Below are 56,740 nucleotides of genomic sequence, written 5' to 3'. Positions count from 1 at the left end.
CAGCCTCCCCTGAGCCACGTCTTCGGCCACCATCAGCAGGTCGCCCATGGACACGCCGTACCCCCGCGCCGCCGCGATCATGCCTAGTTCCAGGGTATCGAAGACTTGCCCCCCCTTGAGCGACACTTGGGACGACAGCCCCATGCGCTCCAGCCAGTAGCGCCAATCGCGCCGATCCGGCGTCGGGTGCAGCAACTCAGCCGTGGCCAGTCGCGCCGCGTCCCAGGGGCCGTCGTCGAGCAGGTTGGGGGCGCCGACGGGAATCAGCATCTCGGGAAACAGGCGACACGCCTCCCAATCCGTGGGGAAATGGCCATTGCTGAGTAGGACGGCACAGTCGAACGGCTCGTGGTTGAAGTCCACTTCGTCAACGCTCATCCACGCGCTGGTCAGTTGCACCTCATTGCCCGGCTGCAAATGCCGAAAACGACTGAGCCGCGCCAGCAGCCAACGCATGGTCAGGGTGGAGGGGGCCTTCATGCGCAGGATGTCGTCCTCGCTATTGAGGGTGTGGCAGGCCCGCTCCAACGCGGCGAACCCCTCGCGCACGCCGGGCAACAGCAGCCGTGCGGCCTCGGTAAGTTGCAGGTGGCGACCGCTACGCTGGAACAGGCGACAGGCGAAATGCTCTTCGAGGGTGCGGATATGCCGGCTCACCGCACTTTGGGTGATGGACAGTTCTTCGGCGGCGCGAGTGAAAGAGTTGTGCCGGGAAGCGGCCTCAAAGGCACGCAGGGCATAAAGCGGTGGAAGACGACGAGACATTGGGAAAGCTCCGACAACTCAATACGAGAACCCTACCAGACTCGATAGGAGCATGAGTTTTAATCATGCGAACGATCGCATTTATCCCTTTGTGCAATGGGCTGAGAGCGCCGAGAATCAACCCTCCCCCAATTCTATGACTTTCAGAGCGTGATGATTATGCAGCATCCGGCACGTACCGAACTCTGGGCCATTCTGCGGCTTTCCGGGCCGCTGATCGCCTCGCAGTTGGCCCACATGCTCATGGTGCTGACCGACACTTTGATGATGGCGCGCCTGAGTCCCGAAGCCTTGGCCGGCGGTGGCCTGGGCGCGGCGAGCTATTCGTTCGTGTCGATCTTCTGCATCGGCGTGATCGCCGCCGTGGGTACGCTGGTGGCCATCCGTCATGGCGCGGGCGACATCGAAGGCGCCACGCGTCTGACCCAGGCAGGGCTTTGGCTCGCTTGGTTGATGGCCCTGGCGGCCGGCCTGCTGCTATGGAACCTCAAACCGGTGTTACTGCTGTTCGGCCAGACCGAAACCAACGTGCAGTCGGCGGGGCAATTTCTGACGATCCTGCCGTTCGCCCTGCCTGGCTACCTGAGCTTCATGGCCCTGCGTGGCTTCACCAGCGCCATAGGTAAAGCCACGCCGGTGATGGTGATCAGCCTCGGCGGCACGGTGCTCAACTACCTGCTCAACCACGCACTGATCGAAGGTATGTTCGGCCTGCCGAAACTCGGCCTGATGGGCATTGGCCTGGTCACGGCGATCGTCGCCAATGGCATGGCGCTGACGTTGATGTGGTACATCCGCAGCAATCGTGCGTATGCCGCCTACCCGCTGAGCAGCGGCCTGCTGCGCCTCAATACCCACTATCTGCGCGAACTGTGGCGGCTGGGGCTGCCGATTGGCGGCACCTATTCGGTGGAAGTCGGGCTGTTTGCCTTCGCGGCGCTGTGCATGGGCACCATGGGCAGCACGCAACTGGCTGCGCATCAGATCGCTCTGCAGATCGTCTCGGTGGCGTTCATGGTGCCGGCGGGGATGTCCTACGCAGTGACCATGCGCATCGGCCAGCACTACGGCGCCGGGCAGTTGCTGCGGGCCCGTCTGGCAGGACGCGTCGGAATCGGTTTCGGCGCCTTGGTGATGTTGGGGTTTGCCGCCGTGCTGTGGCTGTATTCCGACCCGCTGATCGGACTGTTCCTCGACCATAACGACCCGGCGTTCCATGACGTCATCGTCCTGGCCGTCAGCCTGTTGGCCGTGGCGGCCTGGTTCGAACTGTTCGATGGCGTGCAAACCATCGCCATGGGCTGCATTCGTGGGCTCAAGGACGCCAAAACCACCTTCCTGGTCGGTTTGGGTTGCTACTGGCTGATCGGTGCGCCGTCGGCCTGGCTGATGGCGTTCACCCTGGGCTGGGGCCCCACCGGTGTATGGTGGGGATTGGCACTGGGGCTGGCCTGCGCGGCAGTGAGCCTGACCTGGGCGTTTGAAGCGAAGATCAAACGCATGATTCACCAGGAACCTGCGGACCAAGTAGCGTTTCAGACTGCGCAAACGGACTAGAAGCCTATTGCGTTGCTTCGCCGCGCTAGTTGGCCGCGCCCGGCATGGCTTGCCGGCCATTGCCGATAGTCAGGTAATCCACCAGCTCAGGCAATGGCAACGGCTTGCTGATCAGGTAACCCTGGGCCTGGTCGCAACCGAACAAACGCAACAGCGCCAATTGCTCTGGGGTTTCGACGCCTTCGGCCACCACTTCCAGGTTGAGGTTGTGAGCCAGATTGATCATGGCGTGCACCAACTTGCGGTTCTCTTCGCGCTCCTCCATGCCGCCCACGAAGCTCTTATCGATTTTCAGCAGGGCAATCGGCAGGCTGTTGAGGTGCACGAACGATGAGAAACCGGTACCAAAGTCATCCAGGGAAAACCGCACGCCCAGGCGACCAAGGGCATCCATGGTTTGTTTGACCAAGTCACTGCGGCGCATCACGGCGGTTTCGGTCAGTTCGAACTCCAACCATTGCGCCTCCACCCCACGCTCAGCAATCAGGCGGCTGAGGGTAGAGAGCAATTGGCTGTCCTGAAACTGACGGAACGACAGGTTGACCGCCATGTGCAGCGGCGGCAGGCCGCGTTCGCGCAAATCCTGCATGTCACGCAGGGCACGGGAGATCACCCAATAGCCCAGCGGCACGATCAAGCCGCTTTGCTCGGCCAGGGGCACGAACTCGCTGGGCGGGAGCAGGCCGCGCTCGCCGTGGCGCCAGCGCACCAGGGCTTCGAGACCGACGATATGGCCGTCATCCAGGTCCAGGCGCGGCTGGTAATGCAGCTCCAGCTCATCGCGCCGCAGGGCACGACGCAGTTCGCTCTCCAGATCGGCCAGACTGCGGGCGTTGCGGTTGATGCGTTCGTTGAAGATATGAAAGGTGCAACCCTGGGTGCTTTTAGCTTGCTGCATAGCGATATGGGCGTGCCACATCAGCGGGTCGGCGCCGGCGCGAGCGCGGGCATGGGCCACGCCCAGGCTGCAGCCGATCAGCAGGCTTTCGCCATCCACCCAGTAGGGTTCGGCCATGGCTTCGATGATGCGTTCGGCCATCCATTCAGCACGCTGCGGCGCACGGCGTGTGTCGATCAGCAAGGCGAATTCGTCGCTGCCCAGGCGGGCGAGCTGGTCGCCGATTTCGAGCTGGCTCTTGAGCCGCGACACGACCTGCAGAATCAGGCGATCGCCGGCCTGGTGGCCGAGGGCATCGTTGGCATGGCGGAAATTGTCCAGGTCCAGATGGCCGAGGGCCAGGCCGCGACCATCATTCTCGGCCAGCCTCGCAGCCAGCAAGGTCTGGAAGCCCTGGCGGTTGGCGATACCGGTGAGCGGATCCTGCTCGGCCAGGCGTTGCAGGGTCGTCTCCAGTACACCGCGCTCGCGCACATGACGCAGGCAGCGGCGTAGCGTGTCGACAGCTATTGCATCACGCACCAGCCAATCGCTGACGCCAAGGGGCGCAACCAGCGGCTCCTGCTCAAGCAGCAGCACGCAGGGCAAGCTGCAACGGCCGGGGGCAGGTTGCAGGGCCGGTGTGGTCAACAGCACCGCGCTCTGGTCGTCATCGAACAGACGACTCACGGAATCCCAACTTGGCGCGCTGATCAGCACAGCCCCATCGCCCATCGGCGCCAGGCACTCGCGCAACAACGCTGCCCACTCAGGCGTATCGGCCAGAAGCAGCAAACGCAAGGGTTCGACAGGCGTAGACAAGCTAGCTCCCTAGACTCTGCAAGATTTCATTGGCGGCGGGCATTATGACGCGCGGCCTGATAATCACCAATGATAAGAGTTATCAAACACGCCGGTTGTAATCATTTGTCAGTGCTTCAACCACAAGAAGCCCCGACATCCTGCGGCAAAGTAGCAAAACCGGCAAATTTAGATCGAGTGGTACGTCACACCGTCGATCCAGGGCAGCAGAATCTTGCCAGCCTGTTAAAATGCCCGCCCTTTTGACCAACGACCCCAAAAAATCCGTATGTCCCGACTCAACCCCCGGCAGCAAGAAGCCGTGAACTACGTCGGCGGCCCTCTATTGGTGCTCGCCGGCGCAGGCTCCGGCAAGACCAGCGTGATCACCCGCAAGATCGCGCACCTGATCCAGAACTGTGGCATCCGCGCTCAGTACATTGTCGCCATGACCTTTACCAACAAGGCCGCGCGCGAAATGAAAGAGCGCGTCGGCACCCTGCTCAAGGGGGGCGAGGGCCGTGGCCTCACCGTGTGTACCTTCCACAACCTGGGACTGAACATCATCCGCAAGGAGCATGTGCGGCTGGGCTACAAACCGGGCTTTTCGATCTTTGACGAGACCGACGTCAAAGCCCTGATGACCGACATCATGCAAAAGGAATACGCGGGCGACGACGGCGTCGATGAGATCAAGAACATGATCGGCGCCTGGAAAAACGACCTGATCCTGCCCGCCGAAGCCCTGGAAAACGCGCGCAACCCTAAGGAGCAGACCGCCGCCATCGTCTACACCCACTACCAGCGCACGCTCAAGGCGTTCAACGCGGTGGACTTCGACGACCTTATCCTGCTGCCGGTCAAGCTGTTCCAGGAACACAAAGACATCCTGGAGAAATGGCAGAACAAGGTGCGCTACCTGCTGGTGGATGAATACCAGGACACCAACGCCAGCCAATACCTGCTGGTAAAGCTGCTGATCGGAACGCGCAACCAGTTCACCGTGGTGGGCGACGATGACCAGTCGATCTACGCCTGGCGCGGTGCCCGCCCGGAAAACCTGATGCTGCTCAAGGAGGACTACCCGTCCTTGAAGGTGGTGATGCTGGAGCAGAACTACCGCTCCACCAGCCGTATCCTGCGTTGCGCCAACGTGCTGATCTCCAACAACCCTCACGAGTTCGAAAAGCAACTGTGGAGCGAGATGGGCCATGGCGATGAGATCCGCGTGATCCGCTGCCGCAACGAAGACGCCGAAGCCGAGCGCGTGGCCGTCGAGATCCTCAGCTTGCACCTGCGCACTGACCGGCCTTACAGCGATTTCGCGATCCTGTACCGGGGCAACTACCAGGCCAAGCTGATCGAGCTGAAATTGCAGCACCACCAGGTGCCGTATCGTCTGTCAGGCGGTAACAGCTTTTTCGGACGTCAGGAAGTCAAAGACCTGATGGCTTATTTCCGTCTGATCGTGAATCCAGACGACGACAACGCCTTCCTGCGCGTAATCAACGTACCGCGTCGGGAAATCGGCTCCACCACCCTGGAAAAACTCGGCAACTACGCCACCGAGCGCAAGATCTCGATGTACGCCGCTACCGACGAAATCGGCCTGGGCGAACATTTGGACACGCGCTTCACCGATCGGCTGTCGCGCTTCAAGCGTTTCATGGACAAAGTGCGCGAGCAATGTGCCGGCGAAGACCCGATCAGCGCCCTGCGCAGCATGGTCATGGATATCGACTATGAAAACTGGCTGCGCACCAACAGCTCCAGCGACAAGGCCGCGGATTACCGCATGGGCAACGTCTGGTTCCTGATCGAAGCACTGAAGAACACCCTGGAAAAAGACGAAGACGGCGAGATGACCGTCGAAGACGCCATCGGCAAGCTGGTACTGCGCGATATGCTCGAACGCCAGCAGGAAGAAGAAGATGGCGCCGAAGGTGTACAGATGATGACCTTGCATGCCTCCAAGGGCCTGGAATTCCCCTACGTGTTCATCATGGGCATGGAAGAGGAAATCCTCCCGCACCGCTCCAGCATCGAAGCCGACACTATCGAGGAAGAACGGCGCCTGGCCTACGTGGGCATTACCCGCGCGCGTCAGACCCTGGCCTTCACCTTCGCTGCCAAGCGTAAGCAATACGGCGAAATCATCGATTGTGCCCCCAGCCGGTTTCTCGACGAGTTACCGCCGGACGACCTGGCCTGGGAAGGCAATGACGACACCCCGACCGAGGTGAAGGCCGTGCGCGGCAACACCGCCTTGGCGGATATACGCGCGATGTTAAAGCGCTAGAATCGACTACTTTTTAATCTACTTTCGGCGCACAACGCGCCATTAGAGGAAGCTTTCCGTGGAAGCACTGCACAAGAAAATTCGCGAAGAAGGCATCGTGCTTTCCGATCAGGTACTCAAGGTCGACGCGTTTCTGAACCACCAGATCGACCCGGCGCTGATGAAACTGATCGGCGACGAATTCGCTGCGCTGTTCAAGGATTCGGGCATCACCAAGATCGTCACCATTGAGGCTTCAGGCATCGCCCCGGCGATCATGACCGGCCTGAACCTGGGCGTACCGGTGATCTTCGCGCGCAAGCAGCAATCCCTGACCCTGACCGAAAACCTGCTGTCGGCGACGGTGTATTCCTTCACCAAGAAAACCGAAAGCACCGTGGCCATCTCGCCGCGCCACCTGACCAGCAGCGACCGCGTGCTGGTGATCGATGACTTCCTGGCCAACGGCAAGGCGTCCCAGGCACTGATTTCGATCATCAAGCAGGCCGGCGCCACCGTGGCCGGTTTGGGGATCGTCATCGAGAAGTCGTTCCAGGGTGGCCGTGCGGAGCTGGATGCCCAGGGCTATCGGGTTGAATCGCTGGCGCGGGTGAAGTCGCTGGCCGGTGGCGTCGTCACCTTCATCGAGTAATTTGCTACGAGGTGAACACGGATCAAAATGTGGGAGGGGGCAAGCCCCCTTCCACATTGGCTTTGCGTTGGTTTTTAGTGAGCGGTTGCTTGTAAGCCAGCGAGCAATAGGCGCTGGTAGAGGTCCTCCTTCAAACCCTCCGGCGCATCCAACCGCATCCGCCTCAGATGCGCTGGAAACGCCTGCGGCTCCGGTGCATCCAGCGCCGCCTTGCCCAACTCCAGAATCTCCGTCAGCTTGAATTTGCTCTTGAGCCAGTTCAAGGCGCGCAACAAATCCCGCTCTTCGTCCGTGAAATCGCTGCCCAGCGGATACTCCGGGAACAAACGCCGATGCCGCGCCTGGATACCCTGGAGCCGCTCCGGCGTGTTGTCGCTGAAGCGCGGATCGAGCTGGAAATCCTTGGGCAACTTGCCGGCCTTTTGCGCCTGCTCGATCAAGTCGGCCTGGAAGCGCGAGTCGGTGATGTTGAGCAACGCCTCGATCACCTTCGCGTCCGTCTGACCGCGTAAATCCGCGATGCCGTATTCGGTGATGACGATGTCCCGCAGATGCCGTGGAATGGTGCAGTGGCCGTAATCCCAAACGATATTGGAACTGACCTCCCCGGCCGATTCGCGCCAGCTGCGCAGAATCAGGATCGACCGCGCCCCCTCTAACGCGTGGCCCTGGGCGACAAAGTTGTATTGCCCGCCCACGCCGCTAAGCACGCGGCCGTCTTCCAATTGATCAGCCACACCCGCGCCCAGCAACGTCACCACGATCGCGCTGTTGATAAACCGCGCATACTGACGCTGCAGGCGCTTGAGCGCCTCCTGACCGTATAACTCGTTGATGTAGCTGATACGGGTCATGTTGAATTCAAGGCGCTTGGAATGGGTCATTTCCTGCAAGCGCTGGTAAAAACTGCGCGGGCCAAGAAAGAAGCCGCCGTGGATCGATACACCATCGGGCTGCGCCGCATCGTCGAGCAAGCCGGCGTTGGCCTGCTCCTGAGTGGCCCCATCTGGGTACACCTTGCGCCGCATAATGCCGGCGTCGGCCAGCACTAGCAGGCCATTGACGAACATTTCGCTGCAGCCATACAGGCCACGAGCGAAGGGCGCGACGCCGCCTTCACGGCTGATCAACGGCGCCCAGCGGTACACATCCAGGTCCGTCATCAGCAAGCGATAGGCTTCGTTGTCCGCCTGGCGCGCCAGTAATGCGGCGGTCAGCGCGTCGCCCATGGAACCGATGCCGATCTGCAAGGTACCGCCATCGCGCACCAAGGTACTGGCATGCAGGCCGATAAAGTGATCCTGGAAACCCACCGGCATATTGGGCGTGGAAAACAGCGTGGTGCTGTCCTTCTCATCGAGCAGGTAATCGAATACGTCCATGCCCAGCTCAGAATCACCGGGCATGTAGGGCAAATCGGTGTGGACCTGGCCGACGATCAGGATGGTCTCACCCGCCTCCCGGCGCTTGGCGATCATCGGCAGTAGGTCGAGGGTAATGTCGGGGTTGCAGCTCAGGCTCAGGCGGTCGGGGTGTTCGGCACTGCTGGCGACCAGTTGCGCCACCAGGTTCAGGCCGGCGGCGTTGATGTCGCGGGCTGCATGGCTGTAGTTGCTGCTGACGTAGTCCTGCTGGGCTGAAACGCTGTGCAGCAGGCTGCCGGGCTGCATGAAGAATTGCTGCACGTGGATATTGGGCGGCAGGCTGTCTTTATGCAGGTCGGCGAGAAAGTCCAATTCGGGGTAATCACCGAACACGCGCTCGATAAAGGGTTCGAGGAAACGCTTCTGCAAACCGTCGCCCAATGTCGGGCGGCCCAGGCTTAGAGCGGTATAAATGGTCAGCGCTCGCTCCGGTAGCTTGGCAATACGCCGATACAACGCGTTGACGAACAGATTGGGTTTACCCAAACCCAGGGGCAGGCCCATATGGATATGCGCCGGCAACCGCGCCAGTACGTCGTCAACTGCTTGCTCGATTGAACACAACTGCACCATCCGACCCTCCTGACATTCCATGATTTGGGTTGGACCGAGCTTGCAGGCTCTTTGCTGCAATAACTAGCCTTCAAGATGAATCCCAGGCACAAAAAAGCCGCTCGTAAGCGGCATTTTTGACGAAGATCGGCTGATTAAAGACCGGACATCTTCTTGATCGCGCCCTTGAGGTCATCATCGGAGCAATCGGCGCAAGTACCTTTAGGCGGCATGGCGTTGATGCCAGTGATAGCCTTGGCCAGGATGCCATCGAGGCCGCCCTGGTGGTCAGCGCGCTCTTTCCAGGCCGCGGTGTCGCCAATTTTCGGCGCGCCAAGCAAACCCGAGCCGTGACATGCGTTGCAGTGCTTGGCGATGATCTGATCTGCCGTTTTCGCTCCACCACCGCCGGCAGCCACGGCCACTTCCATGCCTTTGCATTCCTGACCTTGAACACACACCTGGCCCACAGGCTCCAGGCGCTTGGCGATCTCATCATTGGTGGCAGCTTGAGCGCTGACAGCCCATAGAGCCAGTACGGTTGCTGGTGCAGCCAGCATTTTCATAATTAGGTTCACGCGTTCACCCTCAATGGTGGCTATTCACGCCTGCGGCCACGGTTTCGCAGGCGGCGAAAGTATAACGGTTAGCCCGCCTGGCTGAAACAACCCTATTAACCAAAGGGAGATTCAGTCTGGCGGAATGCAGCTACGGGCGGCTCTGCAATGCTGGCAGGACGCCTCTTCTGTTAAAAGTTCGCGGGTGTGGCTGCGCTGATTAGTCGCGCCGGCACGTCGAACGGATTGCGAAAACGGTGGGGCTTGGTGCTTTCAAAGTAGTAGCTATCGCCCGCTTCGAGCACAAAAGTTTCAAGACCGACCACCAACTCCAACCGGCCTTCCAGCAGAATCCCGGTTTCCTCGCCCTCGTGGGTGAGCATTTCTTCACCTGTGTCGGCGCCCGGCGGGTAGATCTCGTTGAGAAACGCGATGGCCCGGCTTGGATGCGCGCGGCCCACCAGTTTCATCGTGACGGCGCCGTCGGAGATGTCGATCAGCTCATTGGCTTTATAGACGATCTGCGTCGGTATTTCCTGAAGGATCTCTTCAGAGAAGAACTCGACCATGGACATGGGAATGCCACCCAGCACCTTGCGCAAGGAGCTGATCGAAGGGCTAACACTGTTTTTTTCGATCATCGAAATGGTGCTGTTGGTGACACCCGCGCGCTTGGCGAGCTCACGCTGGGAAAGACCTTTGAGTTTACGGATGGATTGCAGTCGTTCGCCGACGTCCAATGCAGGTGCCTCCTAGGATTCAGGCTTTGTTGTAATTGAGCGTTATCATGGCGACAGCGTTCAGTATTTACAACACTTTGGCCTAAATCCCGACCAGCTCCATTCGTGACGACCTGTCAGGCCTCGGAGTAGAGCCTTGGCACCCGCCGCAGGTTGCAGAAGATCTGGTAGGGGATGGTCTCGGCGGCGACGGCCACGTCACTGGCCAGAATGTTCTTGCCCCACAGCTCCACCGTAGAGCCCAGACCGGCCTGAGGCACGTCCGTCAGGTCGACGCACAGCATGTCCATGGACACACGCCCCAGCAACTGACTGCGCTGCCCGGCCACCAGCACCGGCGTACCCGTGGGAGCATGGCGCGGGTAACCGTCGGCGTAACCCATGGCCACTACCCCGATTCGCATCGGCTTGGGCGTGATGAACCTGGCACCGTAGCCTACGGGCTCACCCGCCGGCAGTTCACGCACGCAGATCACTTTCGATTCCAGAGTCATCACCGGCTGCAAACGTGCGGCCACAGACTGCGCTTCGCCGAAAGGCGTAGCACCGTAAAGCATGATGCCGGGCCGGACCCAGTCGCTGGACACATTCGGCCAGCCCATTACCGATGGCGAATTGCGCAAGCTGACCTCTGCGCTCAGGCCCTGGCGCGCCGCATCAAACACCGCCACCTGCTCATCACTGCTCACGCAATCGAGCTCATCGGCGCGGGCGAAGTGGCTCATCAGCACAATCTTGGCAACGCTGCCGGTGGCCAGTAGGCGCTGGTAAGCCTCGTGATAATCCTTAGGGTGCAAGCCCACGCGGTGCATACCCGAATCCAGCTTGAGCCAGACGGTCAGCGGCTTGCTCAAGCGCGCCTGTTCGATCGCCTCCAGTTGCCACAGCGAGTGCACCACGCACCAGAAATCATGCTCGATGATCAGTGGCAGCTCGTCGGCTTCAAAAAAGCCTTCCAGCAACAGCACCGGCGCACGAATGCCAGCGGCGCGCAGCTCCAGTGCTTCTTCGATACAGGCCACGGCAAAGCCGTCGGCCTCGGCTTCCAGCGCCTGGGCCACACGTACGGCACCGTGGCCATAGGCATCGGCCTTGATCACGGCAAGTGCCTTGGCTCCCGTGACTTCACGGGCCAATTGGTAGTTGTGGCGCAGGGCTTGGAGGTCGATCAGGGCACGGGCTGGACGCATGACGGCAGGCTTCTAGGCGGCAGAGTGAAGAAAAACCGGCGCTGATCAACAAACCTCAGCGCCGGGAGAGGATCTGTATTACGGCAGAGCAGCCACGACGGACAGTTCTACCAGGATTTGCGGCTCGCACAGCTTGGCCTCAACCGTGGCGCGGGCCGGGGCAACCCCTTTGGGCAACCAGGCGTCCCACACCGCGTTCATACCGGCGAAATCGGCGTCGATGTCTTTCAAATAAATCGTCACCGACAGCAATCGGGTCTTGTCGGTACCGGCCAGGTCCAGCAAACGCTCGATATTGGCCAAGGTTTCACGGGTCTGCTGTTCAATCCCGGCGCCCATGTCGTCGCCGACTTGCCCAGCCAGGTACACGGTACCGCTGTGGACAACGATCTGGCTCATGCGCTCATTGGTGAGCTGGCGCTGGATTGACATGTTTTGCGGACTCCTGGTGGTTGCCATAACGGGAAATATCGAGGCCTGCGGCGCTGATTTGCGGGGTTTTCTTGGCCATCAGGTCGGCCAGCAAACGGCCCGATCCGCAGGCCATGGTCCAACCGAGAGTGCCGTGGCCGGTATTCAGGAACAGGTTCTTGAACGGTGTGGCACCGACAATCGGCGTGCCGTCAGGTGTGGTCGGACGCAGGCCGGTCCAGAACGAAGCCTGGGCCAAATCGCCGCCTTGAGGATAAAGGTCGTTGACGATCATCTCCAGGGTTTCACGTCGACGCGGGTTCAGCGACAGGTCAAAACCGGCTATTTCAGCCATGCCACCGACGCGAATGCGGTTGTCGAAACGGGTGATCGCGACCTTGTAGGTCTCGTCGAGAATGGTCGACGTGGGCGCCATCGCCGGGTTGGTGATCGGCACAGTCAGCGAGTACCCCTTGAGCGGGTACACCGGGGCCTTGATACCCAGCGGCTTGAGCAACTTCGGCGAATAACTGCCCAAGGCGAGCACGTAGCGATCGGCCGTTTCCAGCTTGCCATCGATCCATACGCCGTTGATGCGGTCGCCCGCGTGATCGAGGCGCTGGATGTCTTGTTCGAAGCGGAACTCAACGCCCAATTGCGTGCACATCTCGGCCAGGCGCGTGGTGAACATCTGGCAGTCGCCGGTCTGATCGTTGGGCAAGCGCAGGGCACCGGCCAGAATATCGGTGACGCTGGCCAGGGCAGGCTCGACGCGAGCAATGCCGGCACGGTCAAGCAGTTCGAAAGGCACGCCGGACTCTTTGAGCACCGCGATGTCCTTGGCCGCGCCATCCAACTGCGCCTGGGTACGGAACAGTTGGGTAGTACCGAGGCTGCGGCCTTCGTAGGCAATACCGGTCTCGGCGCGCAGCTCATCAAGGCAGTCGCGGCTGTATTCGGACAAACGCACCATGCGCTCTTTGTTAACTGCATACCGGCTGGCGGTGCAGTTGCGCAGCATCTGCGCCATCCACAGGTATTGATCGATATCGGCGGTGGCCTTGATGGCCAGCGGCGCGTGGCGTTGCAGCAGCCATTTCATGGCCTTGAGCGGCACACCCGGTGCGGCCCAGGGCGAGGCGTAACCGGGGGACACCTGACCGGCGTTGGCGAAACTGGTTTCCATGGCTGCGGCGGGTTGACGGTCGACGACCACCACTTCGAAACCGGCACGCGCCAAATAGTACGCACTGGTGACACCAATGACGCCGCTACCCAAGACCAGAACGCGCATTTTTATATCCTCATCGCGGCGTGGCCGCCGACGTGTGTTATTCGAGCAATGATGGGCGCAGTATAAAAAGCAATCACCAGTGCATTTCACTATATAAATGCCTATATTTGGCGACAATTCTCGGCAAAAACCGTTTTTACAGAGGCGTATCCCCTATGCGTACCAATACCCAGACCAAACGGGAGCTGGACAAGATCGATCGCAATATCCTGCGCATCCTACAAACCGACGGGCGCATATCGTTCACTGAGCTGGGGGAAAAGGTCGGCCTCTCGACCACGCCCTGCACCGAGCGCGTGCGGCGCCTGGAGCGCGAGGGGATCATCATGGGCTACAACGCACGGCTGAACCCGCAGCATTTGAAGGGGAGTTTGCTGGTATTTGTCGAGATCAGCCTGGATTACAAGTCGGGAGACACCTTCGAAGAGTTCCGCCGCGCCGTGCTGAAACTGCCCCATGTGCTGGAGTGCCACTTGGTGTCCGGTGACTTCGACTACCTGGTGAAAGCGCGGATTTCCGAGATGGCCTCGTACCGCAAACTGCTGGGCGACATCCTGCTCAAGCTGCCCCACGTGCGTGAGTCCAAGAGCTATATCGTGATGGAAGAGGTAAAGGAGAGCCTGAACCTGCCGATCCCGGACTAAACCAATACCTGCCGGGTGCTGGCCATATATGCGTGGATCTGTTTTTCCACCCGTGGATGAATCAGCTCCACCGGCCGGCGCCCGTTGGGGCATGGCAAGGTTTGGGTGGTGCCGAACAACCGACAGATCAGCGGTCGCTCGTCATACACCGTGCAGCCAGTGGGGCCCAGGTGGACGCAGTTCAGCTCGTCCATGGCGGTTTCCTGCTCGGCAGCGGTCTTGCGCGGCAGGCGCGACATTTCCTCGGGGGATGTGGTCACCGGCCCACAGCAGTCGTGGCAGCCCGGAACACACTCGAACGAAGGAATCTGACGGCGCAATGCGCTGATCTTCTGACGGTTGCAACTCATCGAACAGGTACTCAACGGCGAACAGGGGTGGATTCTGCCGCAAATTCCCCTGCGCAGACAGCATCGTCCGACCGCTGTATCCTGCGTCAAATTTTCCAAACAGGGATGCGCCCATGATCGCCAGCGCCCGGCACGCCGATTCCTACTACGCCGCCAGCAGCCTGCCTCTGCCTGATTACCCAGCGTTGACAGGGGAAGTCACGGCCGACGTGTGCGTGGTCGGCGGCGGTTTTTCCGGGCTCAACACCGCACTGGAACTGGCCGACCGGGGTTTCAGCGTAGTGCTGCTGGAGGCGCGCAAAGTCGCCTGGGGCGCCAGCGGACGTAATGGCGGCCAGCTGATTCGCGGCGTCGGCCATGGCCTCGACCAGTTCGCCAACGTCATCGGCACCGACGGCGTGCGCCAGATGAAGCAGATGGGTCTGGAAGCTGTGGAGATCGTGCGCGAGCGCGTCGAGCGCTTCCAGATCCCTTGCGACCTGACCTGGGGCTATTGCGACCTCGCCAACAAACCTCGCGATCTGCAGGGCCTGGCCGAAGATGCCGAAGAACTGCGCAGCCTTGGTTATCGTCATGAAGTGCGCTTGCTGCAAGCCAACGAAATGAGCAGCGTGATCGGCTCCGAGCGCTACGTCGGAGGCATGATCGACATGGGTTCCGGCCACCTGCACCCGCTGAACCTGGCCCTTGGCGAAGCTGCCGCCGCCGAGCGGCTGGGCGTGAGGCTGTTCGAACAGTCAGAAGTGACCCGCATCGACTACGGCTCCGAGGTCCGAGTCCACAGCGCCCAGGGTATGGTGCGCGCAAAGACGCTGGTGCTGGCCTGCAACGCTTATCTCAACGGTCTCAACCCTCACCTGAGCGGCAAGGTATTACCCGCCGGCAGCTATATCATCGCCACCGAACCCTTGAGTGAAGCCCTGGCCACGCAACTACTACCGCAGAACATGGCGGTGTGTGATCAGCGAGTCACCGTGGATTACTTCCGGCTGTCCGCCGATCGTCGCCTGCTGTTCGGTGGTGCTTGTCATTATTCCGGACGCGATCCCAAGGACATCGGCGCTTATATGCGTCCGAAAATGCTGCAAGTGTTCCCGCAGTTGGCCGACGTGAAGATCGATTACCAATGGGGCGGCATGATCGGCATCGGCGCCAATCGCCTGCCGCAGATCGGTCGCCTGGCCGATCAGCCCAATGTGTATTACGCCCAGGCTTACGCCGGCCATGGCCTCAACGCCACGCATCTGGCGGGCCGGCTGCTGGCCGAAGCGATCAGCGGCCAACAGCAGGGGCGTTTCGATCTGTTCGCCCAAGTGCCGCATATGACCTTCCCCGGTGGCAAGCATTTGCGCTCGCCGCTGCTGGCGCTAGGCATGCTTTGGCACCGTCTCAAAGAGCTGCTCTGATCAATCGCGCCAGAACGGTTTCAGACCTTCCTCCCGCGCCTGTTGGGCACTCAAGCCGATGTCGCGCAGTTGCTCGCCGGTCATGCTCAGCAAAGCCTTGCGCGTGTGGCGACGGCGCCAGAACAGCCCCCAACGACTGATATCGCCCGGCGTTGCGGCCCGTGCGTGGTCAGCCTCCAGTTCCTGACTGTGTAACCTCAGGCGCACATCGCTTATGCCGTTCATTTTGTTGCCCCTCATTTGCCGGTTGCCATGAGCGACTAGAATGAGCGAGCGAGCAAAACCATTACAGATTCAACTTTTATCTATTAAATCCATACAGATACTGCCACTGGGTGGCTGAATCCTGTATTTTCCCAAGATCTGTACTGGTCCCGGGAGCGACCGCCATGACCCTCTACGTCAACCTCGCCGAACTGCTGGGCACTCGCATCGAACAAGGCTTCTATCGCCCCGGCGACCGGTTGCCCTCCGTCCGTGCGTTGAGTGTGGAGCACGGGGTCAGCCTGAGCACCGTGCAACAGGCCTATCGCTTGCTGGAAGACAACGGCCTGGCAACCCCCAAACCCAAGTCCGGGTACTTCGTACCCGTGGGCCGTGAGCTGCCCGCCCTGCCGGAAATAGGCCGTCCGGCCCAGCGCCCAGTGGAGATTTCCCAATGGGATCAGGTGCTGGAACTTATTCGCGCCGTACCGCGTAAAGACGTCATACAGATGGGCCGCGGCATGCCCGATGTGTTGTCACCCACCCTCAAACCCCTGCTGCGCAGCCTGGCCCGCGTCAGTCGACGCCAGGATCTTCCCGGCCTGTATTACGACAACATTCTCGGCTGTATGGAGTTGCGCGAGCAGATTGCTCGACTGTCATTGGATTCCGGCTGCCAACTGGGCGCCGAAGACATCGTGATCACCACCGGCTGCCACGAGGCACTCTCCGCCAGCATCCACGCCATCTGTGAGCCCGGCGATATCGTCGCGGTAGACTCGCCGAGCTTCCATGGCGCCATGCAGACCCTCAAAGGCCTGGGCATGAAGGCCCTGGAAATCCCTACCGACCCGCTCACCGGCATCAGCCTCGAAGCGCTGGAGCTGGCCTTAGAGCAGTGGCCGATCAAGGTCATCCAGTTGACCCCCAACTGTAACAACCCGCTGGGCTATATCATGCCCGAGGCACGCAAGCGTGCGCTGCTGAACCTGGCCCAGCGCTTCGATGTGGCAATTATCGAAGACGATGTATACGGCGAATTGGCCTACAGCTACCCACGCCCGCGCACGATCAAATCCTTCGATGAAGACGGCCGCGTACTGTTGTGCAGTTCATTCTCCAAAACCCTCGCCCCAGGCCTGCGTATTGGCTGGGTTGCACCGGGGCGCTATTTGGAGCGAGTGCTGCACATGAAATACATCAGCACCGGTTCTACGGCCACACAGCCGCAGATCGCGATCGCCGAATTCCTCAAGGGCGGGCATTTCGAACCACATTTGCGACGGATGCGTACCCAATACCAGCGCAATCGTGACCTGATGCTCGATTGGGTCAGCCGGTATTTTCCCGCTGGCACCCGCGCCAGCCGGCCTCAGGGCAGCTTCATGCTGTGGGTAGAACTACCGGAGGGCTTCGACACCCTCAAACTCAACCGTGTGCTGGTAGAACAAGGCGTACAGGTGGCTGTAGGAAGCATCTTTTCTGCATCCGGCAAGTACCGCAATTGCCTGCGCATGAACTACGCTGCCAAGCCAACCCCGCAGATCGAAGAGGCAGTGCGCAAGGTCGGCATCGCCGCGAGCAAAATGCTGGCCGAATCAGCGGACTGACCTTTCACGGCAAATAGCCGTCATATGCCGACTACTGCCCTGATCCGGAAGCGACTCCCTTGATGATCCAACGGCTTTTACCGTTCCTACTGTTGGGAGCCCTCACCCTGGGCGGCTGCGCCACGGTGACTGCGCCTCGGGTGCCCAGCGACGCACTGCCGGCCGGGCAATCCTCGTTCGGCCGCTCTATCCAGGCCCAGGCGGCGCCCTATCAAGGGCGCTCGGGCTTTCGCCTGCTGCCCAACAGCAGCGAAGCCTTTATGGCCCGCGCCGAACTGATCCGCAACGCCCAGACCAGCCTCGACCTGCAGTACTACATCGTGCATGACGGCATCAGCACGCGCATGCTGGTGGACGAACTGCTCAAAGCCGCCGACCGTGGCGTGCGTGTACGCATCCTGCTGGACGACACCACCAGCGACGGCCTCGACCAGGTGATCGCCACCCTCGCCGCCCACCCCAACATCCAAATCCGCCTGTTCAACCCGCTGCATCTGGGGCGCAGCACGGGCGCCACTCGGGCCATGGGCCGCCTGTTCAACCTGTCGCTGCAACACCGGCGCATGCACAACAAGCTGTGGTTGGCGGACAACAGTGCAGCCATCGTCGGCGGCCGCAACCTTGGGGATGAGTATTTCGACGCCGAGCCCAATCTGAATTTCACCGATATCGACATGCTCAGCGTCGGGCCGGTGGCCGAGCAATTGGGTCACAGTTTCGATCAATACTGGAACAGCGCCCTGAGCAAACCGATCGACAACTTCGTCTCTACCCTGCCCTCCAAAGACGATCTGGCCGCCGCCCGCGCGGGCCTGGCGGCGTCATTGGCGGAGTCGCGCCAACAACACCATGCCCTGTACAACCGCTTGCGCGCCTACCAGACCCAACCACGCATGGACATCTGGCGCCGCGAACTGATCTGGGCCTGGAACCAGGCGCTGTGGGATGCACCGAGCAAGGTGCTAGCCAAGGCCGACCCGGACCCGCAGCTACTGCTGACCACTCAACTGGCACCTGAGCTGGAAAGGGTCAACCGTGAACTGATGATGATTTCGGCGTACTTCGTGCCAGGCCAACCTGGGCTGGTGTACCTCACCGGGCTCGCCGATGCCGGCGTATCAGTCAGCCTGCTGACCAACTCCCTGGAAGCCACGGACGTACCGGCTGTGCACGGCGGTTACGCGCCGTACCGCAAAGCGTTGCTGGAGCACGGCGTGAAGCTGTACGAACTGCGCCGCCAACCCGGCGACCCGAGCGCCGGCAGTGGGCCGCATCTGTTCCGGCGCGGCTCGTTCCGCGGTTCGGACTCCAGCCTGCACAGCAAGGCAATGATCTTTGATGGCGAGAAATCATTTATCGGCTCGTTCAACTTCGATCCCCGCTCGGTGCTGTGGAACACCGAGGTCGGGGTGCTGGTGGACAGCCCCGAACTGGCCGAGCACGTACGCAACCTGGCGCTGCAAGGCATGGCGCCCGCCCTCAGCTATGAGGCGAAACTACAAGACGGCCAAGTGGTGTGGGTAACCGAAGATGACGGCCAACTGCACACCCTGACGCGCGAGCCAGGCAGTTGGTGGCGGCGGTTCAATGCGTGGTTCGCTACCTCGGTCGGCCTGGAGCGCATGCTTTAAGAACAAGGCTGTGTAGCGCCGAAAGCACCTTTGCGCATTAACAACAGCACCAGCCCCAATGCCCCGGCAGCCATCAGCAACGGCAGTGCGTGCCCGCTGACCCATTGGCTGCCGGCGCCAGCGATCAATGGCCCCAACAGACACCCGATGCCCCATAGCTGCGCGATATGGGCGTTGGCCCGCACCAGCGCGTCGTCGCGGTAGCGCTCGCCGATCAGAATCAACGACAGCGTGAACAACCCGCCCGCACTGGCGCCGAACAGCACCCACACCGGCCAGATCAGCAGCGTGTGCAGCAGCGCAGGAATTGCCAGGCTCGATGCCAGCAACAGCAGCGCACAGCCGAGAAACAGGGTGCGACGTGGCAAATAATCGGCCAGCGCGCCGATGGGCAATTGCAGCAACGCATCGCCGACGACCACCGTGCTGACCATCGCCAGGGCAATCTCGGCGCTGAATCCCTGTTGCAGGCAGTACACCGGCAGCAGTGTCAGGATCATCGCTTCGAACGCGGCGAACAGCGCCACCGCCCAGGCAATGGCCGGAAGGCTCCGGCAAAAACGCCAAAGCTCGGCGAAAGTGACGCTAAACGAATCGGCCGTCGGCGCGCCGGAACGCCCCAGCAACAGCAACGGCGCAACCATCAGCAGCCCTACGCCGACCCAGAAACCGTAGTCATGCCCGGTGCCGATCACACCCAACAACAACGGGCCCGACAGTTGGCTCAGCGCATAGCTGCAGCCATACAGCGCCACCAGCCGGCCACGCCATTGCTCCACCACTAATTGATTGATCCAGCTCTCGCCAAGGATAAAAACAATGGTCAGGATCACCCCAATCATCAAACGCAGCACCAGCCACACGGGATAACTGGGCAGGATCGCCAGTAAACCGATGGACACCGCACCCGCCCACAGACACAAACGCATCAGGTTTGCCGTACCGAGCCAAGCGGCCAAGCGGCTGGAAAGCTTAGCGCCGAGCAGCACGCCGAAGGCCGGCATCGCGGCCATTACGCCAATGGCGAAACTGCCGTAGCCCCAGCTCTCCAGGCGCAGGGAGACCAGCGGCATACTGACGCCCAGGGCCAAGCCCACGCTGAGTACCGAAGCCAGGACGGCAAAGTAAGTCGCCCAACGCATTGCCACGCTCCTGTGGATAATTATTTTCTAGGTTCAAAACGAACTGTAGGAGCGAGCTTGCTCGGGAGCCGGGCTTGCCCGCGATGCAAACGCCTCGGTGTGTCAACCACACTTCGGTGATGCTATCGCAGGCAAGCCGGCTCCCGCACAAGCTCGCTCCTACACGGGCCCGGCAGTGTTGCTTACAGCTTGATCCAGGTGGCCTTCAGCTCGGTGTATTTGTCGAACGCGTGCAGCGACTTGTCACGACCGTTGCCCGACTGCTTGAAGCCACCGAACGGCGCGGTCATGTCGCCGCCATCGTACTGGTTGACCCACACACTACCCGCGCGCAGCGCCTTGGCGGTCAGGTGCGCCTTGGAGATATCCGCAGTCCACACCGCCGCGGCCAGGCCGTATTGGGTGTCGTTGGCAATCTTGATCGCTTCTTCGGCGCTGTCGAAGGTGATCACCGACAGCACCGGGCCGAAGATTTCTTCCTGGGCGATTCTCATGGCATTGGTCACACCATCGAAAATCGTCGGTTCGACGTAGGTGCCGCCGGTCTCTTCCAGCGTGCGCTTGCCGCCCGCCACCAGCTTGGCGCCGTCGGCGTGACCGGCTTCGATGTAGGACAGCACGGTGTTCATCTGCTGGGTGTCCACCAGGGCGCCGACATTGGTCGCCGGGTCCAGCGGGTTGCCAGGTTTCCAGCCTTTGAGGGCCTCGATCACCAGGGGCAGGAATGTGTCCTTGATCGAGCGCTCCACCAGCAGGCGCGAACCGGCGGTGCACACTTCACCCTGGTTGAAGGCAATGGCACTGGCGGCCGACTCGGCAGCGGCCTGCAGATCGGGGGCGTCGGCGAACACGATGTTGGGGCTCTTGCCGCCTGCTTCCAACCAAACACGCTTCATGTTCGACTCACCAGAACGAATCAACAGCTGCTTGGCGATCTTGGTCGAGCCAGTGAACACCAGCGTGTCGACGTCCATGTGCAGCGCCAAGGCGTTACCCACGGTGTGGCCGTAGCCTGGTAGAACGTTGAATACGCCTTTCGGAATCCCGGCTTCAACGGCCAGGGCCGCGATACGGATGGCGGTCAGCGGAGATTTTTCGGACGGCTTGAGGATCACCGAGTTACCGGTGGATAGTGCCGGGCCGAGTTTCCAGCAGGCCATCATCAACGGGAAGTTCCACGGCACGATGGCGCCAACCACGCCGACCGGCTCACGGGTCACCAGGCCCAGTTGATCATGGGGGGTGGCCGCGACTTCATCGTAGATCTTATCGATGGCTTCACCGCTCCAGCTCAAGGCATTGGCGGCACCGGGCACGTCGATATACAGGGAGTCGCTGATAGGCTTGCCCATGTCCAGGGTTTCGAGCAGCGCCAGCTCTTCGGCGTTGGCTTTGAGCAGCGCGGCGAAACGGATCATGGTGGCTTTGCGTTTGGCCGGCGCCAGGCGTGACCACACGCCGGAATTGAAGGTGGCACGGGCGTTTTCCACGGCGCGCTGGGCATCGTCGGCGTCACAGCTGGCAACGGTGGCCAGCAGGCGGCCATCGACCGGGCTGATGCACTCGAAGGTGTCGCCGGAAACGGCGGCGGTGTATTCGCCATTGATGTAGGCGCGGCCTTCGATCTTCAGATCCTTGGCGCGTTGTTCCCAGTCGGCACGGGTCAGGGTGGTCATGCGAGTGTCCTCCTCTTATTGAATACGAGGGCCAGGCGATGTCGCCCGGCAGCCTCAAAGAATTCTTGCCCGCCAGCCAGCTGTTCGGCCCAAGGCAGCTGCCACCCTAAACCAGCGGCCAGGGATGTTTCAATATATTTGACATAACGGCGGCAAACGCCCTTGCGATGTTCATTTTAATAAACATAGACTTTGGCCTCACCAACCGCAGGCCAGACGGGACATGCACATGAGCATCCAGGACATCGTCGACTTTAGCCAAGCCAACACCGCCCCCGAACGCTACCGCCCTGGCGCGGAAAAAATCCTCAAGGGCGACCCCGAGCAAACCCTCTACAACCACTACAACAGCCCCTGTGGTCAGATGAATGCGGGGGTCTGGGAGGGCGAAGTGGGGCAATGGAAAGTTAACTACACCGAACATGAATACTGCGAGATCGTGCAAGGCGTGTCCGTGCTGCGCGATGATCAGGGCAACGCCAAGACCCTGCGCGCTGGCGACCGCTTCGTGATCCCCGCCGGTTTCACCGGGACCTGGGAAGTGCTCGAACCTTGTCGCAAAATCTACGTGGTGTTCGAACAGAAAGCCTGATCAGCAAATCGCACGCAAAAAAAAGCCCGCATCGTGAGATACGGGCTTTTTTTCACAAGGAAGGAAATCAATTACTTGATTTTGCCTTCTTTGTAGATCACGTGCTTGCGAACGCGCGGGTCGAACATTTTCTTTTCGAGCTTGTCCGGGGTAGTACGCTTGTTCTTGTCGGTAGTGTAGAAGTGACCAGTACCGGCGCTAGAGATCATTCGAATCAATTCACGCATGATATAGCTCCTTAAACCTTGGCAGCGCGGCGGATGTCGGCCAGCACGGCAGTGATGCCACGCTTGTCGATGATACGCATGCCTTTGGCGGATACGCGCAGACGCACGAAACGTTTCTCTTCTTCAACCCAGAAGCGGTGATGCTGCAGGTTCGGCAGGAAACGACGACGGGTTTTGTTATTTGCGTGGGAAATGTTATTCCCAGTCACCGGACCCTTACCGGTAACTTGACAGACTCTCGACATGCCTCAGCCCTCTAAAACCACATGCCCAACCCGGCATGGGTTGGCCGCTTAATCTCTCAGTCATTTGGCGCCAGGCGCCGCGTTTCTTTAGGGTCTTACCGGCTACACCTACAAGCGAAGGAACCGGGCCCCTAGAAAAGAGCGCTGCTTTATACCAGAAAGACCCAGGTGCAACAACAGCCCGTGTGTTTTTACCGACTTAATTCCAAGCCGCTAACGCCCGAACCGCTGCCAGGAGGGGCCGCCCTTACAGCTGACCGCTCGTCGCACAGAATCAGTTCGAGCCCCCACCCACGCGATCAGGCGCACGCAGAAACTCACCGAGGCGCCATCAAAACAGTATTTTCGGCAAAAGCACAGGCAAAAATGGGCTAGTCATTTATCGATCAGACCTCTACGGTAGGACTTTTCCAGACTGCACTCGCAGATGGGCCTACGATCTGCAAAGGAAACCTAATATGCGCCTCGCAGCCCTGCCGCTCTTGCTTGCCCCTCTCTTTATTACGCCGCTGGCCTCTGCCGCCAGCAATTTGAGCGTCTGCACCGAGGCCAGCCCCGAGGGGTTCGATGTGGTGCAGTACAACTCGCTGAGCACCACCAACGCCTCGGCCGATGTGCTGATGAACCGTCTGGTGGACTACGACGCCACCAGCGGCAAGCTCGTGCCCAGCCTGGCCGACAGTTGGGAAGTCTCGCCCGATGGCCTGACCTACACCTTCAAACTGCACCCCAACGTAAAATTCCACCGCACCGAGTATTTCACCCCAAGCCGAACGCTGACGGCCGAAGACGTGCGCTTCAGCTTCGAACGCATGCTCGACCCGGCCAACCCTTGGCATAAGATCGCTCAAAGTGGCTTCCCCCATGCCCAATCCCTGCAATTGCCCACGCTGATCAAGAAGATCGACGCCCTCGACCCACTGACGGTGCGCTTCACCCTGGACCACGCCGACTCCACATTTCTCTCGGCCCTGAGCATGGGCTTCGCGTCTATCTACCCAGCGGAGTACGCCGACAAACTGCTCAAGGCCGGCACGCCGGAGAAACTCAACAGCCACCCTATCGGCACCGGCCCCTTCGTTTTTGTGCGCTTTCAAAAAGATGCCGTGGTTCGCTACAAGGCCAACCCAGATTACTTCGCTGGCAAACCGGCTGTGGATAACTTGATCTTCGCAATCACCCCCGATGCCAATGTGCGCCTACAGAAGCTGCATCGCGACGAATGCCAGATCGCCCTGTCGCCCAAGCCTCTGGATGTGGGCGAGGCCCAAAAGGATGCCGCTCTCAAAGTGGAGAAAACCGCTGCGTTCATGACCGCTTTCGTGGCCATCAACAGCCAGCACCCACCCCTGGACAAGCCCGAAGTGCGCCAGGCTATCAACTTGGCATTCGACAAGGCCAGCTACCTCAAGGCCGTATTCGAAAGCACCGCCGAAGCCGCCAGCGGGCCTTACCCGCCGAACACCTGGAGCTTTGCCAAGGAGTTGCCGGGTTATCCACAGGACCTCGCCAAAGCCAAAGCGCTGCTGGACCGCGCGGGGCTCAAGGACGGCTTCAAGACCACGATTTGGACGCGCCCCACCGGCAGCCTGCTGAATCCCAACCCTAACCTCGGCGCACAATTGCTTCAGGCGGACCTGGCCAAGGTCGGCATCCAGGCCGAGATCCGTGTGATCGAGTGGGGCGAGCTGATCCGCCGCGCCAAGGCCGGCGAGCACGACCTGCTGTTTATGGGCTGGGCCGGCGACAACGGCGACCCGGACAACTTCCTGACGCCGCAGTTTTCCTGCGCGGCGGTGAAGTCCGGCACCAACTTTGCGCGCTACTGCGACCCGACGCTCGACAAGCTGATCAGCGCCGGCAAGACCACCAGTGAACAAGGCGTGCGCAGCAAGCTGTATCAACAGGCCCAGGCGCAGATCCAGCAACAGGCGCTGTGGCTACCGCTGGCACACCCGACCGCCTTCGCCCTGACGCGCAAGGGTGTCGAGGGGTATCAGGTCAGTCCATTCGGACGCCAGGATTTCTCCAAGGTCAGCGTCAAGCCCTGAGCCCCGGTCCCCACCGGGCGGGGTCACATCCAGCCATGCTCGGCCATCGACAGCGGGTCGCCGTCGCCGACGATGATGTGGTCCAGCACCCGCACATCCACGACCTCCAACGCCTTTTGCAGCAGCTTGGTCAATTTTCGATCAGCTGCACTGGGCTCAAGGCTGCCGGAAGGGTGGTTATGACATAGGATCAACGCCGCCGCGTTGTAGGCCAGGGCGCGCTTGACCACTTGTCGCGGATAAACTATCGCGGCATCGATCGTCCCTTGGGACAACGCCTCGAAACCCAACACCCGGTGCCGCGAGTCGAGAAACAAGCAGCCGAATATTTCGTGAGGCTCATGCCGCAACATCGCTTTGAGGTAGTCGCGCACCACCACCGGGCTATCCAGTACGGAGTCTTTGCGCAAGCGTTCGGCCATATGCCGCCGGGACATTTCCAGTACGGCCTGCAATTGCGCAAATTTCGCCGGCCCCAGTCCCAACTGTTGGTTGAATAACGTCTGGCTGGCCTCGAGCAAAGGTCGTAAGCCGCCGAACTGTGTCAGCAGATGGCGCGCCAGGTCCACCGCGCTGCGGCCTGCCACTCCTGTACGCAGGAAGATCGCCAGCAGCTCGGCGTCGGACAGACTTGCCGCACCCCACTCCAAAAGTTTCTCCCGTGGCCGCTCTGCCGCCGGCCAATCGCGAATACTCATCCCACCTCCCTGTGCATGTGCGCCGCTGTTGCGTGGCGGTCGCTGTGTTATCGTAGGCCCTCTTTTTTGCCTGCGATTTCACCTGGGGAGGGGCATCGCAGGCGTCACTGAAACTGGCTTCACTGAACTGGAAAGGCAAACCAATGCAGCGTCTGTATCGGAAACGCATCGTTCTCGGCGTCGGCGGCGGCATTGCCGCTTACAAGAGCGCCGAGTTGGTTCGCAGGCTCCTCGACCAGGGCGCCGAGGTGCGCGTGGTCATGACCCGCGGCGGCAGTGAGTTCATTACCCCTCTGACCATGCAGGCCCTGTCCGGCCACCCGGTTCACCTGGATCTGCTCGACCCTGCCGCCGAAGCCGCCATGGGCCATATCGAGCTGGCCAAATGGGCCGACCTGGTGCTGATCGCTCCGGCCACCGCCGACCTGATCGCCCGCTTGGCCCAAGGCATCGCCGACGATCTGCTGACCACTTTGGTACTGGCCACCGACGCTACCGTTGCCATCGCCCCGGCCATGAACCAGGCGATGTGGCGCGACCCGGCGACCCAGGCCAACACCCGACTCCTGCAAGACCGTGGCCTCAAAGTGTTCGGCCCCGCGTCCGGCAGCCAAGCCTGTGGCGACGTGGGCCTGGGCCGCATGCTCGAAGCCACTGACCTGGCGCAATGCGCCGCCGAGTGTTTCCAGCACCTGGCCCTGACGGGCAAGCACGTACTGATCACCGCCGGACCGACCCAGGAAAACATCGACCCGGTCCGCTACATCACCAACCATAGCTCAGGGAAAATGGGCTTCGCCCTGGCCGAAGCTGCGGTTGAGGCAGGCGCACGCGTCACGCTCATCACCGGCCCGGTGCATTTGCCGACCCCGGACCGCGTCACGCGAATCGACGTAGTCAGCGCTCGCGACATGCTTGCAGCTTGTGAAGCAGCCATTCCGTGCGACCTGTTTATCGCTTCGGCAGCGGTGGCGGATTACCGGCCGGAAGTCGTCGCCCCGCAAAAGCTCAAGAAAGACCCTACAAGCGGCGACGGCCTGCTCCTGCAAATGGTGCGCAACCCGGACATCCTGGCAACCATCGCCACGCGTCCCGACCGCCCGTTCAGCGTCGGCTTTGCTGCCGAAACCGAGCACCTGCTGGACTACGCCGCACGCAAATTGAAAGACAAAAACCTCGACTTGATCGTTGCCAATGATGTCGCCAACCCGAGCATCGGCTTCAACAGCGAGGAAAACGCTTGCAGCGTGATCGACCGCCAGCTGCACGCCACCCTTTTCGCCCAGACCAGCAAGGGCAAGATTGCCCGCCAACTGATCTCTTTTATCGCCCAACGGCTGAACCAGGTTTAATTTACATGCACGCTTTGCAAGCCAAGATTCTCGACCCCCGCCTCGGCACCGATTTCCCACTGCCGGCCTACGCCACACCGGGTTCCGCCGGCCTGGACCTGCGCGCCATGCTCAAGCAAGACACCGTGCTCGAGCCAGGCCAGACCCTGCTGATCCCCACGGGCCTGTCCATCTACGTAGGCGACCCGGGCCTGGCCGCGCTGATCCTGCCGCGCTCCGGCCTGGGCCATAAGCACGGCATCGTGCTGGGCAATCTGGTGGGTCTGATCGACTCGGACTATCAAGGCGAGCTGATGGTGTCGTGCTGGAACCGTGGGCAAACCGCCTTCAACATCGCCGTTGGCGAGCGCATCGCCCAACTGGTGCTGGTGCCCGTGGTGCAGGCGCACTTCGAACTGGTACAGGAATTCGACGAAACCCAACGCGGCGCGGGCGGTTTTGGGCATTCCGGCAGCCACTGACTAAGCTGAATCGGGCCGGACACTGACGTCCGGCTCAATGCTTCTAGCGAGGCTCTTCAGGATGAAGAATGCGTGAATTTAATCGGAAATATTTATCCATTAAAATCAATGGCTTACGCAAATAAAATGACCGAACGCGAGCCGCGATGGCATTTGTGCACCACGAACTCTCTGCCGAAAACGCCGTCATACCCTTCAGCTTGAGCCTGCCGGCCACCCCCATTTAGGCCAGCCTTGCCCCCTTCAGATGGAGTTTCCCCCCGCGATGAGTACCGCAGCCCGAGTAGCCCCGACGTTCCCCGACAGCATTTTCCGCGCCTATGACATTCGTGGTGTGGTCCCCAAGACCCTTACCGCCGAAACCGCCTACTGGATCGGCCGCGCCATCGGCGCGCAGAGCCTGGCGCAGGGCGAACCGAATGTATGCGTCGGCCGCGATGGCCGCTTGTCCGGCCCGGAACTGGTGGAGCAACTGATCCAGGGCCTGGCCGACAGCGGCTGCCATGTCAGCGATGTGGGCCTGGTGCCAACGCCGGCGTTGTACTACGCCGCCAACGTACTGGCCGGCAAATCCGGCGTGATGCTAACCGGCAGCCACAACCCGTCGGACTACAACGGCTTCAAGATCGTCATTGCCGGCGACACCCTGGCCAATGAACAGATCCAGGCCCTGCACACCCGCCTCAAAACCAACGACTTGACCAGCGGCCAGGGCAGCATCACCCAGGTCGACATCCTGCAGCGCTACTCCGATGAAATCACCCGCGACGTCAAACTCGCCCGCCGCCTCAAAGTGGTGGTGGACTGCGGCAATGGCGCCGCCGGTGTAATCGCTCCACAGCTGCTCGAAGCCCTGAATTGCGAAGTCGTCCCGCTGTTCTGCGACGTGGACGGCAACTTCCCCAACCATCACCCGGACCCGGGCAAGCCTGAAAACCTGGTGGACCTGATCGCCAAGGTCAAGGAAACCGGAGCTGACGTCGGCCTGGCCTTCGACGGCGACGGCGACCGTGTAGGGGTGGTCACCAACACTGGCGTGAACGTGTTCGCCGACCGCCTGTTGATGCTCTTCGCTCGCGATGTGGTCAAGCGCAACCCCAACGCCGAGATCATCTTTGATGTGAAGTGCACCCGTCGCCTCACGCCGCTGATCAAGGAATACGGCGGTCGCCCGCTAATGTGGAAGACCGGTCACTCGTTGATCAAAAAGAAAATGAAGGAAACCGGCGCCCTGCTGGCCGGCGAAATGAGCGGCCACGTGTTCTTCAAGGAGCGCTGGTTCGGCTTTGACGACGGCATTTACAGCGCCGCGCGCCTGCTGGAGATCCTCAGCAAGGAAGAATCCACCGCCGAAGAGCTGTTTCAGACCTTCCCGAACGATATTTCTACGCCAGAGATCAATATCCATGTGACCGAGGAGAGCAAATTCAGCATCATTGACGCACTGCACGATGCGCAATGGGGTGAAGGCGCCAACCTGACGTCCATTGATGGTGTGCGAGTCGATTACGCCAAAGGCTGGGGCCTGGTTCGCGCATCCAACACCACTCCGGTGTTGGTGCTGCGTTTCGAGGCGGATACCGAGGCTGAGTTGCAGCGCATCAAGGACGTGTTCCACGCCCAGTTGAAACGTGTTGCCCCTGATCTCCAATTACCGTTCTGATCTTTTACCGGAGCCCTGAATGACCCTCGAACGCGAAGCCGCTGCCAACACCGCCAAGGTCCTGTCCGAAGCGTTGCCTTATATTCGACGCTACGTCGGCAAGACGCTGGTGATCAAGTACGGCGGCAATGCCATGGAAAGCGACGAGCTGAAAACCGGCTTTGCCCGCGACATCGTGCTGATGAAGGCCGTGGGCATCAACCCGGTGGTGGTGCATGGTGGCGGCCCGCAAATCGGCGACCTGCTCAAGCGTTTGTCGATCGAGAGTCATTTTATCGATGGCATGCGCGTCACTGACGCGCAGACCATGGACGTGGTGGAGATGGTCCTCGGGGGCCAGGTAAACAAAGACATCGTCAACCTGATCAACCGTCACGGCGGCAGCGCCATCGGCCTGACCGGCAAGGACGCGGAGCTGATCCGCGCGAAAAAACTGACGGTCACCCGTCAGACGCCGGAAATGACCCAGCCGGAAATCATCGATATCGGCCAAGTGGGCGAAGTGATCGGTATCAACACCGACCTACTGAACCTGCTGGTAAAAGGCGACTTCATCCCGGTGATCGCGCCCATCGGCGTGGGCGCCAACGGTGAGTCCTACAACATCAACGCCGACCTGGTGGCCGGCAAGGTGGCCGAGGCATTGAAGGCTGAAAAGCTGATGCTGCTGACCAATATCGCCGGCCTGATGGACAAGCAGGGCAAAGTGTTGACCGGCCTGACCACCCAACAAGTCGACGATCTGATCGCCGACGGCACCATCTACGGCGGCATGCTGCCGAAGATTCGTTGTGCCCTCGAAGCGGTGCAGGGCGGCGTGGGCAGCTCGCTGATCATCGATGGCCGCGTACCGAACGCGGTATTGCTGGAGATCTTCACCGACACCGGCATGGGCACGCTGATCAGCAACCGCAAGCGCCCCTAAGCGCTGAGAATACAAAAAGGCCCCCGTTCAATCGATTGAACGGGGGCCTTTTTTATGCGGGACCTGTAGGCACTGCCAGTCAAGGTGGCAGGGGCCTGTGTCAGACCCCAAACTGCTCGCGGTACGCACGTACAGCAGGCAAGTGCTGCTTGAGCTGCGGGTCATCTTCCAGGAACTGCAACACCTGGTTCAACGACACAATACTCACCACCGGAATGCCGAAATCGCGCTCAACTTCCTGGATCGCCGACAACTCACCGTTGCCGCGCTCCTGGCGGTTCAGCGCAATCAGCACGCCGGCCGCTTTGGCGCCTTCCTGGGAAGCGATGATCTGCATCACTTCACGGATTGCGGTGCCGGCAGTAATCACATCATCGATGATCAACACATCGCCAGTAAGCGGCGCGCCGACTAGACTACCGCCCTCGCCATGGGCCTTGGCTTCTTTACGATTGAAGCACCAAGGCAAATCGCGCCCATGATGCTCGGCCAGGGCCACGGCCGTAGCGGCGGCCAAAGGGATGCCTTTGTAGGCGGGGCCAAACAGCACGTCGAAGGACATACCGCTTTCGACGATGGCTGCCGCGTAGAAACGGCCCAACTGCGCCAGGGCCGAACCAGAGTTGAACAGGCCGGCATTGAAGAAATACGGGCTGGTGCGCCCGGACTTGAGGGTGAACTCACCGAAGCGCAAAACCCCGCGATCGATGGCAAAACGAATGAAATCGCGTTGATACGCCTGCATGAAAAAAGCCTCAGATACCACGGATTTAGCTAATTAGGTAGACGGCGTGTATCATACACGCACGCGATTTTTGGGGCCATTTATGCGGATCATCAGTGTGAACGTTAATGGTATTCAGGCTGCAGTCGAGCGTGGTTTGCTCAGTTGGCTGCAAGCCCAGAATGCCGACGTCATCTGCCTGCAGGACACCCGCGCCTCCGCCTTTGAACTGGACGACCCAGCCTTCCAACTGGATGGCTACTTCCTTTATGCCTGCGATGCCGAAGTGCCCACCCAAGGTGGCGTGGCTTTGTACTCGCGGTTGCAACCCAAGGCGGTCATCAGCGGCCTCGGCTTCGAGACAGCCGACCGCTACGGGCGCTACCTGCAAGCCGATTTCGACAAGGTCAGCATCGCGACCTTGCTGCTTCCATCAGGGCAGAACGGCGATGAAGACTTGAACCAGAAGTTCAAGCTAATGGACGATTTCGCCCGTTATCTGGATAAACAGCGGCGCAAACGTCGCGAGTACATTTATTGTGGCTCGCTGTACGTGGCGCAACAGAAGCTGGATATCAAGAACTGGCGCGACAGCCAGCAATCCCCAGGCTTCCTGGCGCCGGAACGGGCCTGGATGGACGAGATTGTCGGCAACATGGGTTACGTCGATGCCCTGCGCGAAGTCAGCCGTGAAGGCGATCAGTACAGCTGGTGGCCGGACAACGAACAGGCCGAGATGCTCAACCTGGGCTGGCGTTTCGATTACCAGTTGCTGACCCCAGGCCTGCGCCGATTCGTTCGCAGCGCACGCCTGCCGCGCCAGCCGCGCTTCTCGCAACACGCGCCGCTGATCGTGGACTACGACTGGACGCTGACCATCTGAGGTCTTTTCCCAGGCACAAAAAAACCGACATCGCTGTCGGTTTTTTTGTGGGCGGTCATTATTTAACCAAACGCCAGGTCAGCGGATAGCGATAAGCGATCCCCTTGTTGGCCTTGATGCCGCCAATGATGGTCAGCACCACAGTGGCAATCGCCAGGGCCGTCATCAGGAAAAAACCAATCACGGCGAATGCCAGCACGATACAAACCAACCAGGCGATAGCCACGGTGATCTGGAAGTTCAAGGCTTCCTTGCCCTGATCGTCGATGAACGGGTCCACTTCCTTTTTCATCTGCCACAGAATCAGCGGCCCAACGACACTGCCGAAAGGGAACACAAACCCGAGAAACGCCGCGAGATGGCACAGCATTGCGCTCTGCCGAACCTCGTAGGAAGGCGTAGGTACCGGCATTTGGCTGTCATTCATGGCGCTTCTCCTTGAGGCGGTTTTCAGTCGGCCAGGGCGGCGTTCTGCAGTTCGAAAATTTCGCTCATGCCTTTCTGGGCCAAGGCCAGCATGGCGTTCAGATCGGCCGGCTGGAATGGCGCGCCTTCGGCGGTGCCCTGCACTTCGATGAAACCACCGGTGCTGGTCATCACGACGTTCAGGTCGGTCTCGGCGGCGGAGTCTTCCAGGTAGTCCAGGTCCAGCACAGGCTCGCCCTGGTACATGCCGACCGACACGGCGGCGATCATCTGCTTGAGCGGGTCGCCGGCCTTGAGGCCGCCACGCTTCTTGATCACTTTCAAGGCGTCGACCAGGGCCACCATGGCGCCGGTGATGGACGCGGTACGGGTGCCGCCATCGGCCTGGATCACATCGCAGTCAACATACAGGGTCACGTCGCCCAGCTTGGACATGTCCAGGGCGGCGCGCAGGGAGCGGCCGATCAGGCGCTGGATTTCCAAGGTACGACCGCCTTGCTTGCCGCGGCTGGCCTCACGCTGGTTACGCTCGCCGGTGGCGCGAGGCAGCATGCCGTATTCAGCGGTCAACCAACCCTGACCCTGCCCCTTGAGGAAACGCGGCACGCCATTTTCGACGCTGACGGTGCAAATGACCTTGGTATCGCCAAACTCGACCAGTACGGATCCCTCGGCGTGTTTGGTGTAGTTGCGGGTGATGCGGATCGAGCGGAGCTGATCGGCAACGCGACCACTTGGACGTTTCATAGGGGATACCTGTACTGAGGACGAAAACTGCCGGGCATTATAGAGCCGCGAACCGCTTCGGGGCACTTCTAAAAATTCAGTTACGAATGCTCGGCCTGTCGGCCTTTGTTTGGGCGCACTCGCCCCACTGCGCTACAATCCTGCGCCTTCGCAGCCTGCCTGCTTCATTTACCCATCAGCCCGTGATCGCGGGACTGCAACGCGAGGTACCCGCATGGTGCACAGCATGACCGCCTTCGCCCGCGTCGAAAAAGCCGGCGTCCAGGGCACCCTGAGCTGGGAATTGCGCTCGGTCAACAGCCGCTACCTGGAGCCGCACTTGCGTCTGCCGGAGTCGTTCCGCGACCTGGAAGGCGCCGTGCGCGAAGCGCTGCGTCAGGGCATTTCCCGCGGCAAGCTGGAATGCACCCTGCGCTTTACCGAAGAAACCACCGGCAAACCCTTGCAGGTCGACCGCGAACGCGCGGCGCAACTGGTCGCCGCCGCCGAAACCATTGCCGACCTGATCCAGCGCCCCGCGCCGCTCAACCCTCTCGAAGTGCTGGCCTGGCCGGGCGTACTGGTAGCCGACGCTATCGACCCGCAGGCCCTGAATGCCGAAGCCCTCGCGTTGTTCAACCAAGGCCTGAAGGAACTCAAGGCCGGTCGTGAGCGAGAAGGTGCCGAGCTGGCCCGTCTGATCAACGAGCGCCTGACCTCGATCGAAGAGGATGTGTCGATCCTGCGCGAGCTGGTGCCGCAGATGCTGGCCACCCAACGCCAGAAGGTGCTCGACCGTTTCGCCGATATGAAGGCCGACCTCGACCCGACGCGGCTGGAGCAGGAAATGGTGCTGCTGGCGCAGAAAAGTGACGTCGCCGAAGAACTCGATCGCCTCAGCACCCACATCCTCGAAGTGCGCCGCGTGCTCAAGTCCGGCGGCGCCGCCGGTCGGCGCCTTGATTTCCTGATGCAAGAACTCAACCGCGAAGCCAATACACTGGGCTCCAAGGCCTTCGATCCGCGCAGCACCAAGGCGGCGGTCAACCTCAAAGTGTTGATCGAGCAGATGCGCGAACAAGTACAGAATATTGAGTAAGGCAACCTCCATGACCCACAGCACCGGCACCCTGTACATCATTTCCGCCCCTTCGGGCGCGGGCAAGAGCAGTCTGGTCAAGGCCCTGACCGACACCAACGATCAGATCCGCATCTCGATCTCCCACACCACCCGCGCCATGCGCCCGGGTGAGGTGAACGGCGTGCACTATCACTTCGTCGAGCGCACCGAGTTCGTGAAGATGATCGAGCACGGCGACTTCCTGGAACGCGCCGAGGTGTTCGGCAACCTCTACGGAACCTCGCAAAGCCACTTGCAGCAGACCCTGGACGAAGGCCATGACCTGATCCTGGAAATCGACTGGCAGGGCGCCGAACAGGTGCGCAAGCTGATGCCCAATGCGCGCTCGATCTTTATCCTGCCGCCCTCGCTGCAAGCCCTGCACCAACGCCTGACCAACCGTGGCCAGGACAGCGACGAGATCATCGATGGCCGCATGCGTGAAGCCGTCAGCGAAATGAGCCACTACGTCGACTACGATTACCTGATCATCAACGACGACTTTTCACACGCGCTGGAGGACCTGAAGGCGATTTTCCGCGCCAATCAGCTCCAGCAGAAGCGCCAACAACAGCGTTTTGGCAAATTACTGGCCGAACTGCTCGGCTGATTGACGCTTCCCAAAACCGCTGCAAGGGCTTTACATTGGCACTTGCAGCGGTTTGACGAGGTTCCGCGAAAAATCAGCGCTTCCCTAAACGCTGGTGATTTTTTAAACTGCTCAGTCCGCTCGCCCAACCGGGCAGCGCGCATCTTGCATTCGCTCCGAGGAATACCATGGCCCGCGTAACCGTTGAAGACTGCCTAGAACACGTGGATAACCGCTTTGAGCTGGTCATGCTCTCTACCAAGCGTGCCCGTCAACTGGCCACTGGCGGCAAAGAGCCTCTGGTCCAGTGGGAAAACGACAAGCCGACCGTTGTCGCCCTGCGTGAAATCGCTGAAGGCCTGATGAGCTACGAGTTCATCGCCAACGCCGAAATCGTTGAAGACGAACCGCTGTTCGCAGCGTTCGAGGACGAGTCCAACGAGGCCGTCTAAGCCTATGCCTGGTCGACGTAGCACGGCGCGGGGTCAAAACCATCGGCAGGAGTTCACACTTTGCCGAGCATAGACGCCCTCGCCGATCGCTTATCGGCCTACCTCGGCCCAGACCAGGTCAACCTGGTCCGCCGAGCGTATTTCTACGCCGAACAAGCCCACGACGGCCAACGCCGCCGCAGTGGCGAGGCGTACGTCACCCATCCTCTTGCGGTGGCTAATATTCTTGCCGACATGCACATGGACCATCAGAGCCTGATGGCCGCGATGCTGCATGACGTGATCGAAGACACCGGAATCGCCAAGGAAGCTCTCAGCTCCCAATTCGGCGAAACCGTGGCCGAACTGGTCGACGGGGTCAGCAAACTGACCCAGATGAATTTCGAGACCAAGGCCGAAGCCCAGGCGGAAAACTTCCAGAAGATGGCCATGGCCATGGCCCGCGATATCCGCGTGATCCTGGTCAAACTGGCCGACCGGCTGCACAACATGCGCACGCTGGAAGTGCTGTCCGGCGAAAAACGCCGGCGCATCGCCAAGGAAACGTTGGAAATCTATGCGCCCATCGCCAACCGGCTGGGCATGCACGCCATTCGCATCGAATTCGAAGACCTCGGCTTCAAGGCGATGCATCCCATGCGCTCGGCGCGCATCTACCAGGCGGTCAAGCGTGCCCGGGGCAACCGCAAGGAAATCGTCAACAAGATCGAAGAGTCGCTGAGCCATTGCCTGGCCATCGACGAAATCGAAGGCGAGGTCAGTGGCCGGCAGAAGCACATCTACGGCATCTATAAAAAGATGCGCGGCAAGCGTCGGGCCTTTAACGAGATCATGGACGTGTATGCGTTCCGGATCATCGTAGACAAGGTCGACACTTGCTACCGCGTGCTCGGCGCTGTGCATAATTTGTACAAACCCCTGCCCGGCCGCTTCAAGGACTACATCGCCATCCCCAAGGCCAACGGCTATCAGTCGCTGCATACCACGCTGTTCGGGATGCATGGCGTGCCGATCGAGATCCAGATCCGCACCCGTGAAATGGAAGAAATGGCCAACAACGGCATCGCCGCCCATTGGCTGTACAAATCCAGTGGCGACGAGCAGCCCAAAGGCACCCATGCCCGCGCCCGCCAATGGGTCAAAGGCGTGCTGGAAATGCAGCAACGCGCGGGCAACTCCCTCGAATTTATCGAAAGTGTGAAGATCGACCTGTTCCCGGACGAGGTCTACGTGTTCACGCCCAAAGGCCGGATCATGGAGTTGCCCAAAGGCTCCACGGCTGTCGATTTCGCCTATGCCGTGCACACCGATGTGGGTAACAGTTGCATCGCCTGCCGCATCAACCGGCGCTTGGCGCCACTGTCGGAGCCGCTGCAAAGCGGTTCCACCGTGGAGATCGTCAGCGCACCGGGCGCACGACCGAACCCGGCCTGGCTCAATTTCGTGGTCACCGGCAAGGCCCGTACACACATTCGCCACGCCCTGAAACTGCAGCGCCGTTCCGAGTCCGTCAGCCTGGGCGAGCGCCTGCTGAACAAGGTACTCAACGGTTTCGACAGCGCCCTGGACAAGATTCCCCAAGAACGCGTGCAGGCGATGCTTCACGAATATCGCCAGGAAACCATCGAAGACCTGCTGGAAGATATCGGCCTGGGCAACCGCATGGCCTACGTGGTCGCCCGCCGCCTGCTGGGCGAGGGCGAGCAATTGCCGAGCCCCGAAGGCCCGTTGGCGATTCGCGGCACCGAGGGCCTGGTGCTCAGCTACGCCAAATGCTGCACACCGATCCCGGGCGATCCGATCGTCGGCCACCTGTCCGCAGGCAAAGGCATGGTGGTGCACCTGGACAACTGCCGCAACATCTCCGAAATCCGGCACAACCCGGAAAAATGCATCCAGCTTTCGTGGGCCAAGGATGTCACCGGCGAATTCAACGTCGAACTGCGCGTTGAGCTGGAGCACCAGCGCGGCCTGATCGCCCTGCTGGCCAGCAGCGTCAACGCCGCCGACGGCAACATCGAAAAGATCAGCATGGACGAACGCGATGGTCGCATCAGCGTGGTCCAACTGGTGGTCAGCGTACACGACCGCGTACACCTGGCCCGCGTGATCAAGAAGCTGCGCGCCTTGACCGGGGTCATCCGCATTACCCGCATGCGTGCGTAGTTCTTCAACCCCGCCACTGCCTATTACAAGGAGTCATTCATGACCAAGACTGTTATCACCAGCGACAAAGCCCCGGCCGCCATCGGTACTTACTCCCAGGCAATCAAGGCAGGCAATACCGTCTACATGTCCGGCCAGATTCCTCTGGACCCAAAAACCATGGAACTGGTGGAAGGCTTCGAAGCCCAGACCGTGCAAGTCTTCGAAAACCTCAAGTCCGTGGCCGAAGCCGCCGGCGGTTCGTTCAAGGACATCGTCAAACTGAACATTTTCCTCACCGACCTGAGCCACTTCGCCAAGGTCAACGAGATCATGGGCAAGTACTTCGAACAGCCGTACCCAGCCCGTGCCGCCATCGGCGTGGCAGCCCTGCCAAAAGGCGCGCAGGTTGAGATGGACGCGATTCTGGTGATCGAGTAAAACACCCGGCGCAGCCCCCACAGGCTGCGCCGACCTCGTTTTAAAAGGATTTCATGATGCGCAAAGCGCTTGTAGCTTCTTCATTGCTCGCCCTGTTGCTCGGCGGCTGTGCCAGCAACCCTGCCGACCAAGACGTAAGCGGCACTTGGATCAATCAGGTCGCCATTGATGCGGCAGCCAAGGGCGGCCCTCTGCGTGAAGCGCTGCAAAGCTTTGGCCCGAACCTCGAATGGGAGGTCAACGTCAAGGCATCTCAAGCCCGTTACTACAACGGTTTTGAGGTCGCCGAAGGCAAGTTGCTCGGGCAACAATCCGGCGCCTGGAGCGTGGACTTCTATGGCAGCTCCGCCACCGAACTCAAGCGCAAAGGTAAGCAGTTGCTGCAAGTGGCCAACGATAACGAGCCCGAGCAACTGTTCGCCCGTGCTAAAGACCCAGCCCCGGAAGGCGCACCATTGGGCGCCAACTTCGAACGGGCGCTCTATGCCGCCTACCTGGGCGGCGACTGGAAAATCACCGACGGCTTCGGCAACGGCGCAATCGTGCAGTTCCAGGCCGACGGCAAGGTTGTCGGCCTACCCAAAGTCGACCGGTATTCGCTGTGCCTGGCAGGCGATTGCGCCTCTATGAGCGGCGGCTACGACAGCATCTGGCTGCAACTCAATGGCCAGGGCAACCCTTGGATTTTCATGCGCAAGGGCAAACAGCTGGAAATTTTCCAGGCGGTCAATACGGCACAGGCAGACGAAGTACCTTCGTTTACGCCAGGCCCACGCCAATGGCTGTTGGAAAAACAGTAACGACCCTTGCAGGCAGTTGAATGTGAGAGGGGCAGGCCCCTCCCACATTTTTCAGATCGTGTTTCAGCCCTTGAGGATCGCCGCGTAGCCTTCCCGGTAAGTCGGGTATGTCGGTACCCAGCCCAGCGCCTTGATCCGCGCGTTGCTGCATTGCTTGCTCCCCGCACGCCGCACACTGGCCTCGTCTGACCACTCTGTCACGCCCAGATAATCGCGCAGCCAGGCCACCACTTCGGCCAGCGGCGCCGGCGCGTCGTCCACACCGATATAGACCTTATCCAGCGAACCGCCCTTCTCCACATGCCGCAGCAAAAACGCGAGCAAGCCTGCTGCGTCGTCCGCGTGGATCCGGTTGCCATATAACGGTGGATCTACCGCCACCCGGTAACCTTGGCGCACCTGGGTCAGCAACCATTCGCGGCCTGGGCCGTAAATGCCGGTTAACCGCACAATGCTGGCAGGAATGCCGCTGTTCAAGGCAACCTGCTCGGCTTCGAGCATGATCTGCCCGGAATAGCCTTTGGCCTGGGTTTCGGACGTTTCGTCGACCCATTCACCGTTCTGCTGCCCATACACACTGCTGCTGGACACAAACAGCAGATGTTTGGGTTGCTGGCCGTAATCGCCGAGCCACTCCAGAACATGTTGCAGCCCCTGCACGTAAGCCGCGCGGTAGCCAGCTTCATCGTGATCGGTCGCGGCGGCGCAATACACCAGGTAATCCACGCCGCCGATTGGCCAGGTATCGGGGCAGTCCTTTTTGAACAGGTCACCGCCAATGCCGATCACCCCGACAGGCAAGCGCGAAATGTCGCGCCGCAGGCCGTACACCTCCCATTCCGAGGCAAGCAATTGGCTGGCTAACCGACTCCCCACATCGCCACATCCGACAATCACAACAGAAGGCGCGGACATCATAAAACTCCGTATTGAAAGGTCTAGGTTAGCCCTCTCAGTTGACCGACGGCCAGAAAAAGGGCAAATAAAGTTACTGTATTACTTCTGTTAACAAGAATTACTTGCAATAATGACCACCCATTTGTCCTCGCCCCTTGCTCTGGGTCTGGAAGGACAATCACTCATTCTTTCTCTCAGGTCCGGCCAGCATGACACGTAATACAACCCCCGCTTCGCCAACCAAGCCTCACAGCCCTTCCCGCGCCTGGCGCGCGATTGCTGCGCTGCTGTTCAGCGTTCTGCTGGCGCCGACCGCCGCATTCGCCGATGCCACCGCACCCGCCACTCCTGCTGCCGCCGAGCAGAATGCCGCCACCCCGCCCGCACCGCCTGCCGCGCCAGTCGCCACCGACCCGGCCGCCCCGGCTGCGGACGACACCGGTGTGGTGCTGGAAGAGAACAACACCTTGGGCATGGCCCACGACCTGTCGCCCTGGGGTATGTACCAGAACGCTGACGTGGTGGTGAAAGCTGTGATGATCGGCCTGGCCATAGCCTCGATCATCACTTGGACCATCTGGATAGCCAAAGGCTTCGAGCTGCTGGGCGCCAAGCGTCGCCTGCGTACTGAAATCGTCCATCTGAAAAAGGCCACCACCCTCAAGGAAGCCAGCGAAAGCGCAGCCAAGAAAGGCACCCTGGCCAATACCCTGGTGCACGATGCACTGGAAGAGATGCGCCTGTCGGCCAACACTCGCGAAAAAGAAGGCATCAAAGAGCGTGTCGCCTTCCGCCTTGAGCGTCTGGTGGCTGCCTGCGGCCGCAACATGAGCAGCGGCACCGGCGTTCTGGCGACCATCGGCTCCACCGCACCGTTCGTAGGTCTGTTCGGCACCGTATGGGGCATCATGAACAGCTTTATCGGCATCGCCAAAACCCAGACCACCAACCTAGCCGTGGTTGCCCCCGGCATCGCCGAAGCCCTGCTGGCAACTGCGCTGGGTCTGGTGGCAGCGATCCCGGCAGTGGTGATCTACAACGTCTTCGCCCGCTCGATTGCCGGCTACAAGGCCCAGGTGTCGGACGCGTCGGCGGAAGTCCTGCTGCTGGTCAGCCGCGACCTCGACCACCTGCCTACCGAGCGCAGCTCGCAACCGCACATGGTGAAAGTGGGGTAATCGGCCATGGGCCTGCATTTGAATCAAGGCGACGACGAACTCGTCGAGAACCACGAAATCAACGTCACGCCGTTTATCGACGTGATGCTGGTGCTGCTGATCATCTTCATGGTGGCTGCACCGTTGGCCACCGTAGACATCAAGGTCGACCTGCCCGCCTCCAGCGCCAAACCGGCGCCACGACCGGAAAAGCCGATCTTCCTCAGCGTCAAGGCAGATCAACGTCTGTTCCTGGGCGAAGAAGAAGTCAAAGCCGAAACCCTGGGGCCGGTGCTCGACGCCAAGACCCAAGGCAAGAAGGACACGACGATCTTCTTCCAAGCCGACAAAGGCGTGGACTACGGCGATCTGATGAGCGTGATGGATGCCCTGCGGGCGGCCGGCTACCTCAAGGTTGGCCTGGTTGGACTTGAGACGGCAGCCAAGAAATGATCACGACGCGCCACAAACTGACGCGTTATGGCACCAGCCTCGCCGTCGTACTGGGCGTGCATGCCATCGCGATTGCCATCGCACTCCACTGGTCGGCGCCGCGCACTGTGCAGTTGCCGCCGGCTGCCATGGTCATCGACCTGGCGCCTGCTCCCGCACCGCCACCGCCTCCGGCCCCGCCGAAGGTGGTGACACCGCCGCAGCCGCCCGCCCCGGTGGAAGAGCTGCCGCTGCCAAAAATGGCCGAAGCGCCCAAGCCGACGATCCAGGTGCCCAAGCCGGTCAAGCCCAAGCCCAAACCCCAGCCGCCCAAGCCGGTGGAGAAAAAGCCCGAGCCGCCCAAGGAAAAACCTTCCGAGGAGCCACCGAGCGATACGCCGCCGACCCAAGCGCCACCGCAGAAATCGGCACAGCCTGCACCAGGGCCGTCGCCACAACAGCTGGCGGCCAAGGCATCTTGGGAAGGCACGTTGCTGGCGCACCTGCAGAAGTACAAGAAGTATCCGCCAGGCGCCCAGGCCCGAGGCAAGGAGGGTCTCAACCGCCTGAAGTTCGTGGTCGATGCCGAAGGCAATGTACTGTCCTACGAGCTGGTGGGCCTTTCCGGCAACGCCGACCTGGACCGCGCCACCCTGGACATGATCCGTCGTGCCCAACCGCTGCCCAAACCGCCGGCCGATATGGTCAAGAGCGGCAGCATCGAGATCGTTGCACCGTTCGTGTACAACATCGAAAAGCGTCGTCGCTGAACATGAGTGTGGCGAGGGGTAACCCTCGTCACTTTCAGCAAAATCCTCAGCAGTTCCCACTCAATCCCTAACAAACTTCTGATAACGTGCGTCTATCGATTGCAGCCGGTATGCTTGGCTCGCAACCTCATGGACGCCCGCTATGACTCTTACAGAATTACGCTACATCGTGACCCTCGCCCAAGAGCAACACTTTGGCCATGCGGCCGAGCGCTGCCATGTCAGCCAGCCGACGCTGTCGGTGGGCGTGAAAAAGCTTGAAGACGAACTCGGTGTGCTGATTTTCGAGCGCAGCAAGAGCGCCGTGCGCCTCACGCCAGTAGGCGAAGGCATCGTCGCCCAGGCCCAAAAGGTGCTGGAGCAGGCGCAAAGCATTCGCGAACTGGCCCAGGCCGGCAAGAACCAACTGACCGCGCCGCTCAAGGTCGGGGCCATCTACACCGTCGGCCCATACCTGTTCCCGCACTTGATTCCGCAACTGCACCGCGTCGCGCCGCAGATGCCGTTGTATATCGAAGAGAACTTCACCCACGTACTGCGCGACAAACTGCGCAACGGCGAGCTGGATGCGATCATCATCGCCCTGCCGTTCAACGAAGCGGATGTGCTCACCCTGGCGCTCTACGACGAGCCGTTCCAGGTGCTGATGCCCGCCTCGCACCCGTGGACCAAAAAAGCCAGCATCGACGCTGCCCTGCTCAACGACAAGAGCCTGCTGCTGCTCGGTGAAGGCCACTGCTTCCGCGATCAGGTGCTGGAAGCCTGCCCGACCCTCACCAAGGGCAACGACGGCGCCAAGCACACCACCGTGGAATCCAGCTCCCTGGAAACCATCCGCCACATGGTCGCCTCGGGCCTGGGCATCTCGATCCTGCCGCTGTCGGCGGTGGACAGCCATCACTACGCCCCCGGCGTAATCGAAGTACGCCCGCTTACACCGCCGGTGCCGTTCCGCACGGTGGCCATCGCCTGGCGCGCCAGCTTCCCACGGCCCAAGGCGATTGAGATCCTCGCCGACTCGATCCGCCTATGCTCGGTGGCCAAGCCGACTGCGGCGAGCTAAGTAACCGTATGACTGAGCTGTCGCAGGTGTCGGTGACGGCACTCAAGGGTGTCGGTGAGGCCATGGCCGAGAAGTTGGCCAAGGTCGGCCTGGAGAACCTCCAGGACGTGCTGTTCCATCTGCCCCTGCGCTATCAGGACCGCACCCGCGTGGTGCCCATCGGCCACTTGCGCCCTGGGCAGGATGCGGTGATCGAAGGCACCGTCAGCGGTGCCGATGTGGTAATGGGCAAGCGCCGCAGCCTGGTGGTGCGCTTGCAGGACGGTACCGGCGGCCTGAGCCTGCGTTTCTACCACTTCAGCAATGCGCAGAAAGAGGGCCTCAAGCGCGGCACCCGCGTGCGCTGCTACGGTGAGGCCCGGCCCGGCGCCTCGGGCCTGGAGATCTACCACCCGGAATACCGCGCCATCACCGGCGACGAACCGCCACCGGTAGATACCACCCTCACCCCGATCTACCCGCTCACCGAAGGCCTGACTCAACAGCGCCTGCGCCAGTTGTGCATGCAGACGCTGTCCATGCTCGGCCCCACCAGCCTGCCCGACTGGCTGCCCTTGGAGTTGGCCCGCGATTACCAGTTGGCGCCACTGGCCGATGCGATTCGCTACCTGCATCACCCCCCCGCCGATGCCGACGTGGACGAGCTGGCCCTGGGTCATCACTGGGCCCAGCACCGCCTGGCCTTCGAAGAGTTGCTGACTCACCAACTGTCCCAGCAACGCCTGCGCGAAAGCATGCGCTCCCTGCGCGCGCCGGCGATGCCCAAGGCCACGCGTCTGCCCGCGCAATACCTGGCCAATCTCGGCTTCACGCCGACCGGCGCCCAGCAGCGCGTAGGCAACGAAATCGCCTACGACCTGAGCCAGCACGAACCCATGCTGCGCCTGATCCAGGGCGACGTCGGCGCAGGCAAGACCGTGGTCGCCGCCCTCGCCGCGCTGCAGGCGCTGGAAGCCGGTTACCAGGTGGCGCTGATGGCGCCTACCGAGATTCTCGCCGAGCAGCATTTCATCACCTTCAAGCGCTGGCTCGAACCGCTGGGCCTGGAAGTGGCGTGGCTGGCGGGCAAGCTCAAGGGCAAGAACCGCGTAGCCGCCCTGGAGCAGATCGCCGCCGGTGCCCCCATGGTGGTGGGCACCCACGCGCTGTTTCAAGACGAAGTGCAGTTCAAGAACCTGGCGCTGGTCATCATCGACGAACAACACCGCTTCGGCGTGCAGCAACGCCTGGCCTTGCGCCAGAAAGGCGTGGGCGGACGCATGAGCCCGCATCAGCTGATCATGACTGCCACGCCAATCCCACGCACTCTGGCGATGAGCGCTTACGCCGACCTCGACACCTCGATCCTCGACGAATTGCCGCCCGGTCGCACCCCGGTCAACACCGTGCTGGTCACCGATACGCGACGGGTCGAGGTGATCGACCGCGTGCGCGGCGCCTGCGCCGAAGGGCGCCAGGCGTACTGGGTCTGCACGCTGATCGAAGAGTCCGAAGAGCTGACCTGCCAGGCCGCCGAAACCACCTACGAAGACCTCACCAGCGCCTTGGGCGAACTCAAGGTCGGGCTGATCCATGGTCGTATGAAGCCGGCGGAAAAAGCGGCGGTGATGGCCGAATTCAAGGCCGGCAACCTGCAACTGCTGGTGGCCACTACGGTGATCGAAGTCGGCGTGGACGTGCCCAACGCCAGCCTGATGATTATCGAGAACCCCGAACGCCTGGGCCTGGCGCAATTGCACCAACTGCGCGGCCGCGTCGGTCGAGGCAGCGCCGCCAGCCACTGCGTGCTGCTATACCACCCACCGCTATCGCAGATCGGCCGCCAGCGCCTGGGCATCATGCGCGAAACCAACGACGGTTTTGTCATCGCCGAAAAAGACCTCGAACTGCGCGGCCCCGGTGAAATGCTCGGCACGCGCCAGACCGGCCTGTTGCAGTTCAAAGTGGCCGACCTGATGCGCGACGCCGACCTGCTGCCGGCCGTCCGCGATGCGGCGCAAGCCCTGCTGGAGCGCTGGCCGGATCATGTCAGCCCGCTGTTGGATCGCTGGCTGCGGCACGGTCAGCAATACGGCCAGGTTTGACGCTACAGAAGCAAAAGGCGTCGCGGATCCCCAACCGGGTCACAAAAAGCACTTATCCGACCAACACTTGTATCAAGCTGGTTATACTTCGGTGACTGTACGAAATTGGATCAGGCCATGTCAGAAGTTGCCCACGCCACAGCCCCGCTGGCCGCCCCGCCGGTTATCCGCGCTCTGCTCGCCAAGCTTGCCGTCAGCTACACGGAAGTCGCCGAACAACCGGGCCTGAATCCTGCGCAAAAGGTGCAGGCCGTGCTGTTGGAAGACGCGGTGGGCGCACTGATGGTGCTGTTTCCCCAGAACCAACTGCTGGACCTCAACCGCCTCGCCGAACTCACTGGGCGTCGCCTGACCGCCGTGGCGCCGGATCGCATCAAGCGCATGCTGGACAAGCACGACCTGAAACTGCTGCCGGGCCTGCCGCCGCTCACCAGTTCGCCATGCCTGTACGAAGGCAGCCTGCTCAACGAGCCGAGCCTGTTGGTGCATTCGGGCGAAGCCGGGCTGCTGCTGGAAATCCCCACCGATGCCTTCAAGACGATGCTCACCAAGGCCAGCGCCGCGCAATTCGGCGAGCCGTTGAGCAATATCCGCCCGAACCTCGACCGCCCTAATGATGACCGCGAGGAAATCACCCAGGCGATGCAGGCGTTCACCGCTCGCCGTATCCAGCAGCGTCTGGAAGCGACCATCGAAATTCCGCCGCTGGCCGACACTGCGCAGAAGATCATCAAGCTGCGGGTCGACCCCAACGCCACCATCGACGACATCACCGGCGTGGTGGAAACCGACCCGGCGCTGGCGGCGCAGGTGGTGAGCTGGGCGGCGTCACCGTACTACGCGTCGCCGGGCAAAATCCGCTCCGTGGAAGACGCCATTGTGCGCGTGCTGGGGTTCGACCTGGTGATCAACCTGGCGCTGGGCCTGGCCCTGGGCAAAACCTTGAGCCTGCCCAAAGACCATCCGCAACAGGCCACGCCGTACTGGCACCAGTCGATCTACACCGCGGCCGTGATCGAGGGCCTGACCCGCGCCATGCCCCGCGCCCAGCGCCCGGAAGCGGGCCTGACGTACCTCGCAGGCCTGCTGCACAACTTTGGCTACCTGTTGCTGGCCCATGTGTTCCCGCCGCACTTCTCGCTGATCTGCCGCCACTTGGAGGTCAACCCGCACCTGTGCCACAGCTATGTGGAACAGCACTTGCTGGGCATCAGCCGCGAGCAGATCGGCGCCTGGTTGATGCGTTATTGGGACATGCCGGATGAATTGTCCACCGCCCTGCGCTTCCAGCACGACCCGACCTACGACGGTAACTACGCCGAGTACCCGAACCTGGTGTGCCTGGCCGTTCGCCTGCTGCGCAGCCGTGGGATCGGTTCCGGACCGGACGAAGCGATCCCGGATGCACTGCTTGAGCGTCTGGGCTTGAGCCGGGACAAAGCTGACGAAGTGGTGGGTAAGGTGCTGGACGCCGAAGTCTTGCTGCGCGAATTGGCCTCGCAATTCACTCAGGGCTGAGTGTAGCGCCTGTCAGATAGCAATCGGGGGCAAGCCCCCTCCCACATGGGAATGCATTCCAAATGTGGGAGGGGGCTTGCCCCCGATAAATCCAACTCGGTCTAGCTGAAGAGCCCTACTTCTTTTTCTTCGGCTTCAAGTACTTCGTCAGCCCCTGGAACCAGATTACCAGCGCCGGGTTGCCCTTGATCTGGATCGACTTGTCCTGAATCCCCGTCATAAACGCCAGTTGCTTGTTTTTCGCCTGCATCGTGGCGAAGCCGTAGGCGGCGTCTTTAAAGGCAATGGCAAACGCCGGCGCGGGGTGAACACCCGAGCGGCTGGTGATGCGCTGATCTTTGACGATGAAATGACGGGCTACCTTGCCGTCGAGGGTCTGCAACTGGAACGCCAGGTCTTTATCACCCAGCTGTTGCTGAAAGGCAGGGTTGGTGCGGCTGGCTTTGCCCATCATCAGGCCCAACACCCACAGGAGAAGACGAAATTTCATGCACACGGCCTCGGTGTAATTATTGAGTGGCCGCAGCAGTGTAGCGATTTGTCGGAAGAACGCCACCGATCTCGCGCTTTAGCGGGAGATCGGCTGGCGTTTAACGCTTATAGCAACATGTTGCTTAAACGTTAGGGCAAGGGACCGGTGCCCAATCGGCCAGGTTTGGATCGCGGCAGGTGCCTTCGATCTGTGCCTTACCGGCGCTGGCGACCTGCTTGCTTTCAGCTTGCTTGGTCTGCGCGGTCTGCAGGGTTTTCTCGGTAGCGACGGCTTCTTTCGGCACCACCGGCAGCACTGGCTTCTTGGCCGGTTTCACAGCCTTTTTGCCCTTGGCCGGAGCAACCACCGGAGTGGTATCGGCGGTGGCCACGGTCACCACGTCATTACGCTGCACACCGACCTGTTGCAGGTCTTTCTCGTAAGCCTGGGTGTAGTTGTTCAGGTCTTCGGCGGCTTTGCCGTTGACCGCTACGATCAGGTCGTTGGATTCCTTCAGGCCGGCGACGATTTCCGCCAGGCGCTTGCGGCCTTCGGTGTCGTTGACGGTCTTGGCTTTGCGATCGGCCACCAGCTTGGTGAACGCGCTCTGGTAGCACTGCTGCGAGGCTTTGGCGTAGGCGGTGCTGCGGTCGATGTCGGACGCGCTCTTGTTGACGTCGGCCGCGTAGGACGCAATGCGCTGGTTGTCGTCGGCAATCTGCTTCTGACGCTCGGTGTAGTAACCCGCCGCGCCGCCGGCCAGGGCACCGCCCGCCGCGCCGATGGCGGCGTTACGGCCGCGCTTGTCCTTGTCGCCGCTCAACACGCCCAGCAGGGCACCGCCGGCAGCGCCGATGGCCGCGCCGGTAACGACCGACTTGGTCATGTCCGAATCGGTGGCACGCAGGTGCTGGACCGGCTCGTAGCAGCTTGGGTAGTACTCGACCTTGGTGCTCGACGCGACCTTGGAGGCCGGCGACGTGGCGCAACCGGTCAGTACGGTGCTGAAACCGGCTGCAATCAGCAGCAAGTGACGCTTGGAAACCGCCTTACGGGAAAAAAGCATAAGTTGTGTTCTCTTCTAAGTTTGACTTGCCCAGCACGGCCGATGCCGCCTGAGTCCCTTCCAAGCTCGCCATACAGCCAACGATCAAGACCGCTGACCGCTCGCTGCGAGCAATTCCTTCAAGATCGTTGCCGGGTCGGCCCGCTGTTGCTTGCGGTAGTTGCCGACATGGCGAACGAACAGTGTTGCGCGCGTCACCAGGCTCTTGCCGAGCACCGGTTTGCGATCCAACTCTTCCTTGATCCGTTGAAACTGCGCCTGGATCACCGCATCGGTATAGCGGGTGCCGGTGGCCAGGTTGTCGATATAGATCGCCACCGCGCCGTCGAGCGCGCTTCGGCCATTGTCGATGGCCGTAGCGAACAGCTGCGCGCTGGCTTCGTCCTTGTTGTCCACCGCCTGCTGCCGACTCTTCTGCAAGTTGATCAGCCGAATGTTGTAGTTGCTGATCGTCTCGGCCACCAGGGCCGCCGACTGGATCAGGTTGCCCGCCGCTTCTTCGCGCTGTTGAGCGATCAGCGATACGTTGCGTTTGAGTTCCTCGTTGACCAGGCCCAATTCGGCTTGCAGCTTGGGGTCGACGCTGGCGGCAATGATGCTGTCCAGGCGCTTGGTCGGGTCCTGAGCGTCGTCGATGGCGTCGGTCAACGAGGCCAGGCGACCTTCTTTCTGCCACTGCGCAAACAGCTCCTTGTAGCGCGAGCGCGGCGCCGACAGTGCGCCAATCGCCACGCGGAAACCGGTGGTCTCGTTGCTTTGCTCGGTGCCGTCGGCGGCGAACAATGGGTACTCACGGCGCATGCCGGTGAACAACGTGCCCTCGCCTTCCAGGTAATTACCGCCCTTGACCACAAACCCGCCATAGGTGCCCTGACGGCGGCCGGCGTGGACCAGTTGGAAGGATTCCTGGACCATTTCCGCAGCGTTGCCAATCACATCGAACATGCCGATCGGGTTGGGCAGTTTGGTGCCGATGGGCATCAACCGCGCGGCCTGGCCAGTACCGCCGGCCACTTGGTTGAAGACAGCGTAGTCGCCCAGCGGGCCGTCACTGTCGCTGCCTTCGGTGCGGCGCGGGAACAGCCGCCCTTCCAGGTCCTGACGGCTCACGGCCTGGGCGCCACGGGCGGCGAATTCCCACTCCACTTCGGTGGGTAGGCGTACAAAGCCCACACCGCCATCGTCCTCGGACGAGCCGCGACCACTGACCGGCAGCGCATCCCGGTGATATTTGAGCAGCCAGGCGCTGTACACCGCCGAGAACCGCTCGGCCTCAAACCGCGACAACTTCACCTTGGGCAAACGCGCGGCCATACCGGTCGGCGCGTCACAGGCCGGGGCCGGCTCGCCGCTGGCCAAGGACTGCGCCTGGGCCATCACCTGAGCGTATTGGCGCGCGGTCACTTCGTACTTACCGATGAAATACAGCATCGGTTTGAGCGGCGTTTTGGCGTCGGTCTTGGGCATCACCGGCGTGATGACTTTGCTCCAGTCCTTGGGCAGGTCTTTAAGGGTGAACTGACCGTTGATGAAGTCGCGACGGTAGCCGGAGATAAACGACTGCTGGTAACCGGCTTCGCCTTCGCTGAAGGGGTAACCGAGGCTGATCTCACGGTCATCGAGGGTTCCCTGGGCCAACACGTAGGCGTAGCGGAACACCATGTTGCCTTCGCAGGGCAGCGGCAGGCTCACGTCATCCGGCAACGGTTTGGGGTTGTCCAGCTTGTCGCTGGCTTCATCGGCCCAGGCCAGGGAGGCCAGGCTCAGCGCCACACAGGCGCCCAATAACTTATACATCTCTGATCCCTTCAGAAGCCTGGATACGCGCCACCCGCCAACCGCCACAGGCCGCCGCCACGGCGCTGACGCCGAGCACGGCCACCAGGGCCAAGCCATAGTGATGCGCCAACAGATGACTGGCGTGTTCGCCCGGCACCTGCACGAATAATTGATTCAACCCTGCCTCGGCCAGGCCGTATAACCCGGCGCTGAACACGGCGGCAAACCCCGCGCTGTACAGCGCCTGCAACACCACAAACAGCAACAGCGCACCGGTGGAAAACCCCAGCAGGCGCAGCACCGACAATTCTCGACGCTTGCGCGCCACCGCGGCCAGGGCACCGGCGAAAATCGCCGCGAACGCCCCGGCCAATGCCAACCCGGCGATGATCCAGAACACAATCGACAGGTTGCGACTCAAGGATTGCACCTGTGCAATGCGCAACGCCTGGGTCGACACCAGCATGTTCTGCCTCGCAAAAAACACTCGTAACGGCTCCACATCGTTGAGACCGCGCGCATACAAACGAAACGCCGGGTAGACGCGCTGCTCACCCACGCCCACCGCCTCACCGTCCCACCCCAGCGCCGGCACAGCACGGCCGTCGCGATAGTCTTCCGCCGCTTCGAGCAAGCCCAGCCCGGCGAACAGTCCGTCCCGGGCGAACGCCTCCAGGGGCAACACCGCCAGCACCTGCAACCGCGTATCACGCGCCTCGACACGCCCGGCCACTTGCCGCGCGAAACGGGTCTCCAGCCAGTCACCGGGCCGTGCCGCGAGTTTCTCGGCGGCGGTGTGGCTCAGGACGATCTGCTCCAGCCCCTTAGGCACCGGCAAGCCGCCGAGCAGCGGATCGCCCGGCGCGGTCGGCAGCATCTCCAGCACCAATGTGCCCACCTGCGCCGTGGCCGCAATCTGCCGCGTGCGCGGGATGGCGAACGCCACGTCCGGCCGTTGACCCAGTTGCTCGATAAACGCGCTGCTGAATCGACCACCGCCCAGCGGAATAATTTCACGGGTGGCGGGGTCCGTCTCCAAACGTTCGGTCAAACTGCTGACCAGTCCAAATTTCAGGCCGAATAACACCAGCAACGGTGCGATCACCGCCACCAACGCCAGCACCGAGCAGGCCGACAGCCACGCGTCGTTGCGGTAGTCCTGCCAGGCGATCGACGCCACCAGAGGAATGCGCATCAACCGGCCTCCCCCAGCGTCGCCGTGACGCCACCGTCGTTGTCGCGTCGGCAATGGATGCGTCGAACCTGCAAGCCACTTGCGCGAGCCAACGGCTCATCGTGGGTGGCGATCACACAGGCGGCGCGATGTTCACGGGCCTGAGCCAGCAAGGCGTGCATGACCCGCTCGGCATTCAACGGATCGAGGGACGCCGTGGGTTCGTCTGCCAGTACCAGTTGCGGCGCATGGGCCAAGGCACGGGCACAGCTGACGCGCTGGCGCTGGCCCACCGACAACGCCGAAGGCTTCTTGCCCAACTGATCGCTGATCTCCAATTGGTCGGCCAGGCGCGCCACGCTGCCGTCATCCTTCAGGCCAAGTAGCTGGCGAGACAACGCGATATTGCCGCGCACATCCAGAAACCCCAGTAGCCCGCCGGTTTGCAACACGTAACCCAGGTGCTGACTGCGCAACCGGGCCAAGGTCGATTGCTGATCGGCGCGCCACAGCCCGGCAATGTCCTGTTGATTGAATTCAAAGCGGCCTACCTGATCCGGCGCCAGCACCAGTGCGAGCAGGTCCAGCAAGGTGCTTTTGCCACAGCCGCTGGGCCCGACTATCGCCACTTGCTCGCCCGCACGCAGGTGCAGCGCCGGGATCACCAGGCTGTAGCGCTGGCTACCGGCGCCCCGGCTCTTGTGCACGGCGCTCAGGTTCAGCATCACGGCAGCGTCGACAAGGGCACGCGGTACAACGCGTCGCCCGGCTCGGCATCGCCGAAACGGACCCAGTTGGCCACGTCGTTGTGGAAGGTTTCGTAGAGGCGGATTTTCGAATCCAACTCGTCGATAAAGTCTTCCTGCTCGGCCACGCTCAGCGACAACCACAAATCCTGGGTCATGTTCAGCGACTTGCTGCGGTACGGCAGGCCCTCCAGGTATTCGCCGAGGATGCCGCCGTCGGCCAGGTTGCCGCCCTTGCGCAGGGCCTGCGGGTCGCGGCTCATGTAGGCCGAGGCGCTGGCGATTTCCTGGAAGAAGTCCTTGGGTGAGGTCTGGGTTTTGCGCGCGGCGTCGACGATCAGCTTGAGCGATTGCTGCAAATCGTTGAGCTGCAGCTTGGTCAGCATCACGCACACTTGGAACGCCGGCAGCGCCGGGTTGGTCAGGTCGCGGTCGGCGGTCCAGGCGCTGACCAGTTGCGGCGCCTGGCTCGCAGTTTTGCGACCGAGGAAGTCCATGTGCATCGCATAACCGACCGCCGCGGATTTATCCGCCAGGCTTGGTGCCGAGCTGAGCGTCGGCACCGCTTGCGCTGTGTTGCTGCGCACTTGGTGAACGAGGTTGGCGAACACCGTGCCGATCTCATCCACTCGCTCGCCCAGTTTGCGTACGTCGCCGCCCGGCACCGGCGTGTAGAGGTCGCCGATCTGTGGGTTGGCGTCGGCGGTAAGAATGCGGTACTGGCTTTCGGCGCCGGCGTGGGTTTTCTTGCCGGCGTCGGTGCGCAGGTGCAGGGCGTAGATTTTGATCTGCTTGCCCAACGCAGCCTGGCGCACTTCGGCTTCGTTCATCTGGGTGGCGGCGAACGGGTCGTTCTTGCGCAGTGCGCCGGCGTCGGTCACCAACAGGATGATGCGCCCGCCGTAGCCGGACCAGTCCATGCCCTCGACGGCCTGCATTACCCCGGCAAACGCATCTTCGTTGAACGAGTGGCTGGAGACCGTAGAGGCTTTGACCTGGCGCGCCATGTCGAGAAAGCGTTGCGGGTCGCGGCCCTGATCGAGGGTGATCAAGGTTTTAGCCACGTATTCCAGGCCAGGGGTTTTCTTGATGCTGTTACGGAAGCCCACCAACCCGAAGCTCACGCTGTCCAGCTCGCCACGTTCGGCGATGCGGGTTTGCAGTTCGTGTACCACGTCGCGGACCTGGTCGATATACGGCTGCATCGACACAGTGGTGTCCACCACCAACACCACGGCCGTGCGGAACGCATCGGCGTTGGCGTTGAGTATCGGCGTTGCGGGCTTGGCCACGGGGCTGCTGCCGGGGTCGATGGACGCTACGTTAAGCAACTGCACCGGCTGGCCGTTTTCGTCGAAGTTTTCTTTGGAATCAAAGATCGGCAGCAGATAAAACTGGTTCTGCGGCACCGCGCTGGCGGCCGGTTCCAAGGCCAGCACCTGGCCGTTGTCTTCACTATTTTTCTGCGCCTTGGCCAGCACGTTTTTGGCGGCGGCGGGGTCGGCGAGCAATTTCTCCACTTCGCCGGATTGACGCAGGAACATCACCGGCGCGCGGCCCGAGCGTTCGGTGAACTTGAGCACCAGGCTCTGCTTCCAGTCGCTGACCTGAGTGGCCGGCAACCAGCCGTCGCTGCGACCATCGGTGGCGGCGCCGACGCGCACCCACGGTTGGCCACCCACGTCTTTACGCTGGTACACGTACAGCACGGAGAACGCCGGCAGCGCCTTGCCCGGCGCACTGCCGGCGTCGCCGGAGAGTTTCGCGCCGGGCTTGCTCAGCACGCGCTGGAACAAGGTTTTCTTGCCCGCCATCAGCAACGGGCGGCCGCCGCCGTCCGCTTCGGCCACTGCCGGTTTGACCTCTGGCGGCGCAGTCGGCGTTTGTGGCGGTTTCGGCTGGCTGGCGGTGGGCGGCGGCACTGGCGTATCGCTGCGACTCATCCACCAATAACTGCCGCCGATGGCCAATGCCACCGCGACCGCCACGGCCGCCAATGCCAACACCGGTCCGCGCCGTTGCTCGCCGTGCTGGGTCGGGGTGACCACCGGCTGGCGCGCTGGCGGCGGCGTGGGCTGTGGCTCTGGTTTGCCGGTAGGAATCTCGATGGATTCCGGCGTCATCCCCGCCAGGTCGAAACTGAGCGGCAGAGCCACCGGCCGCACTAACGTGGCTTCCGGCGAATCCGCCGGCAGTTGGTCCAGCGCCAGCAGCAACGCCGCCGCATCCGGAAAACGGTCGGCGGGATCTTTGGCCAGCAACTTGCGCAACACGCCTTGATAGCGGCCGTGATGCACCGGCAATTCCGGCAACGGTTCGGTCAGGTGGGCCAGGGCGGTGGAAAGCGCATCGGTGCCGTTGTACGGCAGCTCGCCCACCAGAATTTCATACAGCACCACGCCGAGGGCGTAGAGGTCGGCACGCCCGTCGATCTCCTGGCCGCGCGCCTGCTCCGGGCTCATGTAGCTCGGGGTGCCCACGGCGAAACCGGCCTGGGTGAATTGGGTGCGGTCGTCCAGGGACTTGGCGATGCCGAAGTCCGACAGCACCGCCGTGCCATCGGCGCGAAACAGGATGTTCGCCGGTTTGACGTCGCGGTGCACCAGGCCCTGGGCATGGGCGTAACCCAAGGCCGAAGCAATCTGGCGAATCAACGTCACGCCCTGCTCAGGCGTCATGCCGGCGGCGATGCGCTCTTTGAGCGTGCCGTTGGGCAGGTATTCCATGGCCATGTAGTACAGCTCACCGACATTGCCGATGTCATGGATGGTCACGGTGTGGGGGTGGGACAGCCGCGCCAGGGTCTTGCCCTCGCGCAGGAAACGCTCGCAGAAGCTCGGGTCGGCCGCCAGGGCCGCTGCCATTACCTTCAACGCCACCTTGCGCTCCAGCGAGCGCTGGGTCGCCAGGTACACGCTGGCCATGGCGCCTTCGCCGATCTCGCCTTCGATGTCATAACCCGGAATCAGGATGTTCATGCCGATACCTTCACGACGATGGCGGTGATGTTGTCCGGCGCGCCGCGGTTAAGGCCCAGGTGCACCAGGCTGCGCACGATTTCATCCGGCGTGTCATGGCCGAGCACTTCGCGGATCTCATGGTCTTCGACGGTCTTGTTCAGGCCATCGCTGCACAGCAGGTAGGTGTCCCCCGGGGCGATTAACAGGTCGACTGTCGCCAGGTTCAGGTGCGCTTCCACGCCGATGGCGCGGGTGACGATGTTGGCGCGCGGATGCACACGGGCTTCGGCTTCGCTGAGCAGGCCGCTGTCTTGCAGGTCTTGCACGTAGCTGTGGTCGCGGGAGATGCCTTCGAGCACACCATCGCGCAGGCGATACAGGCGACTGTCGCCGGCCCACAGGCATACGCCACGCAGGCCACGAGCGGCGAGGAGCACCACGGTGCTGCCCATCATGGTCACGCCACGGTGGGCGGTCTCTTCGCGCACGGCGGCGTTGATGCGCACCAAATCATTGCGCAGCGCCGCCGTGTATTCATCCAGCGAGCGCCCCAGCGGCACATTGCGCAGGCTGTCGACGATCAAGCTGCTGACATAATCCCCCGCCGCATGCCCGCCCATGCCGTCGGCCACCACCCACAGGCGGTTCTCCGGCAGGTCCAGGCAGGCGTCTTCGTTGACCTGGCGCACCATGCCCACATGGCTTTTGCTCGCGGATTTGTACGTCGACCCCATCTACACCACACCTTCTTGTCCGAGCAAAAACTGCGCAAAATCGCTGGCGGCAGGCAGGCCCTGACACCGCAATAAACCAGGAGAAATCTGTTGCGAGCCCCGGCCCCACCACAGGCTAGCGCCCTCGCAGGCCTGTTCGGCCAGCGCGGCCAGTCGCCCTTGGGGCACGGTCGCGGCGACGCGTTGCAAGCCCGCAAAGCGGCTGTCGAGCGCACGCGGTTCGGTGGTCGGCACGCCCAAGCGGTCTAGGCCCTCGTTGAAGCCTTCGAAGGTTGCGCCGCTGTCCAGGGTGCCGAGCAGCAACTGCTCGGCCTGCTCGAACCAGGCGTCCGGCCCCCCCACCAGCGAGGCGGGGTTGGTGTCGTGATCCAGCAGCGCCACCACTGCCAGCGGGAAATACCGCCCGACCCTGTCAATGCTCGGCATCACCACACCTGCGGCGGCGTCCGGCCCGCACACACCCGGCGCCAGCACAAAGCGCCACAGCGGACTGACCAGGTACGCATTGAGCCAGTCACCACCCAGGCTGTTCTGGCTGGCGAGCAACCCCGCCGCCAGCCAGCTGTCCCACGGGCCGATAAAGCTCTGGGGCAAGGCGCGGCTGACGAAATCGCCACGGCTGGCCAATTTGCCGTAGAAACCCAACGTCGTCATAGCCGCTCCGGCAGGCTGAAGCCGCTGAGCACGCGGCTCTTGAACGGGTTGAAAGCACTGTTGGCGCGCAGCTCGTACGCGATGCTCGCACCGTCGACCCGCAGGCGCAGGTTGAAACGGTCCGGCGAATTGCCGGGGGTCAGGTCCGACTGTTCCAGCAGGCGGAACCACGCCCACGGGCCGTCAAGGGTCACGCCCGAACGGCCACTGGCCGATGGCGGCATGATGGAAATACGCACCACGCCAATGCTGCCCGGGTTCGGCCATTGCATCGCCACCGGGCGGCTCGGGCCATGGTCGTAGCTCAGTTGCTGGCCGTCGAGGTCGAGCAGGAACTGGGTGATGCTCGGGTCCATCGACACCGGTTTAAGCTCGAACCGCACAATCGGTTGGGTGCCGCCGGAGCGGAAGAACGCATCGCGAATCGTCGCGGCACGCTGGAAGGTTTGCAGCACGCCCGGCGCGATCCCCAGTTTCTGCGCCGCGCCCGGCTGCCAGCGCCAGGTCTGCGCGGAGGTGTCCACGTAGGGTTGCAGGTATTTGCGGAAGTAGTTGTCCATCACCCCGCCCACGCCGAAGAACTGGCCGAAGTCATCCAGGGTGGCGTCCCGTGCGCTGCCCGGCGACATCGGGTAACGTCCTGCCAGCGACTGGCGGTACACGTTGACCACTTCGCTGACCCACGCCGCGTTCAGTTGGTTACGCACCCCACCCATCATGCTGTTGGTGGTGGAGTTGACCACCGACTTGACCATGCCCTGCACCAGCGGCGGCTGGCGCTCGGCATTCAGGCTGACACGTGTGGCCGCAGCCGCAGCCTGGTTCTTCGCCTCGCCGAGCAACGCATCGCCGCTGGCGCCGACCATGGCGCTGACCTGCACATACAGCGCATTCATGTCCGCCAGCAGGCCGTCGATGGCCGCCGGTTCGCCTTCGTTCTTGCTGACGATGCT

General features: G+C 61.7%; 53 protein-coding genes and 1 pseudogene (2 of these 54 cut by a window edge). 26 read left to right on the top strand and 28 right to left on the bottom strand.

The genetic code is table 11. The features are described 5' to 3' along the window. Window positions 1-765: the 5' portion of a LysR substrate-binding domain-containing protein gene (locus K1567_RS16940; RefSeq protein WP_047881766.1), read on the bottom strand. Its footprint begins 156 nt before the window's first position; 765 of the gene's 921 nt are visible here — the first part of the coding sequence; it begins with the start codon at window positions 763-765; its stop codon lies beyond the left edge, outside the window. Between the two features lie 153 nt (window positions 766-918). Here K1567_RS16940 and K1567_RS16935 point away from each other — a divergent pair, with 153 nt between their 5' ends. Then, entirely contained in the window at window positions 919-2,322 is a 1,404-nt protein-coding gene (locus tag K1567_RS16935; protein WP_169867692.1) for a NorM family multidrug efflux MATE transporter, read from the top strand. A gap of 25 nt (window positions 2,323-2,347) precedes the next feature. Here the strand turns inward: K1567_RS16935 and K1567_RS16930 are convergent, their stop codons facing one another. Beyond that, on the bottom strand, window positions 2,348-4,021 hold the full coding sequence (locus tag K1567_RS16930; protein WP_034115448.1) for a bifunctional diguanylate cyclase/phosphodiesterase: 1,674 nt from the start codon (window positions 4,019-4,021) through the stop codon (window positions 2,348-2,350). A 268-nt stretch (window positions 4,022-4,289) separates the two neighbouring features. Between K1567_RS16930 and rep the strand changes: the two genes are divergently transcribed. Both rep and K1567_RS16920 read left to right on the top strand, forming a co-directional pair. Next, window positions 4,290-6,299: a DNA helicase Rep gene (gene rep / locus K1567_RS16925; RefSeq protein ID WP_034101459.1), complete on the top strand. Its 2,010-nt coding sequence runs from the start codon at window positions 4,290-4,292 to the stop codon at window positions 6,297-6,299. A 58-nt stretch (window positions 6,300-6,357) separates the two neighbouring features. Further along, on the top strand, window positions 6,358-6,930 hold the full coding sequence (locus K1567_RS16920) for a xanthine phosphoribosyltransferase (RefSeq protein ID WP_003195447.1): 573 nt from the start codon (window positions 6,358-6,360) through the stop codon (window positions 6,928-6,930). A gap of 74 nt (window positions 6,931-7,004) precedes the next feature. Here K1567_RS16920 and K1567_RS16915 read toward each other — a convergent pair whose 3' ends face one another. From K1567_RS16915 to dadA, 6 genes are all read right to left on the bottom strand, one after another. Then, complete coding sequence (locus K1567_RS16915; protein ID WP_220698667.1) at window positions 7,005-8,927, bottom strand: acetyl-CoA hydrolase/transferase C-terminal domain-containing protein; 1,923 nt, start codon at window positions 8,925-8,927, stop codon at window positions 7,005-7,007. A gap of 134 nt (window positions 8,928-9,061) precedes the next feature. Further along, window positions 9,062-9,472 carry a cytochrome c5 family protein gene (locus tag K1567_RS16910; protein ID WP_034115450.1) on the bottom strand — a complete coding sequence of 137 codons (411 nt, stop codon included), beginning with the start codon at window positions 9,470-9,472 and terminating at the stop codon, window positions 9,062-9,064. Window positions 9,473-9,654: 182 nt separating this feature from the next. Then, a complete protein-coding gene (locus K1567_RS16905) occupies window positions 9,655-10,203 on the bottom strand; it encodes a cupin domain-containing protein (RefSeq protein ID WP_005792468.1) in 549 nt (182 codons plus the stop codon). A 116-nt stretch (window positions 10,204-10,319) separates the two neighbouring features. Next, window positions 10,320-11,393, bottom strand: coding sequence for an alanine racemase (gene alr, locus K1567_RS16900; protein ID WP_169867628.1), 1,074 nt, complete (start codon window positions 11,391-11,393; stop codon window positions 10,320-10,322). Window positions 11,394-11,471: 78 nt separating this feature from the next. Continuing rightward, complete coding sequence (locus K1567_RS16895) at window positions 11,472-11,825, bottom strand: RidA family protein (protein WP_034101463.1); 354 nt, start codon at window positions 11,823-11,825, stop codon at window positions 11,472-11,474. Next, a complete protein-coding gene (gene dadA / locus K1567_RS16890; RefSeq protein ID WP_034101464.1) occupies window positions 11,797-13,098 on the bottom strand; it encodes a D-amino acid dehydrogenase in 1,302 nt (433 codons plus the stop codon). The genes K1567_RS16895 and dadA overlap by 29 nt, the downstream gene beginning before the upstream one ends. Before the next feature lie 155 nt (window positions 13,099-13,253). Between dadA and K1567_RS16885 the strand changes: the two genes are divergently transcribed. Continuing rightward, window positions 13,254-13,742: an Lrp/AsnC ligand binding domain-containing protein gene (locus tag K1567_RS16885; RefSeq protein WP_003176896.1), complete on the top strand. Its 489-nt coding sequence runs from the start codon at window positions 13,254-13,256 to the stop codon at window positions 13,740-13,742. On the opposite strand, the gene K1567_RS16880 is transcribed toward K1567_RS16885, so the two are convergent. Further along, window positions 13,739-14,092, bottom strand: coding sequence for a YkgJ family cysteine cluster protein (locus tag K1567_RS16880; protein WP_169867629.1), 354 nt, complete (start codon window positions 14,090-14,092; stop codon window positions 13,739-13,741). The genes K1567_RS16885 and K1567_RS16880 overlap by 4 nt on opposite strands. A 113-nt stretch (window positions 14,093-14,205) precedes the next feature. On the opposite strand from K1567_RS16880, the gene K1567_RS16875 reads away from it, so the two are divergent. Next, window positions 14,206-15,498, top strand: coding sequence for an FAD-binding oxidoreductase (locus tag K1567_RS16875; protein ID WP_169867630.1), 1,293 nt, complete (start codon window positions 14,206-14,208; stop codon window positions 15,496-15,498). On the opposite strand, the gene K1567_RS16870 is transcribed toward K1567_RS16875, so the two are convergent. Continuing rightward, window positions 15,499-15,723: a DUF1127 domain-containing protein gene (locus K1567_RS16870; protein ID WP_034101468.1), complete on the bottom strand. Its 225-nt coding sequence runs from the start codon at window positions 15,721-15,723 to the stop codon at window positions 15,499-15,501. It abuts the gene before it with no gap. Window positions 15,724-15,887: 164 nt separating this feature from the next. On the opposite strand from K1567_RS16870, the gene K1567_RS16865 reads away from it, so the two are divergent. Together K1567_RS16865 and K1567_RS16860 are read left to right on the top strand one after the other, a co-directional pair. After that, window positions 15,888-17,312 carry a PLP-dependent aminotransferase family protein gene (locus K1567_RS16865; protein WP_034101469.1) on the top strand — a complete coding sequence of 475 codons (1,425 nt, stop codon included), beginning with the start codon at window positions 15,888-15,890 and terminating at the stop codon, window positions 17,310-17,312. Window positions 17,313-17,374: 62 nt separating this feature from the next. Continuing rightward, complete coding sequence (locus K1567_RS16860) at window positions 17,375-18,943, top strand: phospholipase D family protein (RefSeq protein ID WP_220698666.1); 1,569 nt, start codon at window positions 17,375-17,377, stop codon at window positions 18,941-18,943. Here the strand turns inward: K1567_RS16860 and K1567_RS16855 are convergent. Continuing rightward, window positions 18,940-20,085, bottom strand: coding sequence for an MFS transporter (locus K1567_RS16855; RefSeq protein ID WP_034101471.1), 1,146 nt, complete (start codon window positions 20,083-20,085; stop codon window positions 18,940-18,942). The two genes, K1567_RS16860 and K1567_RS16855, sit on opposite strands and share 4 nt — an antisense overlap. A 182-nt stretch (window positions 20,086-20,267) precedes the next feature. Then, a complete protein-coding gene (locus tag K1567_RS16850; protein ID WP_034101472.1) occupies window positions 20,268-21,761 on the bottom strand; it encodes an aldehyde dehydrogenase in 1,494 nt (497 codons plus the stop codon). A 229-nt stretch (window positions 21,762-21,990) separates the two neighbouring features. Between K1567_RS16850 and K1567_RS16845 the strand changes: the two genes are divergently transcribed. Beyond that, on the top strand, window positions 21,991-22,353 hold the full coding sequence (locus K1567_RS16845; RefSeq protein WP_034101473.1) for a cupin domain-containing protein: 363 nt from the start codon (window positions 21,991-21,993) through the stop codon (window positions 22,351-22,353). A 71-nt stretch (window positions 22,354-22,424) separates the two neighbouring features. Here K1567_RS16845 and rpmG read toward each other — a convergent pair whose 3' ends face one another. Together rpmG and rpmB are read right to left on the bottom strand one after the other, a co-directional pair. Continuing rightward, a complete protein-coding gene (rpmG, locus tag K1567_RS16840) occupies window positions 22,425-22,580 on the bottom strand; it encodes a 50S ribosomal protein L33 (protein ID WP_003176906.1) in 156 nt (51 codons plus the stop codon). Between the two features lie 11 nt (window positions 22,581-22,591). After that, window positions 22,592-22,825, bottom strand: a complete 234-nt coding sequence (gene rpmB, locus K1567_RS16835) for a 50S ribosomal protein L28 (RefSeq protein WP_034101474.1) — start codon at window positions 22,823-22,825, stop codon at window positions 22,592-22,594. 458 nt (window positions 22,826-23,283) lie between these two features. Between rpmB and K1567_RS16830 the strand changes: the two genes are divergently transcribed. Beyond that, window positions 23,284-24,876, top strand: a complete 1,593-nt coding sequence (locus tag K1567_RS16830) for an ABC transporter substrate-binding protein (RefSeq protein ID WP_220698665.1) — start codon at window positions 23,284-23,286, stop codon at window positions 24,874-24,876. Between the two features lie 23 nt (window positions 24,877-24,899). Here K1567_RS16830 and radC read toward each other — a convergent pair whose 3' ends face one another. After that, window positions 24,900-25,574, bottom strand: a complete 675-nt coding sequence (gene radC, locus K1567_RS16825) for a DNA repair protein RadC (protein ID WP_034101476.1) — start codon at window positions 25,572-25,574, stop codon at window positions 24,900-24,902. A gap of 143 nt (window positions 25,575-25,717) precedes the next feature. Between radC and coaBC the strand changes: the two genes are divergently transcribed. From coaBC to argB, 4 genes and pseudogenes are all read left to right on the top strand, one after another. After that, window positions 25,718-26,926: a bifunctional phosphopantothenoylcysteine decarboxylase/phosphopantothenate--cysteine ligase CoaBC gene (gene coaBC / locus K1567_RS16820; protein WP_034101477.1), complete on the top strand. Its 1,209-nt coding sequence runs from the start codon at window positions 25,718-25,720 to the stop codon at window positions 26,924-26,926. 5 nt (window positions 26,927-26,931) lie between these two features. Beyond that, window positions 26,932-27,387 (top strand): dUTP diphosphatase, encoded by a 456-nt coding sequence (gene dut, locus K1567_RS16815; protein WP_034101478.1) that lies wholly within the window; start codon window positions 26,932-26,934, stop codon window positions 27,385-27,387. A gap of 241 nt (window positions 27,388-27,628) precedes the next feature. After that, window positions 27,629-29,050 (top strand): annotated as a pseudogene (locus K1567_RS16810) (phosphomannomutase/phosphoglucomutase); the annotation flags it as partial. Between the two features lie 19 nt (window positions 29,051-29,069). Then, complete coding sequence (gene argB / locus K1567_RS16805; protein WP_010207505.1) at window positions 29,070-29,975, top strand: acetylglutamate kinase; 906 nt, start codon at window positions 29,070-29,072, stop codon at window positions 29,973-29,975. Between the two features lie 100 nt (window positions 29,976-30,075). Here argB and pyrE read toward each other — a convergent pair whose 3' ends face one another. Continuing rightward, a complete protein-coding gene (gene pyrE / locus K1567_RS16800) occupies window positions 30,076-30,720 on the bottom strand; it encodes an orotate phosphoribosyltransferase (protein ID WP_034101480.1) in 645 nt (214 codons plus the stop codon). Window positions 30,721-30,802: 82 nt separating this feature from the next. Between pyrE and K1567_RS16795 the strand changes: the two genes are divergently transcribed. Continuing rightward, entirely contained in the window at window positions 30,803-31,582 is a 780-nt protein-coding gene (locus tag K1567_RS16795; protein ID WP_003195493.1) for an exodeoxyribonuclease III, read from the top strand. A gap of 58 nt (window positions 31,583-31,640) precedes the next feature. Here K1567_RS16795 and K1567_RS16790 read toward each other — a convergent pair whose 3' ends face one another. Beyond that, window positions 31,641-32,009 carry a DUF4870 domain-containing protein gene (locus K1567_RS16790; protein ID WP_034101481.1) on the bottom strand — a complete coding sequence of 123 codons (369 nt, stop codon included), beginning with the start codon at window positions 32,007-32,009 and terminating at the stop codon, window positions 31,641-31,643. Between the two features lie 23 nt (window positions 32,010-32,032). Next, window positions 32,033-32,755, bottom strand: a complete 723-nt coding sequence (gene rph / locus K1567_RS16785; protein ID WP_034101482.1) for a ribonuclease PH — start codon at window positions 32,753-32,755, stop codon at window positions 32,033-32,035. 214 nt (window positions 32,756-32,969) lie between these two features. Here rph and K1567_RS16780 point away from each other — a divergent pair, with 214 nt between their 5' ends. From K1567_RS16780 to K1567_RS16755, 6 genes are all read left to right on the top strand, one after another. Next, window positions 32,970-33,833, top strand: a complete 864-nt coding sequence (locus tag K1567_RS16780) for a YicC/YloC family endoribonuclease (RefSeq protein ID WP_220698664.1) — start codon at window positions 32,970-32,972, stop codon at window positions 33,831-33,833. A gap of 10 nt (window positions 33,834-33,843) precedes the next feature. Further along, window positions 33,844-34,464 carry a guanylate kinase gene (gmk, locus tag K1567_RS16775; RefSeq protein ID WP_034101484.1) on the top strand — a complete coding sequence of 207 codons (621 nt, stop codon included), beginning with the start codon at window positions 33,844-33,846 and terminating at the stop codon, window positions 34,462-34,464. Between the two features lie 167 nt (window positions 34,465-34,631). Continuing rightward, complete coding sequence (rpoZ, locus tag K1567_RS16770; protein WP_003176920.1) at window positions 34,632-34,895, top strand: DNA-directed RNA polymerase subunit omega; 264 nt, start codon at window positions 34,632-34,634, stop codon at window positions 34,893-34,895. Window positions 34,896-34,955: 60 nt separating this feature from the next. Continuing rightward, the gene (gene spoT / locus K1567_RS16765) at window positions 34,956-37,061 is read left to right on the top strand and encodes a bifunctional GTP diphosphokinase/guanosine-3',5'-bis pyrophosphate 3'-pyrophosphohydrolase (protein WP_034101485.1); all 2,106 of its coding nucleotides are present in this window, start codon (window positions 34,956-34,958) and stop codon (window positions 37,059-37,061) included. Window positions 37,062-37,100: 39 nt separating this feature from the next. Beyond that, window positions 37,101-37,481, top strand: a complete 381-nt coding sequence (locus K1567_RS16760; protein WP_003176922.1) for a RidA family protein — start codon at window positions 37,101-37,103, stop codon at window positions 37,479-37,481. A 56-nt stretch (window positions 37,482-37,537) separates the two neighbouring features. After that, window positions 37,538-38,281, top strand: coding sequence for a hypothetical protein (locus K1567_RS16755; protein WP_034101486.1), 744 nt, complete (start codon window positions 37,538-37,540; stop codon window positions 38,279-38,281). Between the two features lie 63 nt (window positions 38,282-38,344). Here K1567_RS16755 and K1567_RS16750 read toward each other — a convergent pair whose 3' ends face one another. Then, entirely contained in the window at window positions 38,345-39,196 is an 852-nt protein-coding gene (locus tag K1567_RS16750) for an SDR family oxidoreductase (protein WP_034115455.1), read from the bottom strand. Window positions 39,197-39,387: 191 nt separating this feature from the next. Between K1567_RS16750 and exbB the strand changes: the two genes are divergently transcribed. The 6 genes from exbB (at window position 39,388) to K1567_RS16720 (ending at window position 46,202) form a co-directional block, all read left to right on the top strand. Then, the gene (exbB, locus tag K1567_RS16745; RefSeq protein ID WP_034101488.1) at window positions 39,388-40,356 is read left to right on the top strand and encodes a tonB-system energizer ExbB; all 969 of its coding nucleotides are present in this window, start codon (window positions 39,388-39,390) and stop codon (window positions 40,354-40,356) included. 6 nt (window positions 40,357-40,362) lie between these two features. Continuing rightward, the gene (exbD, locus tag K1567_RS16740) at window positions 40,363-40,788 is read left to right on the top strand and encodes a TonB system transport protein ExbD (protein ID WP_003195519.1); all 426 of its coding nucleotides are present in this window, start codon (window positions 40,363-40,365) and stop codon (window positions 40,786-40,788) included. After that, a complete protein-coding gene (locus K1567_RS16735; protein WP_034101489.1) occupies window positions 40,785-41,537 on the top strand; it encodes an energy transducer TonB in 753 nt (250 codons plus the stop codon). The genes exbD and K1567_RS16735 overlap by 4 nt, the downstream gene beginning before the upstream one ends. A gap of 142 nt (window positions 41,538-41,679) precedes the next feature. Continuing rightward, on the top strand, window positions 41,680-42,600 hold the full coding sequence (locus tag K1567_RS16730; protein WP_034101490.1) for a hydrogen peroxide-inducible genes activator: 921 nt from the start codon (window positions 41,680-41,682) through the stop codon (window positions 42,598-42,600). Window positions 42,601-42,608: 8 nt separating this feature from the next. Further along, a complete protein-coding gene (gene recG, locus K1567_RS16725) occupies window positions 42,609-44,684 on the top strand; it encodes an ATP-dependent DNA helicase RecG (protein ID WP_220698663.1) in 2,076 nt (691 codons plus the stop codon). A 117-nt stretch (window positions 44,685-44,801) separates the two neighbouring features. Next, a complete protein-coding gene (locus tag K1567_RS16720; RefSeq protein ID WP_034115456.1) occupies window positions 44,802-46,202 on the top strand; it encodes an aminoacyl-tRNA deacylase and HDOD domain-containing protein in 1,401 nt (466 codons plus the stop codon). Window positions 46,203-46,317: 115 nt separating this feature from the next. On the opposite strand, the gene K1567_RS16715 is transcribed toward K1567_RS16720, so the two are convergent. The 9 genes from K1567_RS16715 to tssM form a co-directional block, all read right to left on the bottom strand. Next, the gene (locus tag K1567_RS16715) at window positions 46,318-46,692 is read right to left on the bottom strand and encodes a hypothetical protein (protein ID WP_003195530.1); all 375 of its coding nucleotides are present in this window, start codon (window positions 46,690-46,692) and stop codon (window positions 46,318-46,320) included. Between the two features lie 124 nt (window positions 46,693-46,816). Further along, window positions 46,817-47,740 (bottom strand): type VI secretion system-associated lipoprotein TagQ, encoded by a 924-nt coding sequence (gene tagQ, locus K1567_RS16710; protein ID WP_034101493.1) that lies wholly within the window; start codon window positions 47,738-47,740, stop codon window positions 46,817-46,819. A gap of 84 nt (window positions 47,741-47,824) precedes the next feature. Next, window positions 47,825-49,537: an SUMF1/EgtB/PvdO family nonheme iron enzyme gene (locus K1567_RS16705; RefSeq protein WP_220698662.1), complete on the bottom strand. Its 1,713-nt coding sequence runs from the start codon at window positions 49,535-49,537 to the stop codon at window positions 47,825-47,827. Beyond that, window positions 49,530-50,714: an ABC transporter permease gene (locus K1567_RS16700; RefSeq protein ID WP_220698661.1), complete on the bottom strand. Its 1,185-nt coding sequence runs from the start codon at window positions 50,712-50,714 to the stop codon at window positions 49,530-49,532. The genes K1567_RS16705 and K1567_RS16700 overlap by 8 nt, the downstream gene beginning before the upstream one ends. Next, entirely contained in the window at window positions 50,714-51,418 is a 705-nt protein-coding gene (locus K1567_RS16695) for an ABC transporter ATP-binding protein (protein ID WP_034115460.1), read from the bottom strand. The genes K1567_RS16700 and K1567_RS16695 overlap by 1 nt, the downstream gene beginning before the upstream one ends. Next, window positions 51,418-54,417, bottom strand: a complete 3,000-nt coding sequence (locus tag K1567_RS16690; protein WP_220698660.1) for a serine/threonine-protein kinase — start codon at window positions 54,415-54,417, stop codon at window positions 51,418-51,420. The genes K1567_RS16695 and K1567_RS16690 overlap by 1 nt, the downstream gene beginning before the upstream one ends. Beyond that, window positions 54,414-55,133, bottom strand: a complete 720-nt coding sequence (locus K1567_RS16685) for a PP2C family serine/threonine-protein phosphatase (RefSeq protein ID WP_034115462.1) — start codon at window positions 55,131-55,133, stop codon at window positions 54,414-54,416. Before K1567_RS16685 ends, K1567_RS16690 begins: the two co-directional genes overlap by 4 nt. Continuing rightward, the gene (gene tagF, locus K1567_RS16680; protein ID WP_034115463.1) at window positions 55,134-55,787 is read right to left on the bottom strand and encodes a type VI secretion system-associated protein TagF; all 654 of its coding nucleotides are present in this window, start codon (window positions 55,785-55,787) and stop codon (window positions 55,134-55,136) included. Continuing rightward, window positions 55,784-56,740, bottom strand: partial view of a type VI secretion system membrane subunit TssM gene (gene tssM, locus K1567_RS16675; protein WP_220698659.1) — the 3' end only. The gene runs 2,544 nt beyond the window's last position; 957 of the gene's 3,501 nt are visible here — the last part of the coding sequence; its start codon lies beyond the right edge, outside the window; it ends in the stop codon at window positions 55,784-55,786. Before tssM ends, tagF begins: the two co-directional genes overlap by 4 nt.

This window comes from Pseudomonas sp. S5F11, assembly GCF_019641515.1.
In the GTDB taxonomy this organism is placed as follows: domain Bacteria; phylum Pseudomonadota; class Gammaproteobacteria; order Pseudomonadales; family Pseudomonadaceae; genus Aquipseudomonas; species Aquipseudomonas rhodesiae.
This window is presented reverse-complemented; position numbering and strand designations above follow the sequence as displayed.

What these genes read in the sequence shown, in the direction of transcription:
- rpmG (WP_003176906.1), bottom strand. Translation starts at nt 22,580, where the DNA reads ATGCGTGAATTGATTCGAATGATCTCTAGCGCCGGTACTGGTCACTTC.
- K1567_RS16880 (WP_169867629.1), bottom strand. Translation starts at nt 14,092, where the DNA reads ATGAGTTGCAACCGTCAGAAGATCAGCGCATTGCGCCGTCAGATTCCT.
- dadA (WP_034101464.1), bottom strand. Translation starts at nt 13,098, where the DNA reads ATGCGCGTTCTGGTCTTGGGTAGCGGCGTCATTGGTGTCACCAGTGCG.
- dut (WP_034101478.1), top strand. Translation starts at nt 26,932, where the DNA reads ATGCACGCTTTGCAAGCCAAGATTCTCGACCCCCGCCTCGGCACCGAT.
- coaBC (WP_034101477.1), top strand. Translation starts at nt 25,718, where the DNA reads ATGCAGCGTCTGTATCGGAAACGCATCGTTCTCGGCGTCGGCGGCGGC.
- K1567_RS16915 (WP_220698667.1), bottom strand. Translation starts at nt 8,927, where the DNA reads ATGGTGCAGTTGTGTTCAATCGAGCAAGCAGTTGACGACGTACTGGCG.
- K1567_RS16730 (WP_034101490.1), top strand. Translation starts at nt 41,680, where the DNA reads ATGACTCTTACAGAATTACGCTACATCGTGACCCTCGCCCAAGAGCAA.
- radC (WP_034101476.1), bottom strand. Translation starts at nt 25,574, where the DNA reads ATGAGTATTCGCGATTGGCCGGCGGCAGAGCGGCCACGGGAGAAACTT.
- argB (WP_010207505.1), top strand. Translation starts at nt 29,070, where the DNA reads ATGACCCTCGAACGCGAAGCCGCTGCCAACACCGCCAAGGTCCTGTCC.
- K1567_RS16855 (WP_034101471.1), bottom strand. Translation starts at nt 20,085, where the DNA reads ATGCGTTGGGCGACTTACTTTGCCGTCCTGGCTTCGGTACTCAGCGTG.
- K1567_RS16910 (WP_034115450.1), bottom strand. Translation starts at nt 9,472, where the DNA reads ATGAAAATGCTGGCTGCACCAGCAACCGTACTGGCTCTATGGGCTGTC.
- K1567_RS16705 (WP_220698662.1), bottom strand. Translation starts at nt 49,537, where the DNA reads ATGTATAAGTTATTGGGCGCCTGTGTGGCGCTGAGCCTGGCCTCCCTG.
- gmk (WP_034101484.1), top strand. Translation starts at nt 33,844, where the DNA reads ATGACCCACAGCACCGGCACCCTGTACATCATTTCCGCCCCTTCGGGC.
- K1567_RS16795 (WP_003195493.1), top strand. Translation starts at nt 30,803, where the DNA reads ATGCGGATCATCAGTGTGAACGTTAATGGTATTCAGGCTGCAGTCGAG.
- K1567_RS16720 (WP_034115456.1), top strand. Translation starts at nt 44,802, where the DNA reads ATGTCAGAAGTTGCCCACGCCACAGCCCCGCTGGCCGCCCCGCCGGTT.
- K1567_RS16865 (WP_034101469.1), top strand. Translation starts at nt 15,888, where the DNA reads ATGACCCTCTACGTCAACCTCGCCGAACTGCTGGGCACTCGCATCGAA.
- exbD (WP_003195519.1), top strand. Translation starts at nt 40,363, where the DNA reads ATGGGCCTGCATTTGAATCAAGGCGACGACGAACTCGTCGAGAACCAC.
- rep (WP_034101459.1), top strand. Translation starts at nt 4,290, where the DNA reads ATGTCCCGACTCAACCCCCGGCAGCAAGAAGCCGTGAACTACGTCGGC.
- K1567_RS16735 (WP_034101489.1), top strand. Translation starts at nt 40,785, where the DNA reads ATGATCACGACGCGCCACAAACTGACGCGTTATGGCACCAGCCTCGCC.
- rpoZ (WP_003176920.1), top strand. Translation starts at nt 34,632, where the DNA reads ATGGCCCGCGTAACCGTTGAAGACTGCCTAGAACACGTGGATAACCGC.
- rpmB (WP_034101474.1), bottom strand. Translation starts at nt 22,825, where the DNA reads ATGTCGAGAGTCTGTCAAGTTACCGGTAAGGGTCCGGTGACTGGGAAT.
- K1567_RS16780 (WP_220698664.1), top strand. Translation starts at nt 32,970, where the DNA reads ATGGTGCACAGCATGACCGCCTTCGCCCGCGTCGAAAAAGCCGGCGTC.
- K1567_RS16860 (WP_220698666.1), top strand. Translation starts at nt 17,375, where the DNA reads ATGATCCAACGGCTTTTACCGTTCCTACTGTTGGGAGCCCTCACCCTG.
- K1567_RS16750 (WP_034115455.1), bottom strand. Translation starts at nt 39,196, where the DNA reads ATGTCCGCGCCTTCTGTTGTGATTGTCGGATGTGGCGATGTGGGGAGT.
- K1567_RS16690 (WP_220698660.1), bottom strand. Translation starts at nt 54,417, where the DNA reads ATGAACATCCTGATTCCGGGTTATGACATCGAAGGCGAGATCGGCGAA.
- pyrE (WP_034101480.1), bottom strand. Translation starts at nt 30,720, where the DNA reads ATGCAGGCGTATCAACGCGATTTCATTCGTTTTGCCATCGATCGCGGG.
- K1567_RS16885 (WP_003176896.1), top strand. Translation starts at nt 13,254, where the DNA reads ATGCGTACCAATACCCAGACCAAACGGGAGCTGGACAAGATCGATCGC.
- K1567_RS16695 (WP_034115460.1), bottom strand. Translation starts at nt 51,418, where the DNA reads ATGCTGAACCTGAGCGCCGTGCACAAGAGCCGGGGCGCCGGTAGCCAG.
- K1567_RS16870 (WP_034101468.1), bottom strand. Translation starts at nt 15,723, where the DNA reads ATGAACGGCATAAGCGATGTGCGCCTGAGGTTACACAGTCAGGAACTG.
- alr (WP_169867628.1), bottom strand. Translation starts at nt 11,393, where the DNA reads ATGCGTCCAGCCCGTGCCCTGATCGACCTCCAAGCCCTGCGCCACAAC.
- K1567_RS16895 (WP_034101463.1), bottom strand. Translation starts at nt 11,825, where the DNA reads ATGTCAATCCAGCGCCAGCTCACCAATGAGCGCATGAGCCAGATCGTT.
- K1567_RS16935 (WP_169867692.1), top strand. Translation starts at nt 919, where the DNA reads ATGATTATGCAGCATCCGGCACGTACCGAACTCTGGGCCATTCTGCGG.
- K1567_RS16715 (WP_003195530.1), bottom strand. Translation starts at nt 46,692, where the DNA reads ATGAAATTTCGTCTTCTCCTGTGGGTGTTGGGCCTGATGATGGGCAAA.
- K1567_RS16790 (WP_034101481.1), bottom strand. Translation starts at nt 32,009, where the DNA reads ATGAATGACAGCCAAATGCCGGTACCTACGCCTTCCTACGAGGTTCGG.
- rph (WP_034101482.1), bottom strand. Translation starts at nt 32,755, where the DNA reads ATGAAACGTCCAAGTGGTCGCGTTGCCGATCAGCTCCGCTCGATCCGC.
- K1567_RS16845 (WP_034101473.1), top strand. Translation starts at nt 21,991, where the DNA reads ATGAGCATCCAGGACATCGTCGACTTTAGCCAAGCCAACACCGCCCCC.
- K1567_RS16700 (WP_220698661.1), bottom strand. Translation starts at nt 50,714, where the DNA reads ATGCGCATTCCTCTGGTGGCGTCGATCGCCTGGCAGGACTACCGCAAC.
- K1567_RS16685 (WP_034115462.1), bottom strand. Translation starts at nt 55,133, where the DNA reads ATGGGGTCGACGTACAAATCCGCGAGCAAAAGCCATGTGGGCATGGTG.
- K1567_RS16830 (WP_220698665.1), top strand. Translation starts at nt 23,284, where the DNA reads ATGCGCCTCGCAGCCCTGCCGCTCTTGCTTGCCCCTCTCTTTATTACG.
- exbB (WP_034101488.1), top strand. Translation starts at nt 39,388, where the DNA reads ATGACACGTAATACAACCCCCGCTTCGCCAACCAAGCCTCACAGCCCT.
- K1567_RS16875 (WP_169867630.1), top strand. Translation starts at nt 14,206, where the DNA reads ATGATCGCCAGCGCCCGGCACGCCGATTCCTACTACGCCGCCAGCAGC.
- K1567_RS16850 (WP_034101472.1), bottom strand. Translation starts at nt 21,761, where the DNA reads ATGACCACCCTGACCCGTGCCGACTGGGAACAACGCGCCAAGGATCTG.
- tagQ (WP_034101493.1), bottom strand. Translation starts at nt 47,740, where the DNA reads ATGCTTTTTTCCCGTAAGGCGGTTTCCAAGCGTCACTTGCTGCTGATT.
- K1567_RS16760 (WP_003176922.1), top strand. Translation starts at nt 37,101, where the DNA reads ATGACCAAGACTGTTATCACCAGCGACAAAGCCCCGGCCGCCATCGGT.
- recG (WP_220698663.1), top strand. Translation starts at nt 42,609, where the DNA reads ATGACTGAGCTGTCGCAGGTGTCGGTGACGGCACTCAAGGGTGTCGGT.
- tagF (WP_034115463.1), bottom strand. Translation starts at nt 55,787, where the DNA reads ATGACGACGTTGGGTTTCTACGGCAAATTGGCCAGCCGTGGCGATTTC.
- K1567_RS16755 (WP_034101486.1), top strand. Translation starts at nt 37,538, where the DNA reads ATGCGCAAAGCGCTTGTAGCTTCTTCATTGCTCGCCCTGTTGCTCGGC.